Raw genomic sequence first — 41003 nt, forward strand, 5'->3', positions numbered from 1 at the left:
GTTTTCCCCGTCCCGTCGTCCGCGTGTGGATCGGCGCCGAGCGCGAGCAGCGCGCGCACCGTCTTCGCGTCGCCGTTGTACGCCGCGAGGTGGAGCGGCATCCAGCCGTACTTCGTTTTCGTGTCGATCGGCACGCCGGCCTCGACGAGCGCGGCCACAGCGTCGGCCTTGCCCGCGTTCGCAGCTCCGAGTAGCGCCTCGGATCCGTGTTTTTCGAGGTCCACGCCTTGCGTGAGCAGCCACCGGATCACGTCCACGCGTCCCGCGGCCGCGGCCCCTTCGAGCGCCTGCGTCTTGTTCGGATCGAGCCCGCGCTCCACAAAGTATTCCGCGAGATCGAGCCTCCCGCGCCGCGTCGCCTCCTCGAACGCCCGCGGCTCGATCGGCGCGCCCGCCTCCACGAGCTGACGAGCGACCCCGGCGTGCCCGGCCTTGACCGCCGCGGTCACGGCGTTCTCGTTCGCCATCTCGTCCCGCGTGTCGAGGCTCGCGCCCGCATCGATCAGCGCCTCCACCACGCTGATCTCCCCGCGCGCGGCGGCCTCCACGAGCGGCGTGCGCCTCGTCAGCTCGTCCGCCTGATCCGGATCCGCGCCGCGGTCGATCAAGAGCTCGGCGACGCAGTCGTGCCCGTTCATGATCGCGAGCATCAACGCCGACGTTGTCCCTTCGAGCACCTCGCGATCGACGCTCGTCGTGTACACCCGCGTCGCGTCCACGTTCGCCCCGCGCGCGAGCGCGTCCGTCACGCGTGCTTCATCGCCGCGGCTGGCCGCATCGAGCAGCTCCTCGTCGAGCGTCATGTCCGGGAGTGTGTGGGATCGGAGCGAGGGTGGGAAGCCGTACCGGAGAGAGGGCTCAGCTTCCGAGCGCTTTTTCGATGGCCTGCACGAGCTTCTCGTCCTCGGGCTCGACGGACGAGGGGAACCGGCCGATCACTACGCCATCCTTGCCGACGAGGAATTTTTCGAAGTTCCACTTCACCTCGCCCGCCGGCGCAGCCTGCGTGAGGAACGCATAAAGCGGGTGCTTGCCGCTGCCCTTCACGGTGATCTTCGAGAACATGGGGAACTTCACGCCGTATTTGCTCGTGCAAAACGTGGCGATCTCGGCGTCGGTCCCGGGCTCCTGGGCGCCGTAGTCGTTCGAGGGGAAGCCGAGCACGGCAAACCCCTTCGCCTCGAAGCGCTCGTGCAGCCGCTCGAGGCCCGCGTATTGCGGCGTGTAGCCGCACTCCGAGGCCACGTTCACCACGAGCGCGACCTTGCCCCGGAAGTCACCGAGCGAGCGCTCCTCCCCGAAGATCGTCTTCATCTTGAAATCGTGCAGGCTCATCTTCGTCCCTTCCTGAACCGCGGCCCCCCCGGCCGGATCCGCCCCGGCTTTCGGCGACGCCGGGGGCTGCGAGCCACCCTCGCAACCGACGAGCGCCGCGCCCCCGACGACCGCAGCGAAGACGACCGATCCAACCCGAAGGCTCATCATGGCGCCTGCTTAGGGGGCCCGCGCTCGGCACGCAAGGGCATCCTGGACGACGGGCCGCGGGTCGAAGATGATGCCGTGTATGCCCTCCCTCCAAGCAGGATCGCTCACGATCCATTGGTCGACGCGCGGGGACGAACGCGGCGAGCCCGTCGTGTTCGTGCACGGCAACTGGACGACGAGCCTCTTCTGGCGCCCCGTCCTCGACCGTTTGCCCGCGCGCTACCGCGCCGTCGCGCCCGACCTTCGCGGCCGTGGGCAGAGCCGCACCGAGGAGCACGATTACAGCGTCCCGCGCCTCGCGGAGGACCTCGTCGTCTTGATGGACGCCTTGGGTTTGTCCTCGGCGCACCTCGTGGGGCATTCGCTCGGCACGGCCGTGGTCCTCGAGCTCGCGCTCTCCGCCCGCGCCCGCGCCCGCTCCCTCACGCTCGTCGCCCCCGCCTGGCCCGACGGCATGCCGCGCGCCTACCACCTGCCCGAGCGCCAGCGCCTCGCGCAGGAAAACATCGCCATCTTCGGCGCCGCCTTCCGCGCCATCGCGCCCACCGCCCCGGACGACGCGTTTTTCCAGGAACTGCTCACGGAAAGCCACGGCCAGCGCCCCGAGGCCACGATGGCCACGCTCGACGCGCTTTGCGATTGGGCGCCCGGGGACAAGCTCCGCGCGCTCGCGGGCGTGCCGGCCCTCGTCGTCGGCGGCGAGCGCGACATGCTGTCCACGCGCGAGGTGGGCGCGCGGACCGCGGATCTGCTCGGCGCGCGCCACGAGATCCTCCCCGGCGTGGGCCATTCGCCGAACCTCGAAGCTCCCGATACCCTCGTTGCGCTCCTCGATTCCTTCGTGAACGCTCCTCCCGGAGGCTGAGCCATGATCGATCGCGTCGTCCCCCCGCCCGATCCCGCCGTCCCGCTCGCGAACGAGGCCCGGTCCCTGGCCGACCTCTTCTTGCGCCGCGCCGCCGCCACGCCGACGGCGATCGCCTGGAAGGCCAAGAAAAATGGAGAATGGCGGTCCACGACCTGGGCCGAATTCAAGGCGCGCGCCATGGCCCTCGCGACCTTCCTCGCGAAGCGTGGCCTTTCGCCCGGCGACAAGATCGGCATCGTCGGCAGCACGCGCCCCGAGTGGTGCATCTGCGACGTCGGCGGGCAGCTCGCCGCGTTGGTCACGGTCGGCGCCTACCCCACGCTCGCGCCGGGGCAACTCGCGTACGTCCTCGATCACGCCGACGTGCGGATCGTGTTCGTCGAGGGCAAGGACGAGGTCGAGAAGATCCTCGCCATCAAGCACGAAATGCCGAAGCTCGAGCTCGTCGTCGTGTGGGACACGCAGGGCCTCGAAGAGGCGTTGCGCCAGCATGCGTGGCTCGTCGGCTGGGACGAGGCCCTCGAAGCGCCGGGCGACGCTTCGCTCGTCGCGTCCCGCATCGAGGCCATTTCCCCGGACGACACGGCGCTCTTCATTTACACGAGCGGCACGACGGGCCCGCCCAAGGGCGCGATGATCTCGCACCGCAACATCCTCGTGACGCTCGCGGGTGTCCATTTCAATGCCTTCTCCCGGACGGACATCTCGCTCTCGTTTTTGCCCATGGCGCACGCGGCCGAGCGCATCCTGGCGTTCTGGGGCCGCATCGATTTCGGCATCGCCACCGCGTATGCGACGAGCGTGCCCGCGGTCCTGGAGGAGCTCAAGGAGGTACGCCCGACGCTCTTCGGCAGCGTCCCGCGCATCTTCGAAAAGGCCTACGCCCGCATCCAGACCGAGGTCGACAAGGCCCCGCCCGTGCGAAAGCGCGTGTTCCGGTGGGCCGAATCGGCGGGCCTTTCGGTCGTGGAGGCCTGGCAACGCGGGGAGAATCCTTCGCTCCGGGCGATCCTTGCGCATCGCGTGGCCGACAAGCTCGTCTTTTCGCGGGTCCGCGAGGTGTTCGGCGGCCGCGTGAAACGTTTCATCACGGGGGCGGCGCCGATCCCGCGCCCGATCCTCGCTTTCTTCTGGGCGGCGGGCCTGCCCATTTACGAGATGTACGGCATGACCGAGGCCACGGTCGTCACGCACGGCAATCGCCCAGGCCAGGTCCGCCTCGGCTCCGTCGGCCGCGCGCTCCCGTTCGTCGAGGACAAGATTGCCGACGACGGCGAGATCCTCGTACGAGGCCCAAACGTGTTCAAGGGTTATTACAAGAACCCCGAGGCCACGCGGGAGATGATCGACGAGGAGGGATGGCTCCACACGGGCGACATCGGCAAGAAGGACGCGGACGGCTTCGTGTACATCGTCGACCGGAAGAAGCACCTGATCATCACGTCTGGCGGGAAAAACATCAGCCCGGCGAACGTGGAGAACGAGATCAAGGCAAGCGACACGCTGATCAGCCAGGTGCACGCGCACGGCGACCGGCGGCCATATTGCACGGCGCTCGTGACGATTCACCCGCTCGAAGCCGTGGAATGGGCAAAGGCGCGTGGTTACCTGGAGGATGCGCAGGCGGAAGAGCTACGCCGCGCGCTCCTCGCGAGCCCGCTCTCCCGTCCGCCGGGGCTCGCGCCGGTGATGGAGAAGGCCACGACCGATCCGGAGGTGCAACAACGGGTCGCGTCGGCGGTCCGCCGCGCGAACACGAAGCTCGCGCGCGTGGAGGGAATCAAGCGTGTGCACCTGCTCGAACGGGATTTTTCGCTCGAGGAGGACGAGGTCACACCAACGCTCAAGGTGAAGCGAAAGGTCATCGAAAAGAAATTCGTCGAGGTCTTCGACCGACTGTACGAGGATCCCGGCTTCGGAATTTCGATCGAAGGGGAATGAGCCTGAGCATTGGTCTCATCTAGAAGCGGTTCGCTGGGGCGTTGCCCCAGGCCCCAGCAGGGGCTGTCCGCCCCTGCACCCGGACCAGCGCAAGCGCTGGACTCGGGGTCGATGAACTGCGCGATGCGCAGTTCATCGAACAGGCTGAGTCAAGACCGGCGACGACGCTGCCAACCGAAACCGCTTCGACGGGCAACGCCGTCTTTGGTCTTGCCACCGGCCTGTGGGAAAAACTGCGCGGAGCGCAGTTTTCCCCCTGAGGTCCAGGGCTTGCCCTGGTTCGGGTCGAGGGGCGAACAGCCCCCGCGGGGCCCGGGGCAGCGCCCCGGCGCGGCGGCTTGCGATACCGGATCCCCGTCCCGCAGCGCCACCTCCCCGCATGTTGCGCCGCAACATGAAATCCCTTGACGCGTCTCCCCCTGCAGCCCTAAGCTCGCCTGCGACTGGCTGCTCGATCCTCTATCGATCAGCTCAGCCCCAGTTTTCGCCCTGCTGCGGGTTCGCGCCCGCGGCAGGGCCTCGTTTTGCGCGGTCCCTTGTGCACCGCAACATGACGGAGGACGAAAGCGATGCGAGGATTGTCCGGCAAGAGGGTGCTCATCACGGGGGCGGCGAGCGGCATTGGTCGCGCCACGGCGACGCGGTTCTACGAAGAGGGCTCGGAGCTCCTCCTGAACGACGTCGTGCCCGCGGAGCGCGCCGATCTCGCCTCGGCCTTCCCCGAGCGGATGACCTACGTCCAGGCCGACGTCTCGCGCCCCGAAGGCCTCGCTGCCCTGGAGCAGGCCGTGCGTGACAAGAAGGGCATCGACGTCCTCGTCAACAACGCCGGCATCACCCGCGACAAGAGCCTCGCCAAGCTCTCGCCCGAGGATTGGGACCAGGTCATCGCCGTCAACCTCACCGCCGTCTTCAGGCTGTGTCAGATGGCCGCTGCCTTCATGAAAGAGCAGAAGAGCGGCGTCATCCTGAATGCGGCCTCCGTCGTCGCCCATTACGGTAACTTCGGCCAGGCGAACTATGTCGCCACGAAGGCCGGCGTGATCGGTTTGACCAAGACCCTCGCCCGCGAGCTCGGTCGAGCCGGCATCCGCGTGAACGCTGTCGCCCCGGGCTTCATCCTCACCGACATGGTCCGCAAGGTCCCCAAGGAGAACCTCGACGCCATCGCGGGACAGACGCCCTTGAAGCGCCTCGGCGACCCCGCCGAGATCGCCTCGGTCTACGCGTTCCTCGCGAGCGACGACGCCTCGTACATGACCGGCGCCGTCATCGACGTGAACGGCGGCCTCGTCCTCGGTACGTGAGCGTCAGCGCGCGAAAAGCACGAGCACGTCGTTGAGCATGCCGACGAGCGACGGCGTCATTCCGCCACCCCCGAGCGCATCCGAGAACATGCAGAGGAGCTGACCCAGGCGCCCGCCCCCGGCGTTCGCGGTCAGGACGAGCACGACCCGGCTCAGATCGATCTGCAAGCCGAAGGCGGAGAGCGAGAGCGGCCCGAGCTCGAGCTCCAGGATCGTGCAGGTCGCGTGCGTGATCGTCGCGATCTGCGCGACCACGACGTTCGTCACCGTTCCCATCACGTTGCCTGCGAGGTCGGTGAGCCGCGCCGTCATCTTCCCGTTCGCGACGAGCTGACCGCTCTGCGCCGCGAAACTCTCGACCGTCACGGTGCCGGCGAGCTGACCTGTCACACTGCCGAACGCGTCCACGACCGACCCCGTGACCGGCGCGCTCATGCCGTACACGGCCGCGCTCTTCGCGGCCTGCGCATCTCCCCCCGCGAGCACGAGCGCGCCTGCGAGCCCCGCCACCACCCCGAGGGTCGTCCGCCGATCCATCCTTCGTCCTTTCCACGTGCTGTACCGGTGCACACACCGGGGAGCCGGCCGAGGACACGGGCAACCGGCGTACCGAGCATCCGGCGTCATCCGCGCCGTAAAGGGCGTTCCTAGAAACCCAGGACGTCCACGAGCGCCGCCCCCACCGCCGAGGCGAACGAAGCGAGCGTCGCCGGCTCGTCCCAGAGCCGCGCCTCGCGTGGATCGAGCGCGTGGTGCGTCTCCACCAGCACCGAGGGCACCTTCGGCCGCCGTAGCACGAAGATCCGGCGCTCCGGCGCGTGCCGGTCGACGAAGACGCCCGCTTGCGCGGGATCGACGGCGTACAGGTCGCCGTACTCGATGCCCCCGTACGCCCAGAACCCCGCCTCCCGCATCCGCCGCGCCACCGCCCGCGCGAGCGCGTGGCGCGCCTCCGCGAGCTTCGGCTCCCCCTCGTCCGACCAGAGCACCGAGAAGCCCGGCGCCGCGAGGTTCACGACGCACTCCCGCCCGGGCTCGGGGTTCCATCGCTCGCCCGTTTGGCCTCGAACGTCCGAGTGCAGGCTCAAGAACACGTCGGCCCCCCACGCCTCGGCGTCTTCCACCCGGGCCCGGTACTCGACGGGCCCGGGGCCCTCCCGGGCGAGGCGCACGTCGAACGCGCCCGTGGCCCGCAGCGCCGCGGCCAGCGCACGCCCCGCGGCCAGCGTAAAATCCTGCTCCTCTCGGCAAAAACACGAGAGGTTCCCCGGGTTTCCCGCCGCGCCGTGCCCCGGATCCACGAAGACGCGCCGCACCCCGAAGCCCGCGGGAAACCGCGGCGTCAGCACGGCGAGCGGCCCGAACGGATCGGGCAGCCGCGCGGCGCGCCCCCCGCGGTGCAGGGCGACGGCCGTCGTGGCCAGAGCCGCGCCCGCGCCGCCGAGGCCGAGGAGCAGGGATCGACGCGAGATCACGCCCCTCGTTCGTAGCCGAGCCGGCCCCTCCGCGCCAAGGTGGCCGGCCCTCCCGGAGCGCACTTTCCCTTGCTTTTCGCGGATCCATCGGGCTATCGCTTCGAGGGAGCCCCACGAACGAGCCTCGTCATGCCCTTCGCGCCTCCGCCCCCCCTGCCCGGCTTCCTCGCCGCCGACATGCCCCTGCGCCGCCGCGCCTACCGGCTCGAGCACGGCGAAGACGCCGGCAAGCTCGTGCATTTCGTCGACCACGGGCCGGAGCGGGCACGCCCGGCGCTCTTCGTCCACGGCAACCCCACCTGGTCGTTCCTCTGGCGCAAGGTCATCGCCGGCCTGCCCGAATTGCGCTGTATTGCGCCCGACTTGCTCGGGTTCGGCCTCTCCGACAGACTCGCCCGCCTCGAAGACCACTCCATCGAGCGCCACGCCGCCGCCGTGGCCGAGCTCGTCACCGCCCTCGACCTGCGCGACCTCGTCCTCGTCGGGCAGGACTGGGGCGGGCCGATCGGCGTCCTCGCCGGCTCGCTCGTGCCCGACCGTATCGCCGCCGTCGTCCTCGCCAACACCTCCGTCCTCGTCCCGGCGCGCCCGCGAGGCACCTTGTTCCACCGCTTCGCCCGCGTGCCCGTCCTGAGCGACGTCGTCTTCCGCGGCCTCGGCTTCCCCCAGAACCTGCTCGCCATCGCCCAGGGCGACCGCCGCTCCATCCGCGGCGCGACCGCCCGCGCCTACACCTATCCCTTGCGCAGCCTCGCCGACCGCATCGGCCCCTTGGCCCTCGCGCGGATGGTCCCGGACGGCCCCGATCACCCGAGCCTCCCTGCGCTCCACCGCGCCGAGGAATGGCTGCTCGGCTTCACCGGGCCCGTCGCGCTCGTCTGGGGCGAGCGCGACCCGATCCTCGGCAAGGCCCTCGCGCGGCATCAGCGGGCATTCCCCCGCGCGACCGTCACGGCCACCCAGGCGGGTCACTTCCTCCAGGAGGAGGTGCCCGAGGAGATTGCCGCGGCCGTGGAGGACGTCATCGAGCGGCTTCGGCGGCGCTAGCAGGAATGCGCCTCCTGGAGTAGGTTCCCGCGTCCGCGAGGCGGCGAAGAGTGCCGCTTTGCCCTGGAGAGCCCACCGTGACGACGACAAGGCGCCCGGAAGAGCGCGAAGAGAGCGCGGCCCAGAACTTCATCCGGGCCATCATCAGCGAGGATCTCGAGAAGGGGCGCCACACGAAGGTGGTGACCCGCTTCCCGCCCGAGCCGAACGGCTACCTCCACATCGGCCATGCGAAGGCCATCTGCACGAACTTCGGCCTCGCCCGCGAGTTCGGCGGCGTCTGCCACCTCCGCATGGACGACACGAACCCCACGACGGAGGACGTCGAGTACGTCGAGAACATCCAGCGTGACGTCCGCTGGCTCGGCTTCGACTGGGGCGACAAGCTCTTTTACGCGTCCGACTACTTCGAGCGCCTCTACCAGTTCGCGGTCGAGCTCATCAAGAAGGGCAAGGCGTACGTCGACAGCCTGAACGAGGCCGAGATCCGCGAGTACCGCGGCACGGTGAACGAGCCGGGCAAGCCGAGCCCCTACCGCGACCGCTCGATCGAGGAGAACCTCGACCTCTTCGAGCGCATGCGCAAGGGCGAGTTCCCCGAGGGCGCGCACGTGCTCCGCATGAAGGGCGACCTTGCCTCGCCCAACATGAAGATGCGCGACTGGCCGATGTACCGCATCAAGCGGGCGCACCACTACCGGACGGGCGACGCGTGGTGCATCTACCCGCTCTACGACTTCGCGCACAGCCTCTCGGACGCGATCGAGGGCATCACGCACTCGATCTGCACGCTCGAGTTCGACAACAACCGCGCGCTCTACGACTGGTTCGTGGAGAACGTCGACGTCCCCGCGCGGCCGCGGCAATACGAGTTCGCGCGGCTCAACATCACGTACACCGTGATGAGCAAGCGCAAGCTGCTCGAGCTCGTGAAGGGCGGCCTCGTGCGCGGCTGGGACGATCCACGCATGCCGACGCTCGCGGGCATGCGCCGCCGCGGCATCACGCCCGACTCCTTGCGCGCCTTCTGCGAGGAGATCGGCGTCGCCAAGACGAACAGCACCGTCGAGGTCGAGAAGTTCGAGTCGTGCATCCGCGCCGACCTCGATCGACGCGCCGGCCGTGTGATGGCCGTGCTCCGGCCGATCAAGGTCGTCATCGAGAACTACCCCGAGGGCAAGGTCGAGGAGTTCGAGGCGCCGCTCTTCCCCGACGAGCCCGGCAAGGGCGGCACGCGGAAGATCCCGTTCTCGCGCGAGGTCTTCATCGAGCGGGACGACTTTTCCCTCGATCCGCCGGACAAGTGGTTCCGCCTCGCGCCGGGCCGCGAGGTGCGGCTCCGGTATGCGTACATCGTGACGTGCAAGGACGTCGTGCGGGATCCCGCCACGGGCGAGGTGACCGAAATTCGCTGCACGTACGATCCGGAGACGCGCGAGGGCGCAGCGCAGGCCGGCAAGAAGGTGAAGGGCACGCTGCACTGGGTGAGCGTGGCGCACGCGCTCCGGGCCGAGGTGCGCCTCTACGACCGGCTCTTCCGTGACGAGCGGCCGGATCTCGTGGAGGAGGGCCAGGACTGGAAGTCGGGCCTGAACCCCGAGTCGCTCGTGGTCCTCCCCGACGCCGCCGTCGAGCCGAGCCTCGCCTCGGCCGAGGGCGGAAAGCATTTCCAGTTCGAGCGCCAAGGTTTTTTCTTTGTCGACCCGATCGACGCGAAGCCCGGCGCGCCCGTCTTCAATCGCACAGTCTCGCTCAAAGACTCCTGGGCGAAGATCGCCGAGCCGAAGCAAGAAGCGCCGCGGGCGAAAAAGGTCGAAGAGTCGAAGGCCGTCGTGAAGACGAGCCCGGAGGAGCGCCTCGGAAAGCTCTCGCCGGAGGCGCGGGTGATCGCCGAGGGGCTCGAGTCCCGGGGGCTCGGTCGCGAGGACGCGATCGTGCTCGCCGAGGACGCGGATCTCCGTGCCTTCTACGAGCAGGCGGTCGCGGCGCATCCGGGCCCGAAGACCGTGGCGAGCCTCGTCGTGAACGAGCTCGCGCGCAAGCTCGACGGCAAGAAGCCGAGCGCGCTCCCGTTCGGCGGAGCCGCGCTCGGCGAGCTCGCGTCGCTCGTCGACGACCGCACGATCACGCCCACGATCGCGAAGGAGGTCCTCGCCGAGATGTTCACGAGCGGCGAGGGCCCGCGCGCGATCGTCGAGCGCAAGGGCATGCGCCAGGTCTCGGACGCCTCCGCGCTCGAGCCCATCGTGGACAACGTCCTCGCTGACAGCCCGAACGAGGTGAAGCGTTACAAGGAGGGCAACACGAAGCTCCTTGGCTTCTTCGTCGGCAAGGTGATGAAGGCGTCCGGCGGCAAGGCGAACGCCGAGCGTGTGAACGAGCTTCTCCTCAAGAAGCTCGGCTGAGCCGCCGCGCCGGGGCGCTGCCCCGGGCCCCGCGGGGGCTGTTCGCCCCTCGACCCGAACCAGGGCAAGCCCTGGACCTTTTGTGGAAGAACTGCGCGATGCGCAGTTCTTCCAACAGGCTGCCGGTGGCAGGTCTTGACCTGTCTGTTCGATGAACTGCGCATCGCGCAGTTCATCGACCCCGAGTCCAGCGCTTGCGCTGGTCCGGGTCCAGGGGTGGACAACCCCGGGTCGGGGTCCGGGGTGAAACCCCGGCGCTACGCCTCTCAGGGCTTCACGAACTTCAGCACGAACCGGTCACTCGTCCCGCGCAGCTCGCCTGCCTTCATCGGGCTCGCGTTCCAGTCCCGCGTGTCCTTTTCGTTTCGCAGGAAGCTCGCTTCGCCGGCGAGCTTGAAGCCGGCCTTCTCGACCTCTTCGCGCAGCACCTTCTCCTCGATCCGGTGCGTCGTTTGCGCTTCGGACGTGCCGCTGCCTGCTTTCGCGCTGTGGTCGACGATCCCGTATACCCCGCCGGAGCGCAGTGCGTTGAAGATGGTCTTGTTCATCTTGTCGCGGTCCGTCTTCATCCAGACCGTGTCGTGATAGAAGAGGACCATCACCACGGCGTCGAGGTCCTTTGCCTCGGGCGGCAGCGGCTCGTCGAACTCGCGGTCCACGCGCACCACGTTCTTCATCACGGGCTTTTGCAGCCGCTCGGCCCAGGGCTTCTCTGCGAATCGCTCCAGGATGAACTTCGAGTTCTGCCCGTACACCTTGCCTGCCGGGCCGACGGCGCGCGCCAGGAGCTCTGCCGTGTAGCCACCGCCGGCTGCGATTTCGGCGACCTTCATTCCCGGGCGGATGTCGAGGAATGCGAGCAGCTCGGCTGGCTTGCGACCTGCGTCGAGTGCGCGGTCCGCCTCGGCTCGGTCGGGCGCGGCCACGATGGCCGCGATGGCCTCGGGCACCTTCGCCTCGGCGGCGGGCTTCTCGGCCTTGGTCGGGGTCGTGGTGTCCGTGGCGGGCGCTTGCGCGGGCTCCTCCGTCTTCGCCGTGTCGGCGGGCGGCTGCGAGCCGCCGCAGGCGACGGCGAGGGCGACGAGGGGGACGACGACCAGCGAAACAGGGAGGCTACGCATGCGGCGCACGCTAGCGCGAATGCCGCGCGGCGGTCTACGCTGGGGCACGTGTTCGCCTGGGATCCGCGGTTCTTCTGGAAAAGCTCTCTGTTCTGGCCGATCCGGGACATGGCCATGCGCTTCGAAGGGGCCCTCGCATGGCCGCCGGTCGAGGCCTTGGACGAGGCGCTCTCCGAGGCTGCGGGTGTCCACTTCCGCCTGCAGCCGCCGCGCCCCCGCCGTCGGGGCCGCCGCCGGCTGGTCGACCCGTCCTCACTTTACGACGCCCGTATTCACCTCGAGGGGTGGGTGCCGACGCGGGCTGCGAGCTGGCACGACTTCTTGAATGCGCTCGTCTGGGCCACGTTCCCGGCGAGCAAGCGTGCGCTGCATGCCCGGCAGCACCGGGCCATCTCGGCGCGGCTCGGCGATACGCCGCGGGTGCTGCCGGACAGGCGCACGCGTGAGCAGGATGGGCTTGCGCTGCTCGATGAGGGCAGCTTGCTCGTGCTCGCCGTCGAGTCGCGCGCTCCAGTCATCGCGGCGGCGCTCGAGGCGCGGGACGTATCGGCCGTGCAAAACGAGATTTCCGCGGGAGACGCCGTGGCCCTCGTCTTCGGCCATGCGCTCTACGAGAGCCTCTTGCCGGACGAGCGTCCGTCGATATGGGCGATGGTGGCCCTGCTCCCCTGCCCTGGGCCTTTGCCGACGGCGCGTGGGGCCTGCATCCGGCTCGCGGATACGCTCCTCGCGGAGCGCATCACGACCCCGGGGACGTTCGCGCAGCCGGAGACGTTCCGGAGCTTGCCGCTCGACGAGGCGGTGCTTTGTGGGACGTCAGTTCTTCGAGGAGAGCCAGGCGGCGAGCTCCTCGGGTGAGAGATCGAGCACGAGGTCCCCGACCTGCTCGGCGCCCATCTCGCGCACCCGATCGGCGAGCCGAGCGCGCTCCTCTGTACGCAGGCTCTGCGCGAGCCTTCGTTCGACCTGGCGCGCGAGCACCCGGAGCTCCCCTTCGAGGAGCCCTTCGGCGTGGCCTTCGGCAAGGCCCTCGGCGTGGCCTTCGGCAAGGCCCTCGGCGTGGCCTTCGGCAAAAAACTTACGACCGAACTCACTCTGGGGTCGGTAGTTCTTCAACATGAACGCCTCGATGGCCCTGCGTGCTGCCTCTCCCAGGGAGTATAGCACGATATCCATGTAAATCGCCTTGCGGTCCGGGTCCTCGATGCCCGCGCTGGCGGCGAGGACGGCCATCGCTACGTCGAGCCCCACGTCGGTTCGTCCGTGCGCCATGGCCGAGAGCACCGCCAGCTCCGGCCGCTCTTGCGCCTCCGTCGCCTCCGTGACGACCGGAATCCCCTGCGGTCCCAGCACGAACGGCGTCACGCGCGCCTCGCCCGGGCCGAGCACGATCGGCCGGGCCAGCCGAGCCGCGAGTGTCGCGTCGGGCGTTACGACCAGCAAGCACGCGGGGCAACGATACCGCGCCCGCGCGCCTACGACATACGCCGGCCACGCGAAGGATTTGTCCGGATCCGGCGAGAGCTGCGCCTCGACGACGATGACGAGCACGGCCTCGCCGTCGAGCAAGAGGACCAGCAAATCGGCGCGGAGCTCGCGCGGAATGACATCGGCGATGTCCGCGGACTCGATACGTGCCTCGGTGAAAGGAGGCAACGGCACCGAGAAGACCTCCGCGAGCAGCTCCGCCGCGAGCACGGGGCGGTTGCGGAAGAGCTCGATGATCGCCTCGTGCGGCAGAGATGGCACGGACCTTCGGATACGTTTGTCCACGGAGGCGGTCAAGAAAAACCTACATGGTCGAGGTCCGATCGATCGGGCATCGGTGGTTCGCTCCCGGCCCCGTCCACAAGACGAGCCGTATCCTCGCGGCCCCGCTGAAGGACGCCGTGGCTATGCTCCTCGCGAGCGACGACCCTCCGATCATCGCCGACTTCCTCGGCAAGGCCTTCAGCCCCCCTCGCGCTCCTCGCGGCGCGTCTTCGAGGCGGAGCTGGTCGACCCGCGGAGCTTCGTCCGTGCCCGCTGACAGGTCGCCGATCACCCCGGCGTGCTGTCGACAACAGGGCATCGGAGGCAACGGCATCACCCCGGCGCGCTGTCGACAGGGCATCGGAGGCATCGGCATCACCCTGGCGTGCTGTCGACAGGGCATCGGAGGCAACGGCATCACCCCGGCGCGCTGTCGACAGGGCAGCGGAGGCATCGGCATCACCCCGGCGCTCTGTCGACAAGGCATCGGGTGGCATCACGATGCTGCCGGCGTGCTGTCGACGGGACGTTCAGGTAGTCGCCTTCTACCTCGCGTCCTGTCGACAGGGCAGACGGGGCATCGTCATCATTCTGACGCCCTCTCGGCAAACCCTCGCGGGGTGCGTGTGCTTCTGCAGGAGCCTTGACCAGGTGTACACGCGCCCTTTAGCGTAGGGATTCCAGGAGGTTCAGATATGAAACAGAACAGCCGATCGGGTTCACGGGCGTCTTGGGGTCGCATGGGTGCCGCGGTGTGCGCGGGTGCAATTGCGGCGAGCGCGCTCGGGGCGTCGAAGCCCGCCGAGGGTGGACCTCCGGGCGGTGGGCTTCCCCCGGGCGGGGTCCCCGCCGCGCTGCAGCGCCTCGCCGACGAGGCGGAGATCGAGAAGCTGACCTACTGTTATGCCGAGGCCACCGACACCATCGGGCGAGGCAATCTCGAGGGCGGGCGGAACCTTTATCAGCAATGCTTCACGCAGAACGCGCTCGTTCAGGCGTATTACCCCGGCGACGATCCCAACGGCCCCCCCAGCCTGATCTCCGGCCCCTCCGAATGGGCGGACGTCGCGCAGCACGAGTTCGAGACGGCCGGCTACGTCTCGACGCAGCACCTGAATGGCAACGTCGTCATCAACGTGCAGGGAAACACGGCGACGATGAAGACCTACCTCCAGGCGACGCACGTCCTCGTCCCGAACAGCTCCGTCGAGATCGCGATCGGGTGGTACGACGATATCGTCGTCCGTACGCCGCACGGCTGGAAGATCGCCAAGCGCACGCTGCACCTGCAGAGCTTCATGCGCGTCGAATCGCCGTGACGAAGGAAGGACCCGGGGGGGCCGGGTCCTGCGGGATCGCGCGGATCACGGTGCGGATTGACGAGGTTTCCTTCCATGCCTCTTTCTCAAGACGAGCACGGCCTGCAGTACGAATGCTTCTTTCAGACGTCCCGGGATCTCCTTTGCGTGCTGCGCGCCGATGGGCGCCTGCTCCGCACGAACGAGGCATTTCGGACCACGCTCGGGTATACCGATGCGTCGCTCTCGGGGGAGGACTTCGCCCAGCTCGTGGTCCCCGAGGACGTCGCGCCGCTGCACGCGTTCTTGCGCTCGAACGCGGGCGACGACGCGGAGTTCAAGCTCAATGCGAGGTTCTTGAACCGGGACCTGAGCCACCGGAGGATCCTGTTTTCGCTGCGCCGTCTCGGCGGGAAGGTATACGGGACCGGGATCGAGGTCGATGCGCAGGAGCCCGTGGACGAATGGAAGCGGCGGCGGGAGCTGCTGCAGAAAATGCAAGCGACAGGAAGGGTCGGAGGCTGGGACGTCGATCTCGCGACATCGACCCAGTACTGGACCGACGAGACATACCGGATCCATGAGCTGCCCGTCGGATTCGATCCGAACGTCGATGCGTCGTTCTACACGCCCGAGCATCAGATGATCATCGCGGCGGCCTTCGAGGACTGCGTCCGCGAGGGCAAACCTTACGATCTGCAATTGCAGATCATCACGGCGAAGGGCCGTCGGATCTGGGTGCGCACCTCCGGCATGCCCATCATGGAGAACGGCAAGGTCACGCGGGTCATCGGCGCCTTCCAGGACATCGACGACTACAAACGCCGCGAGATCGAGCTCGAAGAGAAGCTCGCGATCATCGAGAGGCAACGGTCGGAGATTCACGCACTCTCGGTGCCAATCATCCAGGTATGGGACGACGTGCTCGCGCTGCCAGTCATGGGCGAGGTCGATCAAGCACGCGCCGACGACATGACGGCGCGGCTGCTCGACGCGGTCGTGGCGCACGGGGCGCAGTCCGTGATCCTCGACCTGACCGGGGTGGAGTGCGTGGACGAGGGGACGGCCGAGCGGCTGTCGAGCATCCTCCGGGCCATCCGGCTCCTCGGCGCCCAGGGCTTCGTCACGGGGATCCGGCCGGCTCTGGCGCAGGCGTTCATCCTGTCCCTCGGCAGCGGGTTCGAGGGCGTGAAGACGCTCCGGAACCTGCGCGAGGCCATCCGCGTATGCATGCGAGGCAGCGCGCGGGGCGTGGACGGTCGAGCGGCACGCGAAAGGTGACGCAGGCGGCGGCCGGGCATCGGGAGGCCGCAGCATCACATTGACAGCCGGACGTGGCCGAGCATCATGGCTCGGGTCCCCCCACCCGTCCGCGCCTCGCTTCGAGGCCGGGAACGAGGAATCCCATGTCGAACCGCCGCTCCCGCCTTTTCATCGGTGCCTCGCTCGAGGGGCTCTCCGTGGCCCGCGAGCTCAAGCTCGGCCTCGCCGAGGATGCGGAATGCACCCTCTGGACGCAGGGCGCCTTCCCCCTGGAGAAGCTCGTCCAGGCCGCATCCCAGTTCGATTACGCCGTTCTCGTGCTCGGGCCCGTCGACCTTTCGAGCGAGGCAGCCGCAGGGCGCAATCGTCCCCGCGACAACACCCTCTTCCAGATCGGCCTGTTCGCAGGGCTGCTCGGCCGCAGCCGCGTGCTGCTCGTGCATTCCCGCGATGTGCCGCTCGACCTGCCGCCGGACCTCGCGCACCTGCGGACGGCGACATTCGGCGCCGGCAAGCTGGAGTCGCCGCTGGCCGAGATCCTATCGCTGCTCCGAGGCGGTCTCGAAGGGCGCACGGCGCGCCTCGCGCGGCTCACCCGCCAGAAGAGCGCAGGCGCCGCAAGCCCGAAGAAGGACGACGCAGGGGCGCCGGTCCTCGACGCGCAGCTCCTCATCGAGCGGGCGCTCCAGGTCGAGGGGAAGCCGAGCGAGACGATCCAGGCCGACGTCATCGAGGGGCTCTGGCGGGACGAGGCGGAGGACACCACCGTCGTCGTGCGGATGATCGGCGGGGAGATACGCGCGCCGTACGCATTCCGCGGCGCGACCCGGCTCACCGGCGAGTTCTTCGGGTGGAAGCTGCGCGAGGGGGTGTTCTCCTGCCATTTCCGCTGGGCCCAGAGAGACATCGAGGGCCGGGTCGTCTTGCGGATGGTCGCATTGGACCGGCTGGAGGGCGTGTGGTTCCTCGGCTGGATGGACCGAGAGCTCCTGCCAGAGTCCGTCGCGCGGATCGCGCAGCCGATCCGGCTCGTCCGCAAGCACGCCCCGCGCGAGCTGCCCGCCTGGTCGGAGGAGTTCTTTCGCGCCGCCGAGGTGATCGCGAACGCCAAGCATTGAGGGGCTGAGCATGGTCGTTTCGTGGGGCCGCCGCGCCGGGGCGCTGCCCCGGGCAAGACCAGGCACGGCGTTGCCCGTCGAAGCGGTCTTGCCTGGCAGGGCCGTGCCGGTCTTGCCTCGACCTGTTCGATGAACTGCGCATCGCGCGGTTCATCGACCCCGAGTCCAGCGCTTGCGCTGGTCCGGGGTGCAGGGGGCGGACAGCCCCCTGCTGGGGTGCGGGGCAACGCCCCGCCTCTCCGCTCACCGGCGGTGCGCTGCCCGGAAGGCTGCGGGCGTCGTGCCGCGTGCTTTGCGGAACACGCGGATGAAATGGGTCGGGTCCGCATAACCGACCCGCTCGGCGATGATGTCGATCCGCTCGTCCGACGACGCGAGCAATCGCTCGGCCTCGGCGACGCGACCCGCCACGATCCACTCGCCCGCTGTTTTTCCGGTCGCGCGCCGGAGCGCCGTCGTCACGTGCGCGGGCGAGCGCCGCACGGCCGCGGCGACGTCGGCGAGCGAGATCGGCTGCATGCAATGCTTCTCGATGTAATCGAGCGCCTCCGCGACGAGCGGCGAGCCCGAGGACGTGGTCCCGGCTGCGGGAAACGGCTGCGCGCGTAACACCTCGGCCAGGATGAGCGCGACGAGGCTCTGCACGACGAGCTTTCCCGCGGGGCTCTGGGGCGCGCTCGTCTCTCGGCCGAGCTCGCGGAAGAGGCCGAGCAGGTGCTCGTGCCGGTCCGCGGGCACGGTCACGACGGCGGAGGCGCCGCTGCGCACGCGTTCGAATGGCGCGAGCAGCGGCCCGAGCTCGCGTGAAGGAAGGCACGGAACGCAGATGCCGAGGCCCCAGAGCTCCGCGCTCTCGGCGGTGAGCATGCGATGCGGCTCGCCCGCGGGCACGACGAGCACGTCCCCTGCGCCGAGCGTGTGGCGCCCGCGTTGCTCGACGATGGCCGATCCGCCCACGTAAAAGCAGAGGGCGGCGTACTCGTGCGTGGCGGGCCGCGATGGGGCCTTCTCGGGGCAGGCCACGGCCCGATGGGCGACGAACGCGGCGCCGTGACGGGTGACCTCCCAGCTCGTGCGGCTCATGCGGGCAGAGCCTAGCCGAACCTGCGTCCCTTTGCTGCACTCGCTTTCACGCCGAGCGTCGACCGCTGCCGTGGTATATCGGCCCGATGCGTTCCTTCCTCGTACTCTCCCTTCTGGGCTCTCTCCTTGCGCTCTTCCCTGCTTGCTCCTCGGACCCGGACAACTCCTCGGGCGCCGGCGCAGGAGGTGGCTCCGGCGGCTCCGGCGGCTCCGGCGGTGCCGGCGGCACGGGCGGTGATGGCGGCGGCGTCGCGGTTGGTTGCGACGAGCCGACTGCGGTTCCTTGTGAGGATCAGGTCATCCAGGGGATGAACCTCCAGAACGACATCGCCCCCGGCCTCATCACGAACGAGCCCGACGGCGAAGGCTTCCGCTCGGGGATCGACGCCACCGCGGGCGGCGCGTTCGTCTCGGATCCGGACTCGTACGTGTACGGAAAATTCACCGAGACCGGGCTCCAGAAGGTCGAGATCTCCGACGAGGACTCGGTTACGTCGATGGATTGGGACATCGCCTTCCGGCGTTATGTCGTCCGTATCAACAGCGGCAATTCGGGGCCCTCCTGCGTCGCGGCCACGCGCGTGCCCGGCGCCGACGTGAAATACGAGGACGTCATGGCCGCGCCCGAGAACGTCCCGTTCCGCAAGGATGAATACTTCTCCGAGGCCTGCGAGTTGATCCCCGACGGCTCGGGATTGCCGGGCTCGCCGGCGACCGCGCTCTCGGGATTCTGGACGTACACGTCGTGCGTGAAGATGACGGGGAACGTCTTCGCCGTCCGCCTCGCCGATGGTCGAACGGTGAAGCTCATCGTGGACACGTGGTACGAGCCGTCGGTGCAGGAGCAATGCAACACGACGGATTCGATCCCGATGATGAACACGGGGTCGGCGAACTTCCGCATTCGCTGGGCGTTCCTGCCGTGAGGGCGGCGCGCCTCGTCGCGGTGGCCGCGCTCTCCATGCTCGCCGCGTGCGGGCCGGAGGGCACGGCGCCCGGCGCGTTCGAATGGGACGCGCCTTCTTATGCGCCCCTCGATCGGCCGGATACGCCGGGCAATGGGCTGCAGTTCAACTTCGAGCCGGGCGACGTCGTGGAGACGTTCGGCTCTCCCGGCGGGAAGTTCCTCGTCCATTTCACGCTCGCGGGCCCGAATGCGGTGCCGACGGCGGACGCGGACGGCTCGGGCGCGCCGGATTTCGTGGAGCAGGTGGCGTCGGTCTACGACGAGGTCCTCGGCCATTACGAGTCGATGGGGTTCCGGCCACCGCGCAGCGACGAGGGGATGCCCGACAATGGAGGCGACGGCCGGTTCGACGTCTACCTCGTCGATTTCGCGGGCATCGGCGACGGCGTCTACCAGACCGACACCTGCGGGCCGGAGAAGCCGAGCCAATGCACCGGCTACATGGTCCAGGAGAACGATTACAAGGGCTACGGCTACCCGTCCACGCTCGTCGCGAACCGCATCCTCGGCAGCCACGAGCTCTTCCACGCCGTCCAGGCCGCCTACGATCACGACCAGGGGAGCATTTTCAACGAGGGGACGGCGGTCTGGGCCACGGAGTCGTTCGACGCCACGCTTCCCGATTTCGAGGCGTTCATCGACGGCTACCTCGACAACGTCGACCGCTCGCTCGACGTGCCCCTGCCCGGGCCCGTGGATCCGTTCAGCTACGGCAGCGCGATCTTCTTCCAGTTCCTGGAGGAGCGTCATGGCGACGGCACGGTACGCGCGCTCCTCGAAAAGACCGAAGATGGCGCGGACGGCGTGGCCGATCCGAACTGGTTCGACGAGCTCGATCCGACGCTCGCCGCGGCCGGCGCATCCTTTCCCGAGGCGTTCGTCGAGTTCGCCACGTGGAACCTCTTCACGGCCCAGAGCGCCGATCCGACGCGCGGATATGCGAGCGGCGCGAAGTATGCGCCCGTCGAGATGGCGAGCGTCGCCGCGCCGTACACCGACGTGCTGCGGGTGTTTTACGCATCTTCGCAATACTATCGGGTCGGCGCCGGCGGGCGGGCACAAATGACGGCTGCGCTCGTCACGCCGGAGGACGCGGCGGATCAGGTCGACGACCTCGCGCTCCTCGTCACGACCCGCACGGGCGCCACGGTCGGCCCCGTCGTCCGCGTGTCCGACGTGCGCGCGGGCGCCGATCCGGTCGATACATCGAGCGCCGATGATCTCGTGGTCGTCGTGGTGAACAGCGCCCAATCAGGCAATTCTCGCAAGCCCACCCTTTGCATCGGAGCCCCCGACGAGGTCGATGCCTGCAAAACCGCCGTCCAGAATCCCGGCAGCGGAAGCGGCGGCGGAGGCGGCAGCGGTGGTGAAGGCGGAAGCGGAAGCGGAAGCGGAAGCGGCGGCGGCAGCGAAACCGACCCCGGCGGCTGCGGATGCGCGTTCTCCCCCGCCCCCGCGGGCCCCGGCCTCGCGGCGCTTGGGGCCCTCGGGCTCCTCGGTCACCGCCGCGCGCGCCGTCGCAAAGCCAGGCCCGTGAGCACCACTCCGTAAAACGCCCCCGCCATCCACGGTTCCTCACCTGCCCGACCCGCCCGGCACGCGCAGCCCGCGTCCTGCTCGACGGGCGGATCCGGCGTATTCGCCGGCGGTTCCACGTTCCCCAGCGCCGCCGTCAGCGCCGCGACCGGGTCCACGATTCCATACCCGAAGACCGCATCGTGCCTCGCCGCATCCGGCGTGGCATACGGCGCAGGCCTCGCCGTCTCGACGAGCATTTTCACGATTTCGTCCGACGTCTTCTCCGGCGCGGCGCTCGCGAGGAGCGCGGCCACGCCCGCGGCCACCGGGCACGCGGAGGACGTCCCGCCGAAATTGAGCGTGTAATCGGTCGGATCGAGCCCGCCCGGCCCCACGATGTCGGTCGTGAGCGTGCCGATCGGCGCCACGAGGTCGAGCGAAGCGCCGTAGTTCGTGAAAAACGTCTTGTCGTCGAACTGGTTGATCGCCCCGATCGTCAGCACGCCGCGCACGGCGTTCAGCTCGTCGTCGCCGAGCTCGCGGTCGTCGTTGCCGGCCGCGAAGACCACGACCGCGCCCTTGCCGCCGCGGCCGTTGTCGAAGACGTTGTCGATCGCGTCGCGTAACGTCGCCGGGACGGGCATGGCCTCGACGTACCCCCAGCTATTCGAGACGACCGCGGCGCCTGTTTGCAGCGCGAAATCGAACGCCTTGATGGGTGCGGAGAGCGGCGTGGCCTCGCCTCCGAGCATGCGGACGCAGCGCAGGCGGCATTCGGGGCAGGCGCCCGCGATCCCGACGCCGTTGTTCGTGGCCGCGCCGATGATCCCGGCGCACGCCGTGCCGTGCTCGGCGCCGGAGAACGACGGGTCGTAACTCGCGTCGTCGTCGCCGTCGACCACGTCGACGCCCGGATCGAGCTTGCCCTGGAGATCGGGGTGCGTGAAATCGCAGCCGCTGTCGATGACGACGACCGTCGTGCTCGGATCGCCCTGCGTGATGCCCCAGGCCTCGGACATGCGCATGCGGTCGTCGTCGAAATACCATTGTCCGGAGAAACGTGGATCGTTGGGGGTGAAAGGTTCGCCGCGGCGCTCCATCCGGACGTAGAGGTTCGGCACGGCGTCACGCACGCCCTCGGAGCGCGCCTCGGTGCGCGCGAGCGCGGCGGCGATGGCGAGGCCGTCCTCGCCGGCCGTGTCCTCCACGAGCCAGAGGCCGATCGAGGGCATGAGCGGCTCGACGAGGCGATATCCGCGACGGGCGAGGGCCTCTTCGCCGCCCGGATCGAGGCGGACGACGGCAGAGTGATCGATCGAGGCCAAAAACGAGCGCGATCCGTAGCGGAGGCGGACGGGTGTGAGGCTCCTGCCGCGCGGATCGAGGGCCGCCGCGCCGAGGCGCTCGGCCGTGACGGCGCGGTCCCCGTCGAGGAAGGTCGTCGCCGCGGCGGGAGGCGCGGCCTGGGCGAGCGGCGCCGCGAGGAGCGTCGCGAGGAGCGGGAGCGTCGTGAAAGCGTGCGAAATTCGAGGAGACATGCGGGCCTCCGGGGCGAGGGGTGTTCACCGCAGTGTACGCCGAGCCTTGACGGGGCGCGCGGGCTGTTGTTTTTTTGGGCCCGCGATGCTCTCGATGCGCGCTTCGATTCCCCTCGCCGCCCTCGCCTCCCTCGTGGCTTGCCAGGACGGCGGCGTCACCCCGCCGCCCGCGTCTTCGGCTGCGCCCCTCGTCCCGGCGCCCACGGCCTCGGCCTCGGCTTCGGCGGCCCCGACCGGTTCGGCCCTCGGCGTGGGTTTGCCGCGGCCGAAGCGGCCGAAGACCCGCGAGGCGCCGAGCCCCGAGAAGATGCGCGAGTACCGCAAGCACCTCACGGAAGGCCGGCTCCTCGCGGGGAAGTCGCAATGGCCGGAGGCGATCAAGGAGTTCGAAGCGGCGCTCGCCGTGGTGCCGGGCGACGCGCCCGCGCTGACGGAGCTCGGCTGGGCGGCCTTCAAGGCCGGCGAGCTCGAACGGGCGAAGACATCGAACGAGGAGGCGCTCCGCCGCACGACGAGCCCGAAGCTCCAGGCGATGGCGCATTACAACCTCGGCCGCATCGCCGAGGAGCGCAAGGATCCGAAGACCGCGCTCGACCATTATCGCAAATCGGTCGCGCTCCGGCCGAACGAGACGGTGGAGAAGCGGATCGCGGAGCTCTCGAAGAAAGAAACGGCGCCCGCGCCCCCGGCGGCCGAGCCGCTGCCCTGCCAGACCGCGGCGGTCAAGATCGCCGACGTCTGCGCTTGCCTCACGAAGCCCGAGCCGGGCGATCCGGAGTCGCCGCGGTCCTGCGAGCCCGTGAAAGAGCCGAAGCTCCCCCGCCCCGAGCTCACGTTGCTGGAGGCGCAGACGGGCGTTTTTCAGACGGACTGGATCCTCGTCGCCAAGGGGGAAAAGGGCTTCTTGCCCGTCGGGAAGATTGGATCGACGCACAACCCGGGCGCGTTCGGCATTTACGAGGAGCTCACCATTCCCACCGTGGCCGAAAAAACGGCCGGCAAGACGACGGTCCTCTGGTTCGAGGCGCGGCATGATCGGCACGACTCGGACATGGGGATCGACGAATACGAGGAGGAGACGGTCCGGACCGTGACCCTGTGCGTGCCGCCCCAGGGAAAAACGACGGAATGGAAATGCCCGCTCACCGTGCCTGTCGAGCGCACGTACATCCGCGATCGCATGCAGCTCGAAGGCTTCACGCCCGACGCCGAGACGCGCAAGCTCATGACGAAGGGTTTGCCCATCAAGGAAGGATGGGCGCTCGAGGTGAAGCTCGGCGACGGTAAGGCCGAGGTGAGCGTGACCGGCGGCAAGCCGCCCGCCCACGTGGCGGCGCTCGTGGGCTCGCACCCGCTGTGATCGGGCTTATTTCCGGCGTCGCGGTCGCAAGGCCACGACGGCCCCTTTGCCACCGTGCGTCGGCGCGTCGTCCGGCGGCAAGGCCACGACGAGCCGCTCGATCGCCGGCAGCGCCCGCGTGACGGCGCGCTCGGCGCCGAGCTCGTCGAAGGGGCCCGGGTAAACGAGCAGGAGGACGTAGATCGTCGCGAACGACCGCGCGAGATAGCCGAGCCCCTCCTCGAGCACGGCCTCGTGCAGGTGCTCGCCTCGGTGCAGCTCCGCCATCGTCGGGTTTTTCCGGACGCGCGTGATGGCCGCGCGGGCGAGCTGGACCCGGCGCCCGATCGCCTCGCGATCCTCGGCCGAGAGCGGCGCCAGCTCGTCCACCGGCGGGACCACGCGAAAGCGGCGGGCGGACGGCTCCTCGGGCTCCTTGCGCTCGCCCGGCGGGGGAATCGTGACGCTGCCCGGGCGGCGCACGAGCTCGGCCCACGAGATGCCGGCCGCGTGGGCGCGGGCGAAGGTCTCGGCGACACGGGCCTCGGCCTCGGGATCGTCCGTGCCCGTGGGAGCGTCCGAGGCGCCCCAGACGACGGGCGAAGTGGCGTCGATGACCAGGGCCCCGAGCGCGCCTGCGCGCCCCGCGAGCGCGGAGAGCTCGATCCGCAGCGCCTCGGCGGGCTCGGGGCGCGGGCGTGGCACCTCGGCGGCGACCTCGCCGAAGAGGTCGGCGAAGGACTCGATGAGGGTCGCGAGGCGGGCTTCTTTCTCCGCGCGGTCCACGATCGGCGTGGAGAACGTGACGACGAGCTGGCGCCCGCGGCCGAGGTCCCATCGCAAGGTCCTCACATCTCCGTCCGGGCCGGGCTCGGCGTCGTTCGAGACGATCTGGACCGCGGCCGCGTCGAGCTCACGCTCGAGGATGGTCGCGAGGCGCTGTCGCGTGGCAGGGGTCATCCGCGACGCACTCTACCCGAGCGTTTCACGCCGTCCAATTCATCGCACCCCGAGCTCCATCCGGGCGGGGGCGGCCTTGAGCGGACGGAAATCCGCGCGGGCTCTACAGGAGCGCGCGAAACGCGGCGATCGTGAGGGTCTTGGGGTCGGCCACCTTGCCGGCGGCGATCTGCCGGCCGCTGCGATAACGAATGCCCACGCCGTCGTGCGCGAATTCGCTGAGCTCGATGAACGAGCGGTCCTTGCCTTTCTCGAACACCCGCGCGTGGAAGAGGACGTGCGAAAAACCGGCCTCGTCCGGGCCGTCGTGGTCGAGCACGTCGAGGCGCATGAACTTGAGCGTCGAGGTCGCGTCGCGGATCTCGCGGAGCACCTCGGCCTCGGGCCGCTTGCGATCCTCGTGATCGGGGTGGAGCGTGCGAAGGACGTACGCCGACTCCTTGCGCGCATACGCCGAAAAACGCGAGCGCATCAGCGCTTCGGCCGTGGGCGCCTCCCGCTCGCCGCGGTGATGGGGCGCGCAGCAGCGCGCGTAGGGCAAACCGGAGCAACAAGGACAATCTCGGACGGAGGCCATCGCAAGGGAGCACCGTAGCAGAAGCGAGGCCATGGGGGGCCAAACGCGTCACGGCGGAGGAGCGACGTCGAGCGGGTCCACGGGCAAGCGCCGGGCGCGCCGCGCGCGAGGAGGTCGGGGACGTGGATCTCGGTTCGGCGCCGAACAGCCCTCCGCCCAACGTGGTCACCGAGCAGCCCACCCCGGCGAACGCGGGGACGCACCTGGCGCGGGCGCGATGCGATAAAGTGGCGTGAGGGGGCGAATGCCGGCGATGTGCCCGGCGCGCGCTCCCGGAGGGCGCCTGCGCGGCGCCGAGGAGAGCGATCATGGACGCATTTCGGCTTGGAATGGTGGGAATGCTTGCGGGCCTGTTCGTCGCGGCCGTGTCCGGCTGCGAGTCGAAGATCGACGGCGGTGGGGGCGGCGAAGGTGGCCAGGCCGGAGGGGCCGGCGGCCAGGGCGGCGGCGCGGGCGGCCAGGGCGGCGGCGGATCGCTGCAATGGTACACGACCTGCGGCGATCCGGTCTGCGGGATCCCCGACGGGGGCGCGATGCCGCCGCAAGGCGTGCCCGTGTGCACGACGGAAAAAGAGGGGGATTCGTGCGCGCAATCGGGCGCGACTTGCTGGCCCCAGGGCAGCACGTGCGGCGAGCTTTTGACCTGCGCCGCGAGTGATCCCAAGGACAACCCGGGCGGCTGCCCCATCTCGCGCGTGAGCCACAAGAAGGACATCAGCTATCTGTCGGAGCGCGAGGTCGAGGCGCTCGCCGACGAGGCGATGGGGATGCGTCTCTCGACCTGGCGTTACAAGGGCGAGGACGCCGCCCTGCGCCCGCACGTGGGCTTCTTGATCGACGACATGCCCGAGAGCGCGGCCGTCGCGGCGAGCGGCGAGCGTGTCGATCTGTACGGCTACACGAGCATGGCCATTGCCGCGACGCAGGTGCAGGACAAACGGATCGACGCGCTCGAACGCGAGCTTGTCGCGCTGCGCGAGGAAATGGGCGTCCTTCGCGCGAAAGCGTCCCGCTGCGAGAGCGCTGAGGTCTTCTCCCGCTAACGCCGACAACGGAGGAGCACGCGCCCCTCGCCTCCGTCCCGCTCCGTCCAGGCGACGCAGACGGCCCCGCCGGACGCGGCGATCGCCGGATCCACCGACGCGGCGTCACTTCTGGACACCGAGTCGCCCGGCGACGCGCCGACTTCGTTGGTGCTCCAAGCACTCCCGACGAACCGCTTGACCAGGATCTCGCCTGAGGTGTTGTCGCTATACGCGAGGCGCAACCCGCCCGTGTCGTCGAACGTGATGGCCGGGTTCCCACCGGGCCCCGGCAGGTCCCCTGCCCCGGCCGTGCCCGGCGCTGCAATGGTGGTCCAGGACGAACCTTTGAAGAGGGCCACGTACGTACCCACGGCTGGGCTGCATCGAAATGCGAGGGCCACCTCGCCCGAGGCGCCGGCCGCGAGCTCGAACCCCTCGGCGGGACAATTCACAGGTCTGGGAGGGCTGGTCCACGGCGGCAAGTCCACGAATCGATCCCCTTCGAGGCGCCTCGTGTACCCGACGAACGGATCGCGATCCGTATGGTCGAGCATGCCGACGACGACCCGACCCGCGCCGTCCGTGGTCATCGACGGGGGAATGAAGATGGGGCCGCGATCCGAAGAAATCAGCCGGATGCCCGAGCTTTCGAGCCGCGCCAGGGCAAATGTGCCCTTCGTGCGATCCGTCCACGCGAACACCGGCGTGCCCGTGCCCTCCACCTCGACGCCGACAGCGAGCGCTTGCCGGACAGGATCTCCGCCCGGCGCAACTGTGCCGTTTGGCGCGGGCAGAAGCTCCCACGCGGCTCCCGCCCAGCGCGCCGCCACCATGGCCGCTGCATTCGCCGTCGAATAGGCCAGGAGGACACGCCCCTCGGCGTCGAGCGCAATGGCCGGGCGGTATCCTGCCCCTGGACGACCGGTTTCCGGCGGGAGAGCGGGCGCGGTTTCCCAAGCGCAGCCCGTCCACCGACGCACGACGATCGCGGGCGTCGCGCCGCTCCCGAGCCAGGCCACGGCAACCTTGCCCCTGCGCATGGCAATGGCAGGCGGGACGCCCTCGGCCACGCCTTGCCCGAGTCCCTCGTTCTCCGCAGCGGCCGCACCCGGCGCGTGGTATGACCCCGCCGACCAGACCCGCACCGCAATTTCGTTCCTGCCACGATACACGACCGCGGGCGGGGCCGATCCCTCGGGCAAGGCCGCCACAGGGAATCCATGCGTATTCGCGGGCATGAAATCCGCGCCGCCCGGGCCTCCGGTGAGCTCGACGGGCACTTCGTTGTCCCACGCCACGAATCGAAGCTCGGGGCGCGGGCCGCTCCTATCGAGCACGGCGATCCGCGGACGGTCTCCGCCGCCGAACGCGACGATCTGCCCGACGAGCGGTCGATCCGCCGGCTGCTTCAAGATCCGGGAGCCTTTCTCGTCGCTCCGCCAGACATGCACGCGCTCCCGCGAGACGCCGTTCTGCGTGATCTGCTCGTTCCACGCATGGAAGCGAACGTTTTTCGGGCCAAACGCGAGCCGGGGATCACTCATGTACGTCGCGTCGTGCTCGGGTACGAGCGTGGACTCGACGCGGAATGCGCTGCCGTTCCAGGCCGCGATGATGACGGCGCGGTCCTTCTGGAACGAGATGTAGGGATGGCCCTTCGGGTCCGCCGCCAATGTGATGCTCTTCCTGCTTGGCGCGCAGAAATCGACCGGCCCGATGTCGGGGAACGACCACGACACCCACGCGGCGCCGGTCCATCGGTGCACGACGGCCTTCATGGCCCCGAGACCCGCCTCGGCCCAGCCGACGATGGGCCGGCCGTCGCCGCCGACCACGAGCCGGCTCGGTGCGGAGGGCCAGGCGACGGCCGGACAGGCGATGGCCCGCGGCGGCCCCGGAATGCCGAACTCCCGGGCGGGCGGTGGCGTTTTCGGCGAGAGATCCTGCACGTTGGCCCCGTCGAGGCGGAACACGCGCACGCGCGCCTCCTCGAAGAAATACAGGAGCACGCGGCCTTGCGCGTCCCGGGTGAGCATGGGCTCGGGAAAACCGCCGTAATGCTTCGCGGGAATGGACGGCAAATCCCGGAATTGCGCGCCTTCGAGCCTTCGCCAACGAACACCGGGCGCCTCGGCCCAGGCGACGACGAGCCGCCCCTCGGCATCGTACATCGCGACCGGATCGATCGGGGTGCCCGCGGTCGGAGAGACGATGCCGGAATTCGGCGCGGGCGTCGCAGAGGACGAGGGCGCCGAGGCGCCGAGCGCAAACCAACCTCGATCCGGGGCGGTCTCGGCGAGGACGTCGGGACAAACGCTCGGCGCGGAGCCGGTTTGGGTCGTCGCGGCGACGTTCGCGGAGCGCGGCGCGGGCTGGGAGGGTTGCGCGGGCGAAGGTCCACAACCGGCCACGAGGCTCCCGAGGGCCAGGAAGAGCAAGCGACGGCGTGGGGCGGGGTCACGAGCCATGATCGGCCAAGCAGACCGCGTGAGCGCCCGTCCGTCAAGATTGCGCTTCGTTCTTGACCGCGCGGCCGAATTGATGCGCTGATCCAGCTCCCATGTTGCACCCCCAGGCCCGGGCCCTGATCGATTTCATCGAACGGAGCGGCATGCCGCCGGCATATACCCTCTCGCCCGTGGACGCGCGGCGCGTGTACCGCGAGCGCCGCGCGTTCACACAGCCCGACCCGCCCGCGGTCGCCGAGGTGCGCGATCTCCACGCGGACGCGTCGCACGGCCGGATCCCTCTTCGACTGTACCGTCCCGCGGGTACGACGACCGGTACAGTTTTGCCGGTGCTCGTGTATTACCACGGCGGCGGCTGGACGATCGGCGACCTCGACACGCACGACACGCTCTGTCGATCGCTCGCGAATGGCGCGGGCTGCGCGGTCGTGTCGGTCGATTACCGGCTCGGCCCGGAGCATCGGTTCCCTGCGGCCGTCGACGACAGCCTGGCCGCGACGTACTGGGTGCAGCGGAATGCCGAGGCGCTCGGGATCGACGGGACGCGTATCGCGGTCGGAGGCGACAGCGCGGGCGGCAACCTCGCCGCCGTGGTCGCGCTCGCCGCGCGTGACAAGGGGGATCTCGGAATCACGTTCCAGCTCTTGATTTACCCGGCGACCGACATGCGCCGCATCGCGCCCTCGCACACGACGAACGGCCAGGGGTATCTGCTCACGCGTGAATCGATCACGTATTACCACGACCATTACATCGACGACCCCGTGCACGACCTCGACTGGCGCGCCTCGCCGCTGCTCCACCCCAGCCACGAGAACCTGCCGCCCGCGCTCGTGCTGACGGCCGGCTTCGATCCGCTGCGCGACGAGGGGCTGCAATACGCCGAGCGCCTCACCGCGGCGGGCTCGAAGGCGAGTTACGTCTGCTTCGAGCGGCAGGTGCACGGCTTCGTGACGATGGGCAAGGTGTTCGACGAGGCGAACATGGCCGTCGCGCTTTGTGCGGCGTCGCTGCGCGCGGCCTTGTTTCGCTGAGGGGAACGCTCACCAGGTATCGACGAAGCGCCGCGCCTCCGGGCGCGTCGGCGTCGGGACCGATTTCAGTCCGCGAAGGATCCAGGCGCGCGTTTCGGCCGGATCGATGACGGCGTCGAGCTCCAGGAAGGAAGCCGTGTTGATGGCCTTTCCGCGCTCGTACACGTGCGCGACCATCGCTTGAAACGTCGCCTCGCGCTCCTCGGGGTTCTCGATGGCTTCGAGCTGTTTGCGCATCGCGAGGCGAACCGCGCCTTCGACGCCCATTCCGCCGAACTCGGCCGTCGGCCAGGCGATCGTGAAAAACGGAGCATGAAGATGCCCGCCGGCCATGGCCTGCGCGCCGAGGCCGTACGCTTTGCGGAGGACCACGGTGAAAAACGGGACGCGTAGGCTCGCCGCGGCCACGAACATTCGCGAGGTATGACGCACGAGCGCGGTCTTTTCGGCCTCGGGACCGACCATGAAGCCGGGCGTGTCGCAGAGGGAGACGATGGGCAGGCCAAACGCATCACAGAGCTGCATGAAACGCGCGGCCTTGTCGGAGGCGTCGGCGTCGATCGCGCCGGCGAGGCGATACGGGTCGTTCGCGAGGAGGCCGAACGGGCGGCCCTCGATACGCACGAGCGCCGTCACGAGGCTCGTGCCGAATTCGCGCCGGAGCTCGAGGACCGAGCCCGTGTCCGCGAGCGTCTCGATGATCGGCCGGATCTTGTAGGCTCGTCGCCGTCGCTCCGGCAGTGCGTCACGTAAAACGCGCTGATCGGCGCACGTGAAGTCGGCGATCGGTCCCTGGAAATAGCCGAGGTATTTCTTCGCGACAGCGACCGCCTCGGCCTCGTCCCGGACGCGCACGTCGACCACGCCGTTCTTGCTTTGCACGTCGATCGGCCCGACCTCCTCGGGCGTGTATTTCCCGAGCCCGCCGCCCTCGATCATCGCGGGGCCGCCCATGCCAATCGAGCTGTCTTCGGTCGCGAGGATCACGTCGCAGCAGCCGAGCAGCGCGGCGTTCCCGGCGAAGCAGCGCCCCGAGACGATCCCCACGCGCGGGACGAGGCCGGAGAGCGCGGCGAAGGACAAAAAGCTCGGCGTATCGAGGCCCGCGACGAGCGGCATGTCCGTGTCATTGGGCCGTCCCCCTCCCCCTTCGGCGAAAAGGACGACCGGCACGCGCCATTGCGCGGCGAGCGCGAGCATGCGATCGAGCTTCTTGTGGCCCATACCGCCCTGCGTGCCGGCGAAGACGGTGTAATCGTAGGCGAGCACGATCGTCCGCGCGCGCTCGTCGTCGAAGAGCGCGCGGTTCACGCTGCCGACGCCGCAGACGATTCCGTCGGCGGGGCTCGCCCGGACGAGCTCCTCGACCGAGAGCCGCTGCCGCTGCGCGGCCAATGCGAGCGCGCCGTACTCGACGAAGCTGCCCGGATCGACGAGATCTTCGATGTTCTCGCGCGCCGTGCGTTGCCCGGTCTTGCGGCGCCGCGCCACGGCGTCGGGCCGGCCTGCGTCGGTGGTCGCGTGGAGGCGCGCGCGGAGCTCGGCGAGCTCCGGCCGCATGGAAACCTCGTCGTCCGGGCCATTCGCGGGTTTTCTGGATTCACTCATCGGCGCCGGCAGGATCGCAGAGACGGTCCCCGCGTGTCCAGGGACTTGCGATCGGAGCGCCGATCGGCTCAATGAATGGTGGGGTGAGGCGCGTGGCGCTCTTGCTCGTGCGAGAGGAGCCACCGCTTGGCTGTGATGCCCCCCGCATAACCAGTGAGCGCCCCATCGCCCGCGATGACGCGGTGGCAGGGCACGATGATGCTGATCGGGTTTTTTGCATTGGCCGCGCCGACGGCCCGCGCCGCCTGCGGCCGGCCGAGCGCCCGCGCGAGGTCCGCGTAGGATTGCGTCTTGCCAAACGGAATTTCAAGGAGCGCGCGCCAGACCTCGCGCTGAAAATCACTTCCACGCGGTTCGAGCGGTAACATGAAAAATTTACGCTTCCCGGCAAAATATTCGGCGAGCTGGCGCGCGGCCTCCCCGAGGACGGGATGTTCCCGCCCATCGCGGGCCACGATGACCGGCGCGCCCTTGTGCCCGGGCAGATACACACCCACGATCGCCTCGTCCGAAGCGACGACGTGGAGCTCGCCGAGGGGGCTCGAAATACGGCGTTCATGCAGCAGACTCATTCGTTGAATGCTCCTTCTGAAAGGCCCTGCCAGAGATGAATGACCGCGTAGGCCCGCCACGGCCGGAAGGCCGCGGCGCGCTCCTCGGCTTCGCGCGTCGATTTCACGCGGAGCGCCTTCCGTACCCCGAGATCGGAGGCTGGAAATGCGTCCGGAAACCGATACACACGCATGCCGAGATACTGGGCCGTCCACGCGCCGATGCCCGGCAAGGCGACGAGCGCGGCCGCGGCGGCCTCGGGATCCTCGCCGCGCTCGAACCGGATCTCGCCCTGCGCGACGGCGCGCGCGAGCGCCTGGATCGAGCCCGCGCGCGAGGCGGGCAAACCAATCTGGATGATATCGGAGAGGGACGCCTCGGCGAGCACGGATGCCGGGGGGAAGAGGTGCGTCACGCCGGCGATCGGGGTGTCCAGGGCCGTTCCGAACCGCTTCGCGATGCGCCCGCCGAGCGTCGTCGCCGCGCGCACCGAGACCTGCTGGCCGAGAATGGCGCGCACCGCCGCCTCGAATCCGTCGAACGCACCCGGTACGCGGAGGCCCGGATGCCGTTCGACGATCGGCGCAAGCAGCGGATCCCGGCCAAGCGCCTCGGCAATGAGCTTCGGATGCGCGTCGAGATCAAAAAGCGCGCGCAGCCTGCCGAGCAGAAGCCCGAGCGCGCCCGCGAGCTCGGGCGCGACCTCCACCCGGAGCGCGTTTTTCTGCGGCACGGGCATCACCCGCAGCCACCCGGTACGCCCGCCGAGCCGCACGGAACGGGCATACACGCCGCCCTGCACAGCCTCGACCCCGGCAATCGCGCGGTCTTCGAGGAACGTGAGCAACGCATCCCAGTCGAGCGGCGGCCGATAATCGAGCCGCAACGTGATGGCGGCGCCGGCCTCCGCTTCCCCGAGCGTGCGCCGGAGCGCGGACGGCGGCCTGCCGAATCGCGCCGAAAACAGCGCATTGAACCGCCGAACACTCCCGAACCCGCTCGCGAACGCAATCTCGGTGAGCGGCAAGGACGAGTCCTGGAGGAGCTGCTTCGCGAGCGCGAGGCGACGCGATTGCGCGAGTTCGACGGGCGCGACGCCGAGCTCGGCTTCCATCGCGCGCCGGAGATGGCGCCCGGTCACGCCGAGTACGCGACCGAGATCGTCGACGGATCCCTCGTCGAGAAACCCGCCCTCGATTCGCGCGAGCGCGGCGCGGACGAGGCGCGGTACGGAGTCCTGCGGCGCGCCGCCCGGCGAGAGTTCCGGCCGGCAGCGAAAACACGCGCGAAACCCGTCCCGATCGGCCTCCGCAGCGTACCGGTAAAACACGCATCGATCACGCGCTGGTGTCCGGGCCCGGCAAACGGGCCGGCAGTAGATGCCGGTCGTCCGTACGGCCACGAAAAACAGCCCGTCGAAGCGCTCATCACGCGCGCAGAGGGCTCGGTAGCAGGTCTCCGCATCCATCATCGCCCTCCCCTCGTAGCGCGCCCGCGCTCCGATGTCTGGCCATTTTCGGACGCGACAGCGATCTCGATGCGCCGGCCCGTCGGCCGTCAGATCCCGCGGCTCTCGGCGAACACGATCCAGGCGGTCATGAGCGCGACGAGATAGACGAGCCCGGCGATGACCACGAGCCGCGACCGTCTCCTTTCCGGCCCAGCAAGGGCGACGGCGAGCACGATCCCGAGCTTCGACAGCGACCCGCCCTGCGCGTGTCGGTCCATGACGAGACGCATCAAATGCGGAAATACCCAGAAAAACGGAGCCAACAGCGCTATTTCGGCGAGCGCGACCACGAGCCCTGCGGGCAGCCCGAGCGGCGTCGGCCCGAACGCCGCGATTTGCACGGCCTGGACCTTTGGATCGAGGTTTGCGGCGAGCAAGCAACCGAGGAGCAAGGCCGCGACGATCCGTCCTGCGCCCTCGGGGGACATCCGAGGCTTGGTGGAAAGGGGCGCGCCGTCCTCGAGGCGGCGGACGTTGCGGTGACAGAACGCCGCGGCAGCGCCGAAGAGGACGAAGAGCCCGAGCGGAAAACCGCGTCGGAATGGCAGATTGAGCTCGTCGTCGAGCTCGATTTTCGAATAGGAGCCGGGACGGCTCAGGGACGGATCTTCGGGGAGATACGTGATGTCGAACGTTTCACCGGGCTCGATGGGGAGCGTTTTTCGGTCGACGTTCCACGTGTAAACGATGCCGCCGACCTCGTACCGATAATGGGCATACGCGGCCGAGCCTTGCCGGGTGACGGCGGTGAGCGTCGCGGTGCCGGCGTGGCCATGATCGGCGAGCGCGCGGAGCCTGAGCTCCTGGCGTCGAAATAGAAGCGCAAGCACGAGCGGGACGATGATGGCAATCGTCGCAAAAACGATCCTCGCCCGCGCATCGGTCGCGATGAGCTTTCGCCGTTTTTCCTGGTCCATTGGGTAGTTTGGGGGAGTTTACGTCCAGGCGGGCGGCGTCTACAAGGGGCGGCCCGGGCATGCGGGGCTGCGGGAGCGGACGAGCCGGCGAGGGATGTCGGGAGCGCAGTGGGCGCGTGGGGTCGTGGGGGAGCGCGGGGGCGCGTGGGTGGGGGGTGGTCGAGGGGGTGCAGGCGGGGAGTGGAGGCGGTTGGCTGGGTGGCATGCTGGGCGGGCATGCTGGTGCGGTCGGGCGGAGCGGGCAGGTGGGGTTGGATTGTGGTGTGAGTTGCAAAATTTTCGGCAAAGGGAGAGCGGAATGCTCTTGCGCTGGAGCCCGACGAACGCTAGGGTTCGCGCCCGCTTCACCGGAAGCACCCGTCCCCATCGTCTAGCCCGGCCCAGGACCCAGCCCTTTCAAGGCTGTTACGCGGGTTCGAATCCCGCTGGGGACGCTGATTTAAGACATCCTGCCGCGAACAGGGCCCACAGGTTCGCGGATCCCTCCACCCAGAACCGCTTCCCTTCGGGGGTCTCGATCGGCGTGAGCTTGATCGGCCCGTCGAAGAGCATGCTGATCACCTCGCGGGCCTGCTCGGGCTTGCGGGTCAAGGTGCCCTTCAGCTCATCGAGTCGTTGGCGGGCCTCCGCCTCCATCCGCCGGAGCTCGAGCTGGATCGCCTCGGGCGCTGCCTTGGCCCCGCGGAGGCGGGCTTCGAGCGCGGAGAGTTCCTCTTGCCGCTCGGCGATGGCGCGGATCACGGCCTCGGGCTTCTGGTCGATCGTCGCCAGGGCCGTGACGAGACGATCGATCTCGGTCCGGAGCCGCGTGGCCTCCTTCTCCATTCGGGGAAGCTCCGTCGTCGTCTTGGTCGTCCGCTCGGCGAGGAGGGTCCGCACGTGATGGATCACGTCGAGAAGGAGTTCCTCGGACAGAACGGTCTGTGAGATCCACCTGGCGACGGCGTCGTTGATGTCGTCCATGGGCCGACGCAGGGTGTTCGTACAGACGGCCTTGCCTCGATCGCGGCTGTAGGCGCAGCCGTAAACCTTCACGGTCTCGTAGCTGCGCTTGCCGTTCGTCACGGTCATCGGTCCGCCGCACTGACCGCAGCGGGCGAGGCCTGAAAGAAGGTGGCGCGCGGGCCGGCCGGCGCCGCGCCGGGTCTCGCGGTGCTCTTGCGTCTGCGCCCTGGCCTGGACGGCGAACCAGAGTTCATCGTCCACGATCCGAAGCTGGGGCACCTCGGTGCGGATCCACTCGGAAGGATCCCGCGCGATCCGGACCTTGGTTCCGCCCTTGTATGTCTTCTCCCTCGTGTTCCAGACGAGGATCCCGCGGTAGCGCTCGCGGCGCAGCATCGACCAGACGGCCGAGGTCGCCCACGATCCCGTCCCTCGCTTGCCTGCTCGCGGCGGCGGGACTCGGCGCGCGTTTAGGTCCTTCACGATCGAGCGGAGGCCCTCGCCTTCAGCGTACCTCTTGAAAAGCTCGCGAACGATCTGCGCCTGCTCCTCGTTGATCTTGTACTCGACGCGGACGCGCTGCTCGCCATCGAGGACCTCGGCGTTGTCGTACCCGTACACGCGGCCGCCGACGACGAACCCGCGCCGGGCCTTCGTCAGAAGGTGCTCGTGCGTGCGCTGGGACGTCTTCTCCCGTTCGAGCTCCGCGGCAAAGCTCCGCGCCGCGATCATGAACTTGTCGACTGCGCCGTCGAGCGTGACTTCCTCATTCTTATAGTAGTAGAAAAGCCGTGTTCCGGTCTCCAAAAGGTCCTGGATCACGAGGCCGGATCGAAAGGTATCCCCGCCAAGGCGCGAGTCGTCGCGGACGATGACGGCGTCGAATTGACCCGCATTCGCGGCGTTCAGGAGGGAGATCAGGCCGGGCCGCTTCTTGAACTCGGCGCGGCTCACGGCATCGTCGATGAAGACGTGTTGGGGCGCCACGGTCCCCCCGTTTGCGAGGACGTAGCGCTGCGCCTCCTGCAATTGGACCTCCACGGAGGCCATCTGATGTTCGTCGGTCGAGCGCCGTGCGTACAGCGCGATCCGCATGTTGAGCAATCGCATGGTCACGGTTTGGGAGGATAGTCCAAAAGGTCTGCCACGACAAGCGCGGCGAGTGCCCGGACGAACGCTTCGCGATCAAAGCGTTTTCCCGCGGAGGAAGGGCTCACGGTGATCCGCACCTCGTCTTGAGGCGCCGCGGTGCTCGGCTTCGTGGTCCCCTCCCCTGCTCCTCGCGTAGGCCGCGCGCGCGCCGAGCGGGAGTTGGGTCCCTCGGCGTCCTCCTCGCGGCGTTTGCTCGGCTCGTTCTTGGGACGGGTCGCTCGAGGTGCCATCGCGTATGAGGGCACTATCCGCTGTGGGGGTGGCGAACTGCCAGTATGAAATGGCATCCCTTCGGACATTCCGTGTCCTACGTTGAGATGGCGTAAATCATGGGCCGAGACGTGCATTCGTCATGGAAACGGCTTCGATCCTGCCGCGTTCGCGGTTGTCTCGGCCTACGCTCGGAGGGGCGCCCTGCACCGTTACCGTATCGGTGCGATCTGCCATTCTCTGTCTCATTGGGATCGGACGGATAATGTCCATCATTGCGGCTTGTTTCAGTTGAGACGTTCGATCGCGGGCTGATACCGTCCTCGCCATGGTGGCTCGCTCGAAGTCAGCGGCTCCCGATTCGCTCTTGCTCGGGCGCGAGGGCTCGACCGACGAGGTGATCGCAGGCTCGGCCGGGTGGCACGTCGCCACGGCTGACGCCCTCGATTTCGCCGAAACGCTCCCGGACGCGTGCGCGCACGCCGTGTGGACTGATCCCCCCTACTGCTCGGGCGGGTACACGGAGTCCGCCAAGCGCCAGGCCCGCGGGATGATCACGCACAAGAGCGTGAAGGCCATGGGCTGGTTCATCAATGACAACATGGGATCCGCGGGGATCGTGTGGCTCCTGCGCTGCGTCGCGGTTCAGGCGTTCCGGATCCTGGTCGAGGGCGGGAGCCTCGGCGTCTTCTGCGATTGGCGCATGGTTCCGCTCCTCGCTCCGGCGCTCGAATCGAGCGGACTGCGCTGGCAGGGGATGATCATCTGGGACAAGGGAGCGCCGGCCCTCGGGACGGGGTTCCGGCGTCAACACGAGGTCGTCCTCCACTTCGTCAAGGGGACCGGCGTCTTTCACGACGCGAGCACGGGGGACGTGTTGAACGTCTCGCGGCTGCATCACGAGGCCCGGAATCACCAAACCGCCAAGCCTCCCGAGGTGATCGAGCGGTGCCTCTCGGTCGTCGCTCCGCCCGGGGGCCTCGTCGTCGACTTCTTCACGGGGGGCGGCTCGACGGGGGTTGCCGCGCGGCGGCTCGGGATGCGGTTCCTCGGAAGCGAGATCGACAAGAGGATCGCGGCGCGAGCACGCGAGGCGATCCAGTCGCAAAGCACGGACGCGCGGCACATGCGGAAGGCGCACCAACTCGGGCTGTTCGGGGAATAGGATGCTGCTCGATCCCGGCGTACTCGGTGCGGGTCGGAGCGTCGGCGCGGTGGCGATCTGCGCGATCCGGGAGGCGACGCGGGCCGATCTGAAGCTCGCGGAAAAGGCGGTCCTTCTCGCGATTGCGCTGCGCGTGGATCACGACGGGATCGCGCGGACGAACCTCGGGACGATCGCCCGCGATCTTGGGACCTCGAAGTCGGTTGTCGCGGAGGTCGTGATGTTCCTCCGGACGCTCGGTGTCCTGGTGGTCGAGGGGCCGACCGCGCGGCGGCCCGTGTTGCCCTTCCGGATCGCGGTCGAGGCCCTCAGCGGGCCGCCTGGGGAGCCGCGGCGGCGGGAGCGGGCCTCGAAGCGGCTGGACCGCCCGGCGGTGCTACCAGAACCGCCCGGCGGTTCAGAAGACGCGCAAGCCTGGACCGCCCGGCAGTCCAGCGAGAACGCGGTCCTGGACCGCCCGGCGGTTCAGAACGGCGCCAAGGACGCCCAAGCCTGGACCGCCCGGCAGTCCAGTCTGGACCGCCCGGCGGTTCACCCTGGACCGCCCGGCGGTTCAGCGGGGCCCGCTTCTCTCCCTCTCTCTCTGGATCATGATCGGAAAGATCCAGGAAGAGATCCAGAGAAAGAGGCGACGATAGCGCGGAGCTCGAAGCGTCGGGCTCGAGGCGCGGCGCGGGGCGAGGCCGGGCCCTACCAGATGGGGCTCGTCGGCATCACCTCGGCGAGCGACGGGGGCGAGGCACCGAAGCGGCGAAAGCCGCTTGTCCCGATGCCGGATGGCTGGGCCCCTTCGCCAGGGAAGCGGCAATGGGCGCTGGCTCAAGCGAAAAATGCCGGGCTCGCGTGGACCGAAGCGGACGTGGATCACGAGATCGCCACGTTTTGCAGCAAGGCAAAGGCAAAGGATCAACGCTGGGCGGATTGGGAGGCAGCCTGGGAAAACTGGATCCGCATGGGGATCAAGTTCGCCTGGAAGCAGGTCATGACCGAGGACAGGCGGACGGGGGCGCCTGGTCCTCGTCGGGCCGTGGGATTGCAGCCGCTCGGGGATGCCAGCGAAAAGGAGGCCCCTCTCGAGTTCTTCGATTCGGGCGAGATGGTGGCTCCGTCCGGAGGTGGGTACTTATGAGGCGCGTTGGCTTTCAATCGGTGGCGGAGACCTTGACCAGTTTTGCAGGACCGCCCGTCGGGGTGTACGCGTGCGCGAATGACTGCGGGCGGACGACGCGCCTGCCCGGCGTGTGCGAAGGCTGCGTGGAAGACGAGGTCCGGGCGAAGTATCAGCGGGAGCTGCTTCCGGCCCTGCGCTCGATCCCGCCGCGTTTCCAATGGGCGATCCCCGGGGAGGATGAGGCGGCCGAGCGGCTGAAGCACAAGCGGATCCAGGACTGGCCACGCGTTCGGCGGGAGCTCACGGAGGCCGTCGAGGCGGGCCGGAATGTGGTCCTGCTCGGGCCCAAGCCGCAGGTCGGGAAGACCTCGGCGGCGTGCGTGATGCTTCGGCGCGTGATCGAGCTGGGCGCGCTCGACGGGTTGCCCGAGGACGCGCGAATGGCGGCGCTCGGGAGCGGGCCCGCGGCGAGGCCGGGGGAGCGGCCGCGGTTCGCGTCGGATCGGCTCGCGGAGCGGGTGAGGATCGCGCGAGGGGCGCGGTTCGTCGCGGTGCGGGACGTGCGTGGGGAGAGTCCCGAGGCGATCGAGGCGCGGCGCGAGGCGAAGCGGGCGACGGTGCTGGTATTCGATGACGTGGGCGACGAGCTCGATGGTGCGCCGGCTGCGTCAGGGTGGATTCCAGACAGGATCGCCGGGACGCGGGAGGTGATCGATTATCGGCACAAGCGGCCCGAGCTCAGGACGATCTTCACAACGTGGCTGCTAAAGCGAGAGATGGCGAAGTTTTACGGGGGCGGGACCGCGGAGCGGGTTTATGAGCACGCGGCGGTCGTGCGCGTCGGGCCGCAGGAGGGCGGTGCGTGAAGCTCGGCGAGGATGACGGGGACGAGGGGCCCGAGGGAGAGCCGGATCCGGTGATCGAGGCGGTCGAGCGGGCTCCGGTCGCTCCGGCGGCCGAGGAGGAGTTCGAATGCTTCGAGGACGAAGATGATGGGCCGGCTACTTGGAAGCTGCTTGTCGTCAGAGCAGCGCCAGGCTGAACCAATTCAACTTTTGGTTGCGCGAAATGCCGTCTTAATCTCCGTCTCAGTCATTGTCTTAGTACGGTCAAACTCGACGGCGATCGAGAAACTGCCCTTTAGAGTAGAGCCCTCGGAATCCGTAACCGAGTATTTACACACCATGGTCCATCCCTCACCGTTCAAGTGCTTTGAGTGCACCACGAACGGCACCAAGTCCTCGCCAATGCCAGGTGAGACGGACCGAATCCGTTGTCGTACGAAAGCACTGTCGCCATCCCGCCGACGCTGATCTATGTAGGCATGCTCGGCCGGATCGGTCTTCCATCGGGGCGGAATCGATACTGTAGCCATTATTGCCGACTGGGGCAACTCGGGTTCCATCAATGCGGCCTCGGTGCAGGGCATGAATTCAAAATCAACGACCACGTCCTTGGCTGCCTTATTTCCACTGTTCACGATTCGCAACTTGACCTCGAAGCTGCGATTGACGTCGTCCAAGAATTTCTCGTACTCTTCTGTCGGCACAGTGCCTATCATTACGCTGGCGATGGACGAAGGACTGTTTGCTCGGCCGAAAGAATTAAACGTGTATAGGCTTCGCTGAGCCTTGAACTCAGTGATTTTTAGGTTCCCTATATCCACCAAATCAAGTTGGGGCGCCCGGCTAGCATTGATCTCATCAAGCCGACGTCGCAGCGTATCATTTTCCGCGGACAGTCGCGCAAGTTCATCCGCTACATTGCCAGAGTATCCTAGGCTATCGCCACGATACCACCCTGGACGCGGGCTGTGTCCATCCTCGTCGTCACTGATATGGTTCCTCAGCGACTCGACTACTCTTGTAGTCAAGTCGTGGGCGTCCGTCCATGGCTGGACCATGTGCTTGCTTCGCAGCACGCCTTTGAGCGCCGCTAGATTCTTTCGCTTCGACGAGTCCTGCTCGACCTTGTCCTGGGTGATGTGGGCGTCGTCGCGAATAAATGCGAGCACCGGGATGCCCTGGGAAACGGCATATTCGTACTCTCGATGAGTCCAACTAATGCCAGTGGCGTCATCTACGGAACCGTACTTGCCAGCCAGGATGATGACGTAGTAGAAGTCATCTCATAAATCGTCCAGGAGTCTCCTGAGGTACACGACGATGCATCCGAGGTGGACGAAGCCGAGGAAGTTTTCGACGTGGCGCTCGTACCGTACCGCGATGCGGCGGAAGCTCTGGA

Annotated in this window: 34 protein-coding genes, 1 tRNA gene and 1 pseudogene (1 of these 36 only partly in view); 19 read left to right on the plus strand and 17 right to left on the minus strand. The window is 68.6% G+C overall.

All coding sequences use genetic code 11. The features are described 5' to 3' along the window. Together QHF84_RS42315 and QHF84_RS42320 are read right to left on the minus strand one after the other, a co-directional pair. Nucleotides 1-803, minus strand: partial view of an ankyrin repeat domain-containing protein gene (locus QHF84_RS42315; protein ID WP_281319260.1) — the 5' portion only. 73 nt of this gene lie to the left of the window's left edge; the window shows 803 of its 876 coding nt (coding positions 1-803); its start codon is at nucleotides 801-803; its stop codon lies off the left edge, out of view. A 55-nt stretch (nucleotides 804-858) separates the two neighbouring features. Continuing rightward, nucleotides 859-1335: a glutathione peroxidase gene (locus QHF84_RS42320; protein WP_348652929.1), complete on the minus strand. Its 477-nt coding sequence runs from the start codon at nucleotides 1333-1335 to the stop codon at nucleotides 859-861. Between the two features lie 229 nt (nucleotides 1336-1564). Between QHF84_RS42320 and QHF84_RS42325 the strand changes: the two genes are divergently transcribed. The 3 genes from QHF84_RS42325 (at nucleotide 1565) to fabG (ending at nucleotide 5601) form a co-directional block, all read left to right on the plus strand. Continuing rightward, nucleotides 1565-2350 carry an alpha/beta fold hydrolase gene (locus QHF84_RS42325; protein ID WP_281319262.1) on the plus strand — a complete coding sequence of 262 codons (786 nt, stop codon included), beginning with the start codon at nucleotides 1565-1567 and terminating at the stop codon, nucleotides 2348-2350. A gap of 3 nt (nucleotides 2351-2353) precedes the next feature. After that, nucleotides 2354-4294 carry a long-chain fatty acid--CoA ligase gene (locus QHF84_RS42330; protein WP_281319263.1) on the plus strand — a complete coding sequence of 647 codons (1941 nt, stop codon included), beginning with the start codon at nucleotides 2354-2356 and terminating at the stop codon, nucleotides 4292-4294. Nucleotides 4295-4863: 569 nt separating this feature from the next. Beyond that, the gene (fabG, locus tag QHF84_RS42335; RefSeq protein ID WP_281319264.1) at nucleotides 4864-5601 is read left to right on the plus strand and encodes a 3-oxoacyl-ACP reductase FabG; all 738 of its coding nucleotides are present in this window, start codon (nucleotides 4864-4866) and stop codon (nucleotides 5599-5601) included. A 3-nt stretch (nucleotides 5602-5604) separates the two neighbouring features. On the opposite strand, the gene QHF84_RS42340 is transcribed toward fabG, so the two are convergent. Continuing rightward, on the minus strand, nucleotides 5605-6138 hold the full coding sequence (locus tag QHF84_RS42340; RefSeq protein ID WP_281319265.1) for a hypothetical protein: 534 nt from the start codon (nucleotides 6136-6138) through the stop codon (nucleotides 5605-5607). A gap of 110 nt (nucleotides 6139-6248) precedes the next feature. Beyond that, a complete protein-coding gene (locus tag QHF84_RS42345) occupies nucleotides 6249-7076 on the minus strand; it encodes an N-acetylmuramoyl-L-alanine amidase (RefSeq protein ID WP_281319266.1) in 828 nt (275 codons plus the stop codon). Between the two features lie 129 nt (nucleotides 7077-7205). Between QHF84_RS42345 and QHF84_RS42350 the strand changes: the two genes are divergently transcribed. Further along, the gene (locus QHF84_RS42350; RefSeq protein WP_281319267.1) at nucleotides 7206-8123 is read left to right on the plus strand and encodes an alpha/beta fold hydrolase; all 918 of its coding nucleotides are present in this window, start codon (nucleotides 7206-7208) and stop codon (nucleotides 8121-8123) included. 77 nt (nucleotides 8124-8200) lie between these two features. Then, nucleotides 8201-10528, plus strand: a complete 2328-nt coding sequence (locus QHF84_RS42355; protein ID WP_281319268.1) for a glutamine--tRNA ligase/YqeY domain fusion protein — start codon at nucleotides 8201-8203, stop codon at nucleotides 10526-10528. Nucleotides 10529-10794: 266 nt separating this feature from the next. Here the strand turns inward: QHF84_RS42355 and QHF84_RS42360 are convergent, their stop codons facing one another. After that, a complete protein-coding gene (locus QHF84_RS42360; protein WP_281319269.1) occupies nucleotides 10795-11649 on the minus strand; it encodes an SAM-dependent methyltransferase in 855 nt (284 codons plus the stop codon). A 48-nt stretch (nucleotides 11650-11697) separates the two neighbouring features. On the opposite strand from QHF84_RS42360, the gene QHF84_RS42365 reads away from it, so the two are divergent. Further along, the gene (locus QHF84_RS42365; RefSeq protein ID WP_281319270.1) at nucleotides 11698-12507 is read left to right on the plus strand and encodes a DUF3025 domain-containing protein; all 810 of its coding nucleotides are present in this window, start codon (nucleotides 11698-11700) and stop codon (nucleotides 12505-12507) included. Here QHF84_RS42365 and QHF84_RS42370 read toward each other — a convergent pair. Further along, nucleotides 12466-13434: a hypothetical protein gene (locus QHF84_RS42370; protein ID WP_281319271.1), complete on the minus strand. Its 969-nt coding sequence runs from the start codon at nucleotides 13432-13434 to the stop codon at nucleotides 12466-12468. The genes QHF84_RS42365 and QHF84_RS42370 overlap by 42 nt on opposite strands. Nucleotides 13435-14141: 707 nt before the next feature. Between QHF84_RS42370 and QHF84_RS42375 the strand changes: the two genes are divergently transcribed. The 3 genes from QHF84_RS42375 (at nucleotide 14142) to QHF84_RS42385 (ending at nucleotide 17080) form a co-directional block, all read left to right on the plus strand. Next, nucleotides 14142-14720 (plus strand): nuclear transport factor 2 family protein, encoded by a 579-nt coding sequence (locus QHF84_RS42375; protein WP_281319272.1) that lies wholly within the window; start codon nucleotides 14142-14144, stop codon nucleotides 14718-14720. Between the two features lie 75 nt (nucleotides 14721-14795). Continuing rightward, nucleotides 14796-15980 (plus strand): PAS domain-containing protein, encoded by a 1185-nt coding sequence (locus tag QHF84_RS42380; RefSeq protein WP_281319273.1) that lies wholly within the window; start codon nucleotides 14796-14798, stop codon nucleotides 15978-15980. A gap of 125 nt (nucleotides 15981-16105) precedes the next feature. Further along, entirely contained in the window at nucleotides 16106-17080 is a 975-nt protein-coding gene (locus QHF84_RS42385) for a TIR domain-containing protein (protein WP_281319274.1), read from the plus strand. 243 nt (nucleotides 17081-17323) lie between these two features. Here the strand turns inward: QHF84_RS42385 and QHF84_RS42390 are convergent, their stop codons facing one another. Further along, nucleotides 17324-18163 (minus strand): AraC family transcriptional regulator, encoded by an 840-nt coding sequence (locus tag QHF84_RS42390; protein ID WP_348652928.1) that lies wholly within the window; start codon nucleotides 18161-18163, stop codon nucleotides 17324-17326. A gap of 86 nt (nucleotides 18164-18249) precedes the next feature. On the opposite strand from QHF84_RS42390, the gene QHF84_RS42395 reads away from it, so the two are divergent. Together QHF84_RS42395 and QHF84_RS42400 are read left to right on the plus strand one after the other, a co-directional pair. Next, on the plus strand, nucleotides 18250-19089 hold the full coding sequence (locus tag QHF84_RS42395; protein WP_281319275.1) for an HmuY family protein: 840 nt from the start codon (nucleotides 18250-18252) through the stop codon (nucleotides 19087-19089). Continuing rightward, nucleotides 19086-20681: an MXAN_6640 family putative metalloprotease gene (locus tag QHF84_RS42400; RefSeq protein WP_281319276.1), complete on the plus strand. Its 1596-nt coding sequence runs from the start codon at nucleotides 19086-19088 to the stop codon at nucleotides 20679-20681. Before QHF84_RS42395 ends, QHF84_RS42400 begins: the two co-directional genes overlap by 4 nt. Here the strand turns inward: QHF84_RS42400 and QHF84_RS42405 are convergent. Beyond that, the gene (locus QHF84_RS42405; RefSeq protein ID WP_281319277.1) at nucleotides 20630-22186 is read right to left on the minus strand and encodes a S8 family serine peptidase; all 1557 of its coding nucleotides are present in this window, start codon (nucleotides 22184-22186) and stop codon (nucleotides 20630-20632) included. The genes QHF84_RS42400 and QHF84_RS42405 overlap by 52 nt on opposite strands. A gap of 94 nt (nucleotides 22187-22280) precedes the next feature. On the opposite strand from QHF84_RS42405, the gene QHF84_RS42410 reads away from it, so the two are divergent. Then, nucleotides 22281-23546, plus strand: coding sequence for a tetratricopeptide repeat protein (locus tag QHF84_RS42410; protein ID WP_281319278.1), 1266 nt, complete (start codon nucleotides 22281-22283; stop codon nucleotides 23544-23546). Nucleotides 23547-23552: 6 nt separating this feature from the next. Here QHF84_RS42410 and QHF84_RS42415 read toward each other — a convergent pair whose 3' ends face one another. Beyond that, the gene (locus QHF84_RS42415; RefSeq protein WP_281319279.1) at nucleotides 23553-24485 is read right to left on the minus strand and encodes a hypothetical protein; all 933 of its coding nucleotides are present in this window, start codon (nucleotides 24483-24485) and stop codon (nucleotides 23553-23555) included. Nucleotides 24486-24588: 103 nt separating this feature from the next. After that, nucleotides 24589-25062: a YchJ family metal-binding protein gene (locus tag QHF84_RS42420; RefSeq protein ID WP_281319280.1), complete on the minus strand. Its 474-nt coding sequence runs from the start codon at nucleotides 25060-25062 to the stop codon at nucleotides 24589-24591. A 308-nt stretch (nucleotides 25063-25370) separates the two neighbouring features. On the opposite strand from QHF84_RS42420, the gene QHF84_RS42425 reads away from it, so the two are divergent. Then, nucleotides 25371-26105 carry a hypothetical protein gene (locus QHF84_RS42425; RefSeq protein WP_281319281.1) on the plus strand — a complete coding sequence of 245 codons (735 nt, stop codon included), beginning with the start codon at nucleotides 25371-25373 and terminating at the stop codon, nucleotides 26103-26105. Here QHF84_RS42425 and QHF84_RS42430 read toward each other — a convergent pair. Beyond that, entirely contained in the window at nucleotides 26102-28555 is a 2454-nt protein-coding gene (locus QHF84_RS42430) for a hypothetical protein (RefSeq protein WP_281319282.1), read from the minus strand. The genes QHF84_RS42425 and QHF84_RS42430 overlap by 4 nt on opposite strands. Before the next feature lie 92 nt (nucleotides 28556-28647). Here QHF84_RS42430 and QHF84_RS42435 point away from each other — a divergent pair, with 92 nt between their 5' ends. Continuing rightward, nucleotides 28648-29589: an alpha/beta hydrolase gene (locus QHF84_RS42435; RefSeq protein WP_281319283.1), complete on the plus strand. Its 942-nt coding sequence runs from the start codon at nucleotides 28648-28650 to the stop codon at nucleotides 29587-29589. A gap of 9 nt (nucleotides 29590-29598) precedes the next feature. Here QHF84_RS42435 and QHF84_RS42440 read toward each other — a convergent pair. The 4 genes and pseudogenes from QHF84_RS42440 to QHF84_RS42455 all read right to left on the minus strand — a co-directional run. Further along, a pseudogene (locus QHF84_RS42440) lies at nucleotides 29599-31149 on the minus strand (carboxyl transferase domain-containing protein); the annotation flags it as partial. A gap of 116 nt (nucleotides 31150-31265) precedes the next feature. Further along, on the minus strand, nucleotides 31266-31769 hold the full coding sequence (locus QHF84_RS42445; protein WP_281319285.1) for a methylated-DNA--[protein]-cysteine S-methyltransferase: 504 nt from the start codon (nucleotides 31767-31769) through the stop codon (nucleotides 31266-31268). Then, nucleotides 31766-33220 (minus strand): DNA-3-methyladenine glycosylase 2, encoded by a 1455-nt coding sequence (locus QHF84_RS42450; RefSeq protein WP_281319286.1) that lies wholly within the window; start codon nucleotides 33218-33220, stop codon nucleotides 31766-31768. The genes QHF84_RS42445 and QHF84_RS42450 overlap by 4 nt, the downstream gene beginning before the upstream one ends. Before the next feature lie 86 nt (nucleotides 33221-33306). Further along, entirely contained in the window at nucleotides 33307-34176 is an 870-nt protein-coding gene (locus QHF84_RS42455) for a hypothetical protein (RefSeq protein ID WP_281319287.1), read from the minus strand. A 359-nt stretch (nucleotides 34177-34535) separates the two neighbouring features. Here QHF84_RS42455 and QHF84_RS42460 point away from each other — a divergent pair. Next, nucleotides 34536-34610 (plus strand) — tRNA-Glu (locus tag QHF84_RS42460). Here the strand turns inward: QHF84_RS42460 and QHF84_RS42465 are convergent. Continuing rightward, entirely contained in the window at nucleotides 34582-36231 is a 1650-nt protein-coding gene (locus QHF84_RS42465) for a recombinase family protein (RefSeq protein ID WP_281319294.1), read from the minus strand. The two genes, QHF84_RS42460 and QHF84_RS42465, sit on opposite strands and share 29 nt — an antisense overlap. Nucleotides 36232-36811: 580 nt before the next feature. On the opposite strand from QHF84_RS42465, the gene QHF84_RS42470 reads away from it, so the two are divergent. From QHF84_RS42470 to QHF84_RS42485, 4 genes are read left to right on the plus strand one after another with little or no spacing between them, the layout of a single operon-like run. Next, nucleotides 36812-37648, plus strand: coding sequence for a site-specific DNA-methyltransferase (locus QHF84_RS42470; RefSeq protein ID WP_281319288.1), 837 nt, complete (start codon nucleotides 36812-36814; stop codon nucleotides 37646-37648). Between the two features lies 1 nt (nucleotide 37649). Then, a complete protein-coding gene (locus QHF84_RS42475) occupies nucleotides 37650-38777 on the plus strand; it encodes a hypothetical protein (RefSeq protein ID WP_281319289.1) in 1128 nt (375 codons plus the stop codon). After that, the gene (locus tag QHF84_RS42480; RefSeq protein WP_281319290.1) at nucleotides 38774-39625 is read left to right on the plus strand and encodes a hypothetical protein; all 852 of its coding nucleotides are present in this window, start codon (nucleotides 38774-38776) and stop codon (nucleotides 39623-39625) included. Before QHF84_RS42475 ends, QHF84_RS42480 begins: the two co-directional genes overlap by 4 nt. Continuing rightward, nucleotides 39622-39801 (plus strand): hypothetical protein, encoded by a 180-nt coding sequence (locus tag QHF84_RS42485; protein WP_281319291.1) that lies wholly within the window; start codon nucleotides 39622-39624, stop codon nucleotides 39799-39801. Before QHF84_RS42480 ends, QHF84_RS42485 begins: the two co-directional genes overlap by 4 nt. Nucleotides 39802-39807: 6 nt before the next feature. On the opposite strand, the gene QHF84_RS42490 is transcribed toward QHF84_RS42485, so the two are convergent. After that, nucleotides 39808-40773, minus strand: coding sequence for a hypothetical protein (locus QHF84_RS42490; protein WP_281319292.1), 966 nt, complete (start codon nucleotides 40771-40773; stop codon nucleotides 39808-39810). Between the last annotated feature and the right edge of the window lie 230 nt (nucleotides 40774-41003).

The organism is Polyangium sp. y55x31 (assembly GCF_029946505.1).
GTDB lineage: Bacteria > Myxococcota_A > Polyangia > Polyangiales > Polyangiaceae > Polyangium.

What these genes read in the sequence shown, in the direction of transcription:
- QHF84_RS42320 (WP_348652929.1), bottom strand. Translation starts at nt 1,335, where the DNA reads ATGAGCCTGCACGATTTCAAGATGAAGACGATCTTCGGGGAGGAGCGC.
- QHF84_RS42390 (WP_348652928.1), bottom strand. Translation starts at nt 18,163, where the DNA reads ATGAGCCGCACGAGCTGGGAGGTCACCCGTCACGGCGCCGCGTTCGTC.
- QHF84_RS42425 (WP_281319281.1), top strand. Translation starts at nt 25,371, where the DNA reads ATGGACGCATTTCGGCTTGGAATGGTGGGAATGCTTGCGGGCCTGTTC.
- QHF84_RS42340 (WP_281319265.1), bottom strand. Translation starts at nt 6,138, where the DNA reads ATGGATCGGCGGACGACCCTCGGGGTGGTGGCGGGGCTCGCAGGCGCG.
- QHF84_RS42470 (WP_281319288.1), top strand. Translation starts at nt 36,812, where the DNA reads ATGGTGGCTCGCTCGAAGTCAGCGGCTCCCGATTCGCTCTTGCTCGGG.
- QHF84_RS42475 (WP_281319289.1), top strand. Translation starts at nt 37,650, where the DNA reads ATGCTGCTCGATCCCGGCGTACTCGGTGCGGGTCGGAGCGTCGGCGCG.
- fabG (WP_281319264.1), top strand. Translation starts at nt 4,864, where the DNA reads ATGCGAGGATTGTCCGGCAAGAGGGTGCTCATCACGGGGGCGGCGAGC.
- QHF84_RS42420 (WP_281319280.1), bottom strand. Translation starts at nt 25,062, where the DNA reads ATGGCCTCCGTCCGAGATTGTCCTTGTTGCTCCGGTTTGCCCTACGCG.
- QHF84_RS42360 (WP_281319269.1), bottom strand. Translation starts at nt 11,649, where the DNA reads ATGCGTAGCCTCCCTGTTTCGCTGGTCGTCGTCCCCCTCGTCGCCCTC.
- QHF84_RS42405 (WP_281319277.1), bottom strand. Translation starts at nt 22,186, where the DNA reads ATGTCTCCTCGAATTTCGCACGCTTTCACGACGCTCCCGCTCCTCGCG.
- QHF84_RS42350 (WP_281319267.1), top strand. Translation starts at nt 7,206, where the DNA reads ATGCCCTTCGCGCCTCCGCCCCCCCTGCCCGGCTTCCTCGCCGCCGAC.
- QHF84_RS42410 (WP_281319278.1), top strand. Translation starts at nt 22,281, where the DNA reads ATGCGCGCTTCGATTCCCCTCGCCGCCCTCGCCTCCCTCGTGGCTTGC.
- QHF84_RS42395 (WP_281319275.1), top strand. Translation starts at nt 18,250, where the DNA reads ATGCGTTCCTTCCTCGTACTCTCCCTTCTGGGCTCTCTCCTTGCGCTC.
- QHF84_RS42455 (WP_281319287.1), bottom strand. Translation starts at nt 34,176, where the DNA reads ATGGACCAGGAAAAACGGCGAAAGCTCATCGCGACCGATGCGCGGGCG.
- QHF84_RS42385 (WP_281319274.1), top strand. Translation starts at nt 16,106, where the DNA reads ATGTCGAACCGCCGCTCCCGCCTTTTCATCGGTGCCTCGCTCGAGGGG.
- QHF84_RS42480 (WP_281319290.1), top strand. Translation starts at nt 38,774, where the DNA reads ATGAGGCGCGTTGGCTTTCAATCGGTGGCGGAGACCTTGACCAGTTTT.
- QHF84_RS42450 (WP_281319286.1), bottom strand. Translation starts at nt 33,220, where the DNA reads ATGATGGATGCGGAGACCTGCTACCGAGCCCTCTGCGCGCGTGATGAG.
- QHF84_RS42380 (WP_281319273.1), top strand. Translation starts at nt 14,796, where the DNA reads ATGCCTCTTTCTCAAGACGAGCACGGCCTGCAGTACGAATGCTTCTTT.
- QHF84_RS42445 (WP_281319285.1), bottom strand. Translation starts at nt 31,769, where the DNA reads ATGAGTCTGCTGCATGAACGCCGTATTTCGAGCCCCCTCGGCGAGCTC.
- QHF84_RS42375 (WP_281319272.1), top strand. Translation starts at nt 14,142, where the DNA reads ATGGGTGCCGCGGTGTGCGCGGGTGCAATTGCGGCGAGCGCGCTCGGG.
- QHF84_RS42435 (WP_281319283.1), top strand. Translation starts at nt 28,648, where the DNA reads ATGTTGCACCCCCAGGCCCGGGCCCTGATCGATTTCATCGAACGGAGC.
- QHF84_RS42415 (WP_281319279.1), bottom strand. Translation starts at nt 24,485, where the DNA reads ATGACCCCTGCCACGCGACAGCGCCTCGCGACCATCCTCGAGCGTGAG.
- QHF84_RS42465 (WP_281319294.1), bottom strand. Translation starts at nt 36,231, where the DNA reads ATGCGATTGCTCAACATGCGGATCGCGCTGTACGCACGGCGCTCGACC.
- QHF84_RS42330 (WP_281319263.1), top strand. Translation starts at nt 2,354, where the DNA reads ATGATCGATCGCGTCGTCCCCCCGCCCGATCCCGCCGTCCCGCTCGCG.
- QHF84_RS42325 (WP_281319262.1), top strand. Translation starts at nt 1,565, where the DNA reads ATGCCCTCCCTCCAAGCAGGATCGCTCACGATCCATTGGTCGACGCGC.
- QHF84_RS42430 (WP_281319282.1), bottom strand. Translation starts at nt 28,555, where the DNA reads ATGGCTCGTGACCCCGCCCCACGCCGTCGCTTGCTCTTCCTGGCCCTC.